We start from the raw sequence: 57671 nt of genomic DNA, 5'->3' as shown, positions 1-57671 counted from the left end.
CATGCACGACAGGCATCTGGACACCGGACACGCCATCGACCGCAACCCCGTGGTGGCGGGCATGTTCTACCCGGACGACCCGGACCTGCTGCGCCACGAGGTGCGCGAACACCTTGCCGCCGCCCCCCGCGACGCCGCCCCCACCCTGCTGGCCATGGTGCCCCACGCGGGCTACGTCTATTCCGGCGAGGTGGCCGGACAGACCCTGGGCGCGGCCAACCTGCCCGACACCATCGTGCTGCTGGGCCCCAACCACACCGGGCTCGGCGCGCCGCTGTCGGTCTGGCCGGGCGGGCACTGGCACACCCCCCTCGGCCCCGTGCCCGTGGACGAAGAACTGGCCGACGCCCTGGCCGAGTCGGACGCGGGCTTCACCCGCGACACCGCCGCCCACGTGCGCGAGCACTCCATCGAGGTGGTCCTGCCCTTCCTGCAGGAATACACGCCCGACCTGTCCATCGTGCCCGTGGCCGTGGCCGAGCCGCATCCCCAGTCCCTGCGCGATGCGTCGCAGGCCCTGGCCGACACGCTGCGCCGCATGGCCGCCGCCGGGCGGCGGGTGGCCATGGTGGTGTCCTCGGACATGAGCCACTACGTCACCCACGCCGACGCCGCCCGCCTGGACCGCATGGCCCTGGCCCGCATCGAAGCGCTGGACCCCGTGGGTCTGTACGCCACGGTGCGCGACCGGGGCATCTCCATGTGCGGGGTGTTGCCCGCCACCCTGGGGCTGTTCGCCGCGCTGGCCCTGGGCGCCCAGACCGCGCGCGTGGTGGCCTACGCCACCTCGGGCGAGGTCAGTGGCGACATGCAGCGGGTGGTGGGGTACGCGGGGGTGTTGGTGGCGTAACCGGGTGGAACTTTTCTGTTTGCCTCCGGAGGGAACAGTTTTTTGTATGCCTCCGGCGGGCAAGGGGCTTCGCCCCCTGCACCCCCTACAAGGGGCAGGAACGTTCGGGACATACTCCGTGGCGGGGGTAATTCGGTCTATTTCTGTAGGTCTGTGACCAATATCCCGTAATTGGGGTGCAGGGGGCGAAGCCCCTTGCCCGCCGGAGGCGCAAAAAAACCTCCCCCCACCTTGTCCCATCCGGCCCGCCACGCCCCGCATATTGACGGCGGGGGGCGGCGGTGTCATGTTCCGCCCGGCGGCGGGCGACGCGTCCGCGCCCTCCGGTGCGCCGCGCGTTGCGCGCGGCCCGGCAGCCTTCCCGCGCCATCCAACGGAGCCCCCGTGACCACGCAATACCGTCTCGAAGAGACCGCCCCGGGCGCCCAGTGGGACGCCTTTGTCGAGGCATCCCCCAACGGCACCATCTTCTCGCTGTCCGCCTATCTGGCCGCCGTGCGCCAGCCCAGCCGCCTGTACTGGTGCCTGAACGGCAACGAGCGCCGCGCCGCCGTGGCCGTCACCGAATCGGCCGACGGCGCACGCGCGGTGCTGCACGACTTCGTCATCCACAACGGCATCCTCTTCGCGCCGCCCGCCAACAAGCAGAACCGCTCCACGGTGCTGTCCGAGCGGTTCGAGATCGCCGTGGACGTGGCCGCCGCCCTGTCCCGCCGCTACGAGCGGGTGGAACTGGCCCTGTCGCCGCAGGTCACCGACATCCGGCCCTTCCTGTGGCACAACTACGGCAAGGACGACGCCCCCCGCTACGCGGCCGACGTGCGCTACACCGCCTACGTCAGCCTCGCGGGCTTTGCCGATGCCGCCGCGCCCGAAGACGTGCCCCTGTTCCCGGAAATTTCCTATTCGCGCCGCCAGGAGGTGCGCAAGGCGCTGAAGACCGGCGTGCGCACCACCGAGGACGCCACCCCGGACGACCTTTCCGCCTTCTACGCCCTGACCATGGGCCGCCAAGGCATAGAGGTGGAGCGGGAACGGCTGGACGAACTGCGCGACCTGGCCGCCGCCGTGCTGGCGGGCGGCTTCGGCCGGTTGTTCGCCACCCGCACCCCGGAAGGGGAACTGGCGGCCATGGCCCTGTTCGGCATGGACAGCAAGCGCGCCTACTACCTGTTCGGCGCGGGCGACCCTCACCTGCGCAACACCCCCTGCGGCACGGCCGTGCTGTGGGACGCCTTCGGCGAACTGGCCCGCGCGGGCGTGGCCGAGGTGGACCTGGAAGGGGTGAACAGCCCCCGCCGGGGCTGGTTCAAGCTCAGCTTCGGGGCGGACATCCTGCCCTACTACCAGTTGGTCAAGGACGGCCCGGAACCGGCGCAGGCCGTGTAGCGGGCCGGGTGGCCCAAAGAGGGCGGGACGCCGCGCCCCCCCATGAAAAGCATGAACGCATCAGAAGCATGAAAAGATCGAAGGGGCGGGGGCCTGTGCCCCCGCCCCTTCATGCGAAGCGAATCCGGCGCCGCGGTGCCCGCCGTCCGGCGCGCACCACGGAAAAATACGGCTACGCCTCTTCCTCCTCCAGCGTGTACCCGGCGCTCTCCACGGCCTCGCGCAGGATGCGCGTGTCCACGCACACCGCCGGGCCGTAGGTGATCTCGCCGGTGGCCAGGTTCACGTTCACTTCCTCGATCCCGGCCTGGGTCTTGATGGAGGTGGTCACGGTGGCGGCGCAGTCCGGGCTTTGCAGCCCCTTCACCCTGTACTTCTTCATGGGAAATCCTCCCCGCGTGGGCGGTATGCCGCAGGCGCGGCGCACGATGTGAAGGGAAACGCCGGGACAGCCACCGGCGCGTGACGACGCTTCGTCTTCAATGCCGAGACTATACCGCTTTATCCTACTGCGCAAGTAGGATTTGACCCCTTGCGCACCCCTTGCGAATGCCTTACCTCAAGGGACCGCCAGTCCGTGGCAGTCCATGGCGATTCGCGGCAATCCGTGGCGATCCCCCCGAGGCATGCGCCTGATGGCATGCCGACGGTGCACGGCCGACGGCGGCGACGCCGCCACGCCCCCTCCACCGCAACCCCCGCACCCCCATGCTCGAACTGGACTTCACCACCTCCGGCTACGTCTACATGGCGCTCATCTGGGCCGGTGTGGGCCTCATCGCCGTGGTGCTGGCCCGGCGGCAGGGGCGCAACCCCGCGCTGTGGTGCGTGGCCTGCCTGCTGGCCCCGGTGGCCCTGTTCTACCTGGCGGGCGAGCACGGCGGACGCGTGGACGCACGCGACCGGGCTGAACGTGAACTGGCCAAACGCGACAAGGCCGAACGTGGCCGGGCCGAGCATGCACAGCCCCAGGCCCCTGCCGACGGCGACAGCAACAACAACGAATAGCCGCAGCGCGGCACCTTCCTCACCACCCACCCGCGCCGGGCGCATCCCGGCCCTCCACCAGCACACCCCCGGACCATGAGCGACCGTACATTTCATATCCTGACCTTCGGCTGCCAGATGAACGTCAACGACTCCGACTGGCTGGCCAGGGCCCTTGTGGCGCGTGGCTTCACGGAAGCCCCCCTGGGCAAGGCGCGCGTGAACATCGTCAACACCTGCTCGGTGCGCGAAAAGCCGGAACAGAAGGTGTACAGCGTGCTCGGGCGCATCCGCCAGGCCACCCGCAAGCTGCCCGACGCCTTTGCCGTGGTGGGCGGCTGCGTGGCCCAGCAGATCGGCGCCGGGTTCTTCACCCGCTTTCCCCAGGTGCGCCTGGTGTTCGGCGGCGACGGCTCGGCCATGGCCCCCCAGGCCATCGAACGGCTGTGCGCGGAACCGGGCCTGCGCGTCTCGCTGCTGGATTTTTCCGAGGAATACCCCGAGCGCGACGCCCAACTGGATTCCGGGCCGGTGCCGCCTTCCGCCTTCGTGAACATCATGCAGGGCTGCGACAACTTCTGCGCCTACTGCATCGTGCCGTACACGCGCGGCCGCCAGAAGTCGCGCGCGGCCGACGCGGTGGTGCGCGAATGCGCGGAACTGGTGGACCGCGGCGCGAAGGAGATCACCCTGCTCGGCCAGAACGTCAATTCCTACGGGCAGGACGCGGAAGCCGCCCGCCACGCCGCGACGGGGAACGGCGCGGACGGGGGCGCGGTGGCCTTCGCCGAACTGCTGCACCGCGTGGCCGCCCTGCCGGGCCTTGCCCGGCTGCGCTTCGTCACCCCGCACCCCAAGGACATCGCGCCCGAGGTCATCGACGCCTTCGGCACGCTGGACAACCTGTGCCCGCGCCTGCATCTGCCCCTGCAATCCGGGTCCGACCGCATCCTCAAGGCCATGGGCCGCAAGTACGACATGGCCCGGTACATGGACATCGTGCACCGGCTGAAGGCGGCCCGGCCGGACATCCAGCTTTCCACGGACATCATCGTGGGCTTTCCCGGCGAGACGGAACAGGACTTCGAGGACACCCTTGCCGCCATGCGCGCCGTGGGCTTTGCCGCCAGCTTTTCGTTCTGCTATTCCGACCGGCCGGGCACCCGCGCCGCCATGCTGCCCGGCAAGCTGGAGGCCGCCGAAAAGGCCGCCCGCCTGGCCCGCCTGCAGGAATGGCAGAATGATTATACTGAACAATGCTTGCGGAACATGGTAGGGTTGCACACAATGGTGCTGCTGGACGGCATGAGCAAGAAGCCCGGCATGGCCCCCCCGGAGTCCCCGCCGGACGTATCCGACGCCGGATGCGACGGCAGGCAGGACAGCGAACGCGCCGTGGCGCATGACGGCGGCGCGGCACCCCGCCACGGCGAAAGCTGGCAGGGGCGCGACCCTTACGGCCAGCCCGTCAACGTGGTGCTGCCCCCTCGCCCCGAAAGCTGGACGGAAGGCTGGCGGGGCCAAATCGTGCCGGTGACCATCGTCGAGGCCAAGAAGCATTCGCTGCGCGGGGTCATGCGCGCATGATCCGTTTCCGGCGCCGTCGCGGCCCGCAAGGACGGTCCGAACGGGAACCGGCGAACGTGCCGGATGCGACGTCCCGTACCGGCCAGCCAGGTCAGCCAGGTCAGCCAAGCCAGGTGGACCGGACAGGCCAGGCAGGCCGGATCGGGGCACGCGCCATGCGAAGACGCCCGCCGGGGCGCACAGGCAGGTATCCCATGGTAGAAATGAAGGTCGTGGGGCTGTCGCTGGACGACGCCACCAAGGCGCCGATCCTCGTCCTGCGCCGCGAGGCCGGGGAGGAACTGCTGCCCATCTGGATAGGGGCCATGGAAGCCATGGCCATCTCCATCGCCCTGAACAGTGTGGACGTGCCGCGCCCGCTCACCCACGACCTCTTGCTGAACACCCTGCGTTCGCTGGGTGCGCAACTGGTGGCCGTGGACGTGGTGGACCTGCGCGACGGCACCTACTTCGCGGAACTGGACATCCTGCAGGGCGGCACGCGCACCCGCGTGGACTGTCGCCCCTCCGACGCCATCGCCCTGGCCCTGCGGGCCGACGTGCCCATCTTCGTCAGCGAGGACGTGCTGCGCCGCGCCGCCGAAGACCGCATGCGCCCCAACCTGGACGAGAACGCCGCCCGCCGCCCGGCCGACGCCGCGTCGGCCATGGCCCGCGAAGAGGCCGCCCGGCGCGACGTGCGCCGCAAGGCGGGCCAGCCCCCGTGGGCCGACGGCGAGGTCGGGGTGGCGGGCATCGTGGAGCAGATGGCCCGTGCGCGGGATGCCGGGGCCGCCGGGAACGAGCCTCGGCCCGACGCCGCCGGCGGCGAGGACACCGGTCCGGCACGCGACCCGCACGATCTGGAAGAACAGCTGGCCGAACTGCTGCGCTCGCTGGACCCGGAAACCAAGTACCGCATGTAGCCCGCGCACCGGCGCGGGCTGCCGCCACCACCGCCGCCCCCTTGCCCGGAAACGTGCCAGTCCCTTCGGGGCTTGTCCGGTTGCGCCCGTTCCGCCCGTGGTGTACCGGTGGCCCACCGTTCCACCCGCATCGTCACGGCCGCCCCCTTGCGGCCCACAACGCGGCGCCCGCCGACCGCCGCCGTACGCACACGCCCCCCGCACATGCCCCCCGCGCATACCCCATGACCGGAGCCACCAGATGATCGACCTGCACGTGCACACCTGTTTCAGCGATTCCTCCATGACTCCCGCCACCGCCGTGCGCTTCGCGCGCCTGGCGGGCTACCGCGCCGTGGCCCTCACCGACCATGCCGACGGATCGAACATGGACCTCATCCTGCGCCAGGTGCTGCCCCTGGCCCGCCAGTACGGGCTGTACGCGGGCATCGAGGTCTTCGCCGGGGTGGAACTGACCCACGTGCCCCCGGCCCTCATCCCGGACGCCATCCGCGAGGCCCGGGCCCTGGGCGCGCAACTGGTGGTGGTGCACGGCCAGTCGCTGGCCGACGTGGTGGAGACGGGTACCAACCTCGCCGCCATCGAGGGCGGCGCGGACGTGCTGGCCCACCCCGGCCTGCTCACGGCCGAGGACGCCGCCTACGCCGCCGAACGCGGCGTGCTGCTGGAAATCACCACCCGCCCCTCGCACGCGCTGTCCAACGGCCACGTGGCCATCACCGCGCGCGCCGCCGGGGCGCGGCTGGTCATCAACAACGACGCCCACCGCAAGGAGGACTTCGTGTCCGCCGAAAAGCGCCGCGCCGTGGCCCTGGGCGCGGGCCTTGCCCCGGCCGAGATCGAGGCCGCCGAGCAGGCCCAGCGCCAGTTGGTGGAACGGCTTGTGCGCGCCGCCCGCTAGGGGCTGTCCACACTACTCTTTCGCCTTTTCCCCTCCGCGTGGAGCACCGCCCCCCGGCCTAAAGTTCCGCCTCGAACTGCCGATGGGAGACATGTACCACGGCTGTCCGGCCGCCGGTTCCCCATCCCGCAGAGGTGCGGCCATGCTCGACTATTACAGATTCAAGGAAATCCACGACCTGTTCATGAAAGGCAAGACCGAGGAAGCGCGCCACCTGCTGATGGAGATGCAGTCGCGCTACGTTTCCCTGTGCGACGAAAACACCATGCTGAAGATGCAGGTGCAGGAATTCGAGGACATCCTCTACCTGTCGCGCAATCTCGTCTTCGACGGGTTCTGCTATTGGCTCATCACCGGCAACATCAAGCAGGGGCCGTTCTGCCAGAGCTGCTACAACCGCGACGGCGTGCTGGTGCGCCTGGCCGCCCACGAGGGAATGTGGCGGTGCGCCACCTGCGGCACCGTGCACGAGCGCGAACCGCACTACGGCATGCCCGTGCCCGGCTTCGGGCTGGGGGCGGCGCTGGCCACGGCCCACGATGCCGGACGCACCGGCCTTGCCGGGCTTGCCGAAATGGCGGGCCGCGCAGCCGGTCTCGGCTCTGGCGACGGCCTGGCCGCGGACGCGCCGCCTCCCGGCGCGCAGGCCGTGCGCCCGATCCGCACCGGCAAGTTGCTGCCTTTCGTCAAATGACCCCGCGCCCGCATGCCGGACGCATCCGAAGGCCCGCTTCCCGCGGGCCTTCGTCGTTCCGGGGCCGGGCGGCGTGCACCGTACCGCACCGCCCGCGCTAAAGTTTCCCGCCGCCGCGCCGATGAATCCGGTACACGGGGCAAGGCCCCGAAAGGAAGGACCGGCATGCACTCCGCCCCCAGACACAGCACGTCCCCCGCCCGCCTGGTCGCTACGGCGGCGGTGGTTGCAAGCTCCCCCCTGCCCCGCGCGTTGCGCCCCGGCGACGGCATCACCGCCACTGGCCTCGCGGCCCTTGGCGTGGAGCCCACATGGCGCAGGGCGGGACGCGGCGCCGCCAGCCTTGCCGACCTGGTGGAGGCCGTGCGGACCGAAAGCCTGCCGGTCAACGCGCCCAACGCGGACGCCCTTCCCGCGCACGGATTCGCGCACGCGCTCATCCTGGCCCCGCGAGAGGAATTGAGCGCGGTGGAACGCCGCGCCCTGCGCCTGGCGGGCGCCCGCAACATCAGCGTGCTGACCTCGGGCGCCGCCGCCGCGCGGCGTCTGGCCCGGCAGCGCAGCGCGCACGCCGCCGACGACGACGACGCGCGCCCCGTCGTGGACGTGGTGATCTGCCACGAACACCTGGCGGACATGACCGCCCTTGAATTCCTGGGGCTGGTGCGCGCGCACCCGCGCCTGCTCGACCTGCCGGTGCTGGTGGTGTCGGGCGCGGCCACGCGCGAGGCCGTGCTGGCGGCCATCGGCGCGGGATGCAGCGGTTTCCTGGGCCGCCCGTACACCCTGGCCGCCCTGGACGGGCAACTGCTGCGCGCCCGCCGCGCGCTGCAAACGGGCGCCACCCGCGCCGTGGCCGACGGCGCGCGCCTGCTTTCGGACCAGGAATTCGACCTGGCCCTGGAGCGGTTCGCCACCGCCGCCACCGATGCGGCCGGCGAGGCGGAAATCCATTTCCTGGAAGGCACGGCCCACCTGCTGCGCGAACAGTGGGACGAGGCCATCACCGCCTTTGGCCGCACCCTGCGCTGCAACGCCCAGCATGCCGAGGCGTGCCTGGGCATGTCCGACGCCTGGCGCGGCAAGGGCGACATGGACAAAAGCCACGAATTCCGCCGCCGCGCGGGCGAGATTTACGCCCGCGCCCGGCAGTGGCGGCGCGCCCAGCAGGTCTTTGCCCAACTGCTGGCCGAAGCGCCCCGCGATACGCCCAACCCCCTGCTGGCGGAAGCCGCGCGCCTGCTGCGCGAGGGGCGCATCGACGATGCCGCCGCCGCCCTGCTGGCCGGGCGCGAACTGACCCCCGGCGCCCCCCTGCACGAGCACGTGGCCCGCGCCTGCCAGTTCACCAGCGCGCCGGAACGCACCGCCGCCGCCGTGTGCCGCGCCCTGTCCGGGGCCGATCCGGAACTGGGCAGCCAGTTGCACCGCCGCATGCTGGGCCGCTTCGGCACGCCGCGCCGCATCGACGTGGACGGCCACGAGGAATCCGCCGGACTGCTGGACCGCATGCTGGGCGGCACCGTGCTGCACGACGTGCTCACCGTGGCCCGGCATACCCTGAAGGTGTGGCGGCAGGCGGGTATTTAGGCGATCCCTGGCGAAACCGACGACAAAACGCGCCGGATGCGGAAGCACCCGGCGCGTTTTCATTGCGAAGACGGCAGGAACGCAGCGGCTATTCTTCCGCCACGTCGCGCAGCAGCCGGAACAGGGCGCGCCCGGCGCGGGGCGGCTTGCCCGCCGCGCGCTCGGCCAGCGCGTCGCGCACCAGCAGGCGCAGGTGGCGCGGGTCCACGTCGGGCCACTGTTCAAGGTAGGGGTGCAGGCGGTCCGGCCCGGCGGTCAGCAATTCCTCGCGCAATTCCTCGATGCGGTGGAAATCGTCGTCCTCGGCCTGCTTCACGGCGCGCACCTCGCCCATCTGCGCGGCCACGGCCTCCCAGTCGCCTTCCCGGATGACCCGGCCGATGAACTGCAACTGCCGCCGCCTGGCCTCGTGCGTGGGCATGGCATGCCATTCCAGCACCGCCCGTTCCAGGTCGCCGGGCAGGCCCATGGACCGCACCTTCGAGACGGGCAGGCGGACCAACTCCTCGCCCAGGGCCTGCATGGCGTTGCTTTCCCGCTTCTTCTGCGAGCGGCTCACGTCGCGTATGTCGTTGTCGGCCGCCACCCCGGACGGGGGCAGGGCATCGGGTATCCTGCGTCGCGCCATGCGCGTTCTCCTTGCTGTGTCTGTGGGCTGTGTCTGCGTGCTGTATATGCGTGAATGACGCCGCCCCCGGAGTTGCGGGGACGGGCGGCTGCACGGGGCCGACCGTGCCGAATGCGGGCGGACGCGCGGGCGACGCCGGGTCTACCCGCCGCGCCGACCACCCGAAAGGTAGGCCAGCAGGTCGGCCAGTTCCACCACGGGCAGCCCGTGGGGGACTGCGGGCGCATCGGAAATTCCATCCGGGTCCACGGAGCCTTCGGCTCCGCCCCCGTCCCGCCCGCTGGCGTCGGACTCGCCCTCCCGGCGCTCTCCGTCCGCGTTCCGCTCGCCGGGCTGCACGGGCCGCCAGTGCTGCGCGCCCATCTCCACGAACAGTTCAACGCCCCGCTCGGGCACCCCCACCACCAGCACCAGGGTGCCGGTGGGTTCCAGCCGGTAGGCGTAGTCGAACAGCCGCTGGGCCACCAACGCCACGGGCACGCCCGCATCGGCGGCCACCTGCGCGGCGGCCTCGCGCAGCCGCCCGGCCGCCTCGCCGTCCATGCCGATGCCGTCGTGCGGCACGGGCACCGCCACCTGCCAGCCGTACATGGCCTGCACCCTGCGGCGGTTGTACTCCTGCGCCATGGTCAGTCGCATGCAAGACCTCCCGGCGGTACACACAGGAAACGCGGCCTGCGACCGGCTCGCCTTATCCCATGTACAGGCCCAGCAGCACGCCCCCCAGCACCATGAAGGCGATGACCCCGTTCAGGGTGAAGAAGGCCATGTTCACCCGCGACATGTCGTCGGGGCTGATGATGCGGTGTTCCCAGGCCAGCACCCCGGCGATGACCGCCCACACCGCGTACCACGGCCAGCCCAGCGAGGCGGACCAGCCCGCCAGCAGCAGGAAGATAGCCGCGTTGGCGTGGCAGAAGCCGGAGACCACCAGCGCGGCGGGCAGGCCGAAGTGCGCGGGCACGGCGTGCAGGCCCACGGACCGGTCGAACTCGATGTCCTGGCACGAATACAGGATGTCGAACCCGGCCACCCAGAACAGCACGCCCCAGAACAGCAGCACGGCGGGCACCGTGAACTGCGGGTCCACGGCGATCCACCCGGCCACCGGGGCCAGGCCCAGCACCCCGCCCAGAAAGAAATGGCACAGCCAGGTGAAGCGCTTCAGCAGGCTGTACGAGGCGGCCACCAGCAGCGCGAAGGGGGCAAGGTACAGGCACAGCCGGTTCAGCCCGGCGCAGGCGGCCACGAACAGCACGGCCATGAACACGGTGAAGGCCCAGGTCCAGGCCACGGAAATCTCGCCGGTGACCAGCGGGCGATTGGCGGTGCGCGGGTTCAGCCTGTCGTACTTCAGGTCCGCCAGGCGGTTGAAGGCCATGGCGAACGAGCGCACGGCCACCATGGCCACGGTGAGCAGCAGCATGGGCACCAGGCCCGGCCAGCCCCCGGCGGCCAGAAAGGCCCCGGCATAGGCGAAGGGCAGCGCGAACACCGAGTGTTCGATCTTGATCATGCGGCAGATGGCCGCGATGCGCGAAAAGGGATTCATGTGGCGTCCGTCCGGTTCGTTTGGCTATGCGGCCGATTCGTGGCAGGTGGCATCGTCGGGTTCGTGTTCCAGGGCCGTGCGCACCAGACCGATTTCATCGCGCGCCCGCTCCTGCGCCTGGCGGCGCGCATCGTCCATTTCTTCGTAGCGCGAGAGCAGAAGGTCCACAAGCTCGCCGTCCAGCTTGCCGTCGCGGGCTTGCTCGCGCAGCACGGCGCGGGCCGCCTCCGGCGGCATGCCGCCCCGGTAGGGCCGGTCCTCGGCGATGGCGGTGAACACGTCGGCCACGGCCACGATGCGCGCGGGCAGGGGCAGGTCGTCGCCCGCGAGGCCGTAGGGATAGCCGCTGCCGTCCATGCGCTCGTGGTGCAGCGCGCCCCAGGTGGCCACTTGGGTGAACCCCGGCACGGAGGCCAGGATGTCCATGCTGTGCTCCGCATGGCGGCGCATGCGCGCCATTTCCCCGTCGTCCAGGCGGCCCGGCTTTTCCAGGATGTCCAGCGGGACGCCCAGCTTGCCGATGTCGTGCAGCAGCCCGGCCACGTACAGGGCCTTGCCCTGCGGGCCGTCGAACCCGGCCCAGCGGGCCAGCAGGCGCGCGGTTTCCGCCACGCCGCTGGAATGGGTGGCGGTGAAGGGACTGCGCGAGTCGATGACCAGCGAGAACAGCGCGGAGAACGAGATCACCCCGTCGGCGTCCAGTGTTTCCTCCTCCAGCCGACCGCCCGGCCCGGTGTGCAAGTGGCATTCCGGCGCGCGCAGCCCGGCGGCGAAGTCCGGGTCGGACGTCAGGTCGTGCAGGGCGTCCAGCGCGTCGGGCCGGAACAGGCCGGAGCGCCCCCGCTCCAGGCGTTCCATGGCGCGGGGGAACTGGCGGGCCGGGTCCTCGCCGCGCCGCAGTTGCACGTCCAGCCTGTCGGCCAGGTGGATGATGTGGGCGGCGGCGGGAACGCCGTCCTCCTTCCTGCCGTGGCACCACGGGGCGTGGTGATGGCGCACCAGGCGCGCGGCCTGGGCCAGGCGCGGGCAGGTGCCCAGCATCACGGCCCCGGCGCGGGAGTGCGAATCCATGTCCTGCTCGAATATCAGCCCTTCCAGCGCCGCCTTCAGCGGCACCGCGCCCGCGTCGTGCATCAGCGAGGCCAGCAGCAGTTCGCACCTGTCCCTGTCTGGCAGGCCGAGCCGTTCGGCCAGGCGCGCGGCGATGAAGCCCACGTGCACGTGATGCGCGGCCACGGCCGGGCTCACCAGGTCGAGCGCACGGGAAAAGGCCACGGTCAGGTCGATGAGCCTGACCTGCAAAGACTGCTGCATGAGGTGTCCCCGGCCGGACGCCGGACGCGCCGCGCTTTCCCCCGAAATGCGCTGCGCTGTCCCCTGTCGCCCGGATGCCGTGCGGTGCCTGTTGATGGTTGAAAATGGTTGGAGATGGTTGCCGTGGCGCATGCCCCCGGCATGCGGAAATTGGTATCGCTCCCAGGGGTTGTCTCTAGCTTAGGATTTTTGTTCGTTGGCAAGGAAAACGAGCCTGCCATGAGGGAATATACTCTTATCGTATTTGACCGACATGGCAGGCGAAGTTTGACGAAGCCAACGGGCAAAAAGACAAGCTAGAGGCAGCCCCTAGCCGCCGCACTCGGCAGGATCACCCTGCAACTTGTCCAGCGCATGGGCCAGCGCGGGCAGCACTGCGGCGAGGTTTTCGGCCACGGCCTTGCGGCTGCCGGGCAGGTTCACGATGACCGCCCCGCCCAGGGTGCCCGCCACGGCGCGCGAGATGACCGCATTGGGCGTCTTGACGAGGCTCGCGGCCATCATGGCCTGCTCGAAGCCGGGCAGGCGCCGTTCGATGACGGACAGGGTGGCTTCCGGCGTCACGTCGCGCGGGCCGATGCCGGTGCCCCCGGTGGTCAGGATGAGGTCGTAGCCCTGGGTCAGGGCCAGGTCCACCAGCAGGGCGCGCAGCCGCTGGCCGTCGTCGGGCAGTAGGTAGCCGCGCTCGATGCACAGCGGCATGGCCCCGCGCACCATCTCGGCGATGGTGGGGCCGCTGGCGTCCTGGCGCAGCCCGGCCGCGCCCTTGTCGGAAAGGGTCACCCAGGCCAGGGCGCGCCCCCGGCGCCGCACCGACAGTTGCAGCACCCGGCCGCCCGGCTCGTCGCGCAGGGCTTCCACGAACACGCAGGCCCCCGCATGCGCCGACCCGGAACGGGGCAGCAGGGTGCGACCCACCACCCGGAACAGGACATCGCCCGTGGAATCGTGCAGGGTGGCGCCCACGGCCAGCCCCAGCACCACGTCGGCCTGCACCGCGGCAAGCGCGGGCAGCGCCCCCGGCAGGCCCACCGGCCCGGCGGCAAGCGCGATGATGCCCCCTTCGGGCACGGGCATGGTGGCAACATCAAGCATCACGCGGTCGTCGCCCATGGCGGCCTCCCTGCATGCGTCGTGTGGCATGGACATGATTCGGACTTCCCCCCGGAGGCGCGAACGGAACGTTTGTTTTGTGCGGTCAGGGCCTGTTGGCCCTATGAGGATTTTTGTTCTCTGCCAAGGAAGAATGATTTTTTATGGAGGAAGTGCGGCAGCCGTTAGGCGAGTCTGCGAGCCTTACGGATGGCGACCGCAGCGCGTACTCTTCTCGTATTCGACCGGAATAAAAAATCATTCTGACCTCTCTGCGCACGATGCCCGTAAGGCTCGCACGCTCGCCCAACGGGCACGCTTCGCGCCCTTCGGGTCGGAAGGCAGAGGGCAAAAAGACCATAGAGGCACAGGCCCTACCGGGCGTCGGGGCGGCACAAATGCTCGCCCACCGCGCCATAGAACGCCTGCGCGGCATCCTTGCAGCCCTTGCGGGTGTGGATGGTCACCCAGGTGTCCTCGCAGTAGGCGTCCATGACGCGCAACTGCTCTTCCACGTTCAGGCTGTTCACGCCCCGGATGCAGGCTTCCTCGGACAGGTAGTGGCTGCCGCGCAGCGGAAAGCGCACCTGGGCGGCCTCGCAGCCGCGCATGCAGCCGTTGCGGGTGAGCACGCCGTACTCGTCGTCCTGCTGGCAGCGCTTCTGGCAGGCCGACAGCAACGGGTCGGTGGCCACGTGCGACAGGCCGCCGCGCGCGGCGCACCCGGCAAGCAGCAGGGCCAGCATGAGGACGGCCGGGGCAAGGGCCGGCACGAAACATCGCCGCATGGGAACCTCCGTTGAGGATGCCGCACGGCAGGGCCGTGCGTGGTCATGCACCGGTGCGGGCAGATGGACCCGGATGACTCAGCCGCGATCGAGGGCCAGCCGCAGGCCGAAGCCCACCATCAGCCCGCCCACGCCGCCTTCCAGGGCCCGCTGCACGCCGGGGCGCAGCAGCGTGGCGCGCGCCCGGTGCACGGAAACGGACAGGAACGAAAACCACAGCACGGCCACCACGGCCTGCATGCCGCCGAACAGACAGACCCGCGCAAAGGCGCCGCCCAGCGCGCCCGCCCCGGAGGCGGCAACGTCGGCCGCCATGCCTCCGGCGGCCACCACGTTGGGCAGTACCGCCAAGTAGAACACGGCCACCTTGGGGTTCAGCACGTTGCTCAGGAAACCTTCCATCCATGCCCGGCGGACGATGCCGCGCGGCGTGGCGCGCGGCATGGTGCGATAGTCGCGCCAGTGGGTCGGGGCGAAACCTTCGACGGCACCGTCCGCCGCCGCGCCATCGGCATCCACCTGTCCGCACGCAAAGGGCGCGACTGGCGCGTCATGCGCAATGGATGCCACTGGCGCACCGCCTTTCCACGCGCCGTGCAGGGCGCGCACGCCCAGCCACACCAGATAGGCGGCGCCCGCCAGGCGCACCACGTCGAACGCGGCGGCGGAATGCACCAGCACGGCGGACACGCCAAGGCCGGAACACACCACATGCACCAGCAGCCCCGACACGCAGCCGAACGTGGTGGCCACGCCGCCCCGCGCGCCCACGCGCAACGAGTTGCGCACCACCAGCATGGTGTCCGGGCCGGGGGTGACCACCAGCAGCGCGGCCAGGCCCATGAAGGCCAGAAATTCATGATGCATGACGGATCCCTCGTACCGCGTGCACCAGACGCGCAGCGGATGGGCGCGACTCTACCCGTTACGCCGGAAGGGGGCAACTGGCGACGACTGGCGGCGACTGGCGGCGACTGGGGGCACCGCTCCCCTTCCGGGGGGGTAATCGCAAGGAAAGCAACCGGGGCATCCATTGCGTGGAATGCCCCGGCAAAACCCCACGAGGAGCGGCGGTGCCTTTGCCTTTCAGAGGCCGGGCCGGGCCGCATCAAGCTGTGCCAGGCCGCAGGATTTTCGTTCTCCGGCGAGGAAGATGAGCCTTTTGCGAAGGGAGCGTGCGGCAGCCGTTACATGAGCCTTGCGAATGTTACGGATGGCGACCGCAGCGCGCTCTTCTCGTACGTGACCGGAGCAAAAGGAGAAATCTGACGCTCTGCTCTCGATGGCCGTAAGGCTCGCAAGCTCGCCTAACGGCCACGCTTCGCGCCCTTCGGGTCGGTAAGCCGGAGGGCGAAAGGACGCGGCCTGACGCGGCCTACAGGATCTGGCTCAGGAACAGCTTGGTCCGCTCATGCTCGGGCGCGGTGAAGAACCTGTCCGGCGAGCCCACTTCCAGGATGCTGCCCTGGTCCATGAACACCACCCGGTCCGCCACTTCCCGGGCAAAGCCCATCTCATGGGTGACCACCACCATGGTCATGCCCTCGCGGGCCAGGTTCTTCATGACGTCCAGCACTTCGCCCACCATCTCGGGGTCCAGGGCGCTGGTGGGTTCGTCGAACAGCATGGCCTTGGGGTCCATGGCCAGCGCCCGCGCAATGGCCACGCGCTGCTGCTGCCCGCCCGAAAGCTGGTCCGGATACACGTTGTGCTTTTCCGCGATGCCCACCTTGCGCAGCAGTTCCATGCCCTTCTTCTCGGCCTCGGCCTTGCCGCGCTTGCGCACGGTGGTCTGGGCCAGGGTCAGGTTTTCGAGCACGGTCAGGTGCGGGAACAGGTTGAACGACTGGAACACCATCCCGACCTCGGCCCGCACCTCGTTGATCTCGCAGTCGGGGTCCAGGATGTCGCGCCCCTCGATGAGGATGGAGCCCTCGTCGGCGTATTCCAGCCGGTTCAGGCAGCGCAGGAAGGTGCTCTTGCCCGAGCCCGAGGGCCCGATGATGACCACCACCTCGGCGGGGGCCACGGACAGCGAGACGCCGCGCAGGGCGTGCAGCCTGTCGGGGGTGTAGAAGAACTTGTGGACGTTGGTGGCGTTGATCATCGGATGGCCCTGCGTTCAAGGTACTGCACGAACAGCGAAAGGGTGAAGGTAAGCACGAGGTACAGCACCGCACAGACGATCCACAGCTCGAACGGCTGTAGCGACGTGGTGACCACCTCGCGCGTGGCCTTGGTCAGTTCGCGGATGGCGATGACCCCGAGCAGGGACGAGTCCTTGATCAGGCTGATGAACTGCCCGGCCAATGGCGGCATGATGCGCCGGAAGGCCTGGGGCAGGATGACCTTGCGCATGGCCTGGGCGTAGCTCATGCCCAGCGAGCGCGCGGCCTCCATCTGCCCCCGGTGCACCGACTGGATGCCCGCGCGCACGATTTCCGCCACGTAGGCCCCGGTGAACAGGGCCAGCGCCATGACGCCGTACCACAGCGGGGATATGCCGCCGAGGCCCACGTGTTCCAGCAGGGCGTTGATGAGCGTGCCCACCACGAAATACCACAGGAATATCTGCACCAGCAGCGGAGAGCCGCGGATGATCTCGATGTAGGCGATGGCGCCCCAGCGCAGCATGGGGTTGATGGAGATGCGGCACAGCCCCGTGACCACCCCGATGACGATGCCGCCGATGATGGCCAGCACGCTGACCTCAAGGGTGATCCACAGCCCTTCCAGGAGGATGCCGGGCTTGTTCAGCTGGTAGCGGCCCAGCACGTCGCCCCGGTAGGCGAAGTCGCCCTGCGAGACCAGCACCTTGCCCTCGCCGGGCAGCAGGTGGGCGTGTTCCTCGCCCGAGGCGTCGCGCACCACCACGCGGTGCTCGGCGCCCTGGCGGTCGATGATGGTGACGTCGCCCTCGGCCTCGGCGCGCACGTCCGCGGCTTCGTTCACCCAGAAGTATTGCGGCACGCGGTTCCAGCGCCAGATGTATTCCACCGACGAGGAGGCGACCCAGAAGAACGCCACCAGCGCCAGCATGGCCGCCACGAACATGGCTTTCCAGAACAGGAAGAATCCCCTGCCCTTGGGCTTGTCCAGCCCTCTGTACTGCGTCATCGTGATTCCTTTTGCTGCGCGGCCGCGCGCCCGGCACGGGTGCGGAACCGTGCGGAACGGCGGAAACGCCGGGGGGATGGCCGCGCCGGGGCGCGGCGAAAGCCGCATGGCTTCGCGCGGGCGCGGTTCCCGTCCTCCGTCTCCCCTTTCCGGGGCAGGGCAGGGAACCGCGCCCGCGCGAAGCCGTGTGGAACGTGCGCGAGGCGGGGCGGGCGGGCGCCCGCCCCTGCCTGGACTATCCTGTTATTGCACCTGCGCGCGCCACTCGGTGGACTTCATCCACTTGTTGTAGATGCGGTCGTAGCGGCCGTCGTTCTTGATCTGGCGCAGGAAATTGTCGAGGAAGTTCAGGAAGTCGGGGTCGCCCTTCTTGATGCCGAAGCCCAGCGGCTCGTAGGTGAAGGGCTTGTCCAGGTGGATGGCCTTGCCCGCGCCCTGCTCGGCCATGAACACCACGTTGAAGGGCATGTCGTACACCCAGGCGTCGGCCTTGCCGTTGATGACTTCCAGCGCGCCGTCAGCTTCCTTTTCGAAGGACTTGTACTTGGCCTTGGGCAGCATGCGCTTGGTGGCTTCCTCGCCGGTGGTGCCCAGGCGCGAGACCACGGTGTATTCCGGCTTGTTCAGGTCTTCCCAGGTCTTGACCTTGCCTTCCAGCTTCTTGCTGACGATGACCGACTGGCCGACCACGATGTACGAATCGGCGAAGTTGATGCGCAGGTTGCGTTCCTGGGTCACGGTCATGCCGCTGATGATGATGTCGAACTTGTCGCTGAGCAGGGCCGGGATCATGCCGTCGAAATCGGTGTTCACGGGCACGAACTTCACGCCCATGGCCTTGGCCAGTTCCTTGCCGAGGTCGATGTCGAAGCCGACGTAGTTGCCGTTCTTGTCGGTCATTTCGAAGGGCATGTAGCCCGCGTCGAAGCCGACGCGCAGTTCGCCGCGCGCCACGATTTCGTTGAGGGTGGACTTCTTGGCCAGCTCGATGTCGGCGGCCATGGCGGGCGCGGCGACGAGCACGGCCAGCAGCATGGCGGCCAGCAGCTTGAACAGTTTCATGCGTTCCTCCATCGGATATCGTTGAAAAACCACAACCGGCAACGCGATGCCGCGCCCCGACGCACGGCGGGCGTCGGCAATCCGCCCGAAAACGCGCGGGGCGCGGCGCGGACCCCACGGGAGCCCGCTTTGAAATTTCCGTCCCATCAAGGCGTCCCCACCGGATGGCCCGGCAATCCGGCAATCACGGCAGGCAGCCCGTTCTCCTGCACGGAGAACAAGCCGGGGGACGAAAGACCGCCGCGAGGACTAGTACTTCCCCTCGGTCAGCACTTCCTTGACGATCATCTCCACGCGGCAGTTCTCGCAGCGCGGCATGGGCTCTTCCGGCACCACGATGATGCGCGTGGTGCGGCACTTGGGGCACACGACCTCGACGAAGCCGCGCCTGTAGCGGTCCTTCAGCGGACCGTCCTTCTGGTGCCCGTCCTTGTGATGTCCATCCCTGTTCACGGCAGCAACCTCCTTCTCGCCTCCGGACAGCGCACGCCTGCCCGCGCCCCGGAAGCAGACCCGGCATATTGGGCGAGCCCCCGCGAAAAATCAAGCCCGCAGGCGTGGCCAGCCCACCCCGCGGCACGATTGCGGATGCACGTGCCGGAGCCATGCAGGCCGCCGGCCGCGGCGGTCATTCCAGCCCCAGCGCCTCCTCGGTGGCCCGCTTGCGCGCGCCGCGCTCCAGCAGATGCACCACCGACGACGCCTCGGGCAACCCGCTGCGCGACACCGCCACGATCAGGTCGCGGATACGCACGTCCTCGCGCAGCCAGGCCCGGGCCACGCTTTCGGCGTCGCGCTGGCGCGCCAGCGGGGCCAGCCAGCCCGCGCCCTCGGCATAGACGATGCGCGAGGCCGTGTGCGCGGCCACCAGCGCGTACTGGTGGCGCAACGGGATGCGCTCGAATATCCGCTCGGGAAAGCGCTCCACCAGCACCGGCGGCAGGTAGCCCAGCAGCACCTGGCGCAGGGCCGGGTCGGCCTCCACCGGTTCGCCGCGCGCCACCAGCGCCGCGTACAGCGCATCCGCCACGGCGTTCATCTCCAGCGAGATGTCCACGGATATCTCGTGCAGGGCCTTGCAGCCGTCGCAGCGGCGTATCTCGGCCAGCAGCAGGCGCGCCTCGTCGCGCGCGCGCACCCGCAGGATGTCCAGCACCTCGGCCACGAAGCGGTCCTTGTGGGCGATGAACTCCTCGTCGGTCATGACCAGGCCCCCCAACACCTCGTACGAGGAGCAGATGACCCCGGTCTTGTTGGCCGACGAGCCGTGCACCACCAGCACCCCCCGCTCGGCCAGGCGCTTGCGCGCATCGGGCGCCACGAACAGGTTGGCCCCCTCGATGACCGCGCGCGCCGTGGGCACCCCGCCCCGGTCGAAGAAGTCGTGCCAGTTGCGGGTGTTGATGGTGTCGGGCCGCCCCCCGGCGGGGATGAAGATGTCCGCGTGGGCGGTGTTGTGCAGGGTGTCGCGGCGGCGCACCCCTTCCGGGGTGTCGGCCGTGACCACCCACGCCCCCTCGCCGCGCAGCCGCGCCGGATCGAAGGCGCTGATGCTGCGCTGCACGTCGGCAAGGCGGAGCAGTTCGGCCGGGTCCAGCCCGTCCGGGTCCCAGGCCCCGCCGTGCCCGTCGCTTACGGCCACGACGCGCGCGTTGTCGCCGTAAGCCTCGAACATCAGGCGCATCAGGTTGCCCGCCACGTCGCCCTTGGGGCCGCCGGTGATCTTCACCGTGAACGGCTGGGAGAAGGGATCGATGCCGAGATGGCGCAGCATTTCCTCCGCGAAGACCATCACCCCGATGCTGGTGACGCCGTACTGCTTGTGGTTGATGCCCGCCCCGGCCTTGGAGCTCATGAACGCCGAGGGCCAGCGGTAGCCGCGCTGGCGGGCGCGATCCACCATCCAGGCGATGTGCGCGGGCTGGATGTTCTCGTCCGGGCCGCAGTAGATGATCTCCTCGCGGCCAAGGTAGTCCACCACGCCGGGCAGGGCCGGGGTGTCCTGGCCGGGCAGGACCACGTCCAGCAGCGAGTTGATCACCGAGGCCACGGCCAGGCCCACGTCGCCCAGGGGTTCCAGCAGGATGACCGCCTTGGCGCCGCCCTCGGGGATGTCCTTGTTCTTGACCTGCTGCGCGTAGGCCAGCCGCCGCACCTCGTCGTACAGGCGGTTCGATTCCAGTTCGAACTGTTCCTGGGTGCGGGTGGGCACCACGCGCACCCCGCCGCGCGCCATGTCGCGGTAGCGGATGTGGAAGCCGAGGCCCCCCGGCGTGTGGAAGAAGAAGGTGCCGAAAGGCAATTCCTCGCCCTCCTGGCGGTAGGCGGGCGGCAGGAATTCCGGGTCCAGCCGGAAGGACAGGCCGTAGATGGTGTCCAGGAAGTAGTTGGTGCGCAGCACGTGGCGGAAGAAGCGCTGGATCATCAGCAGCACGGCGCGTTCGCGCTCGTCGGCCACCCCGTTCACGGCGTCGGCGGCGTCGGCCTCCAGCCTGCGGGCCGCCGCCTCGCGGTCGCCCAGCGTGGGGTCGAAGCGGGCCTCGAACCAGTCCACCAGCGCGGCGGTCTCGGCCCGGCGGGCCAGCACGATGCGCACCACGTTCTGGGTGCTGAAGGCCCACTGGTTGTCCTTGGCCAGGAACACGTGGGCGAAGCCGCAGGCGGCCTGCAACAGCATGATGCGCTTGATGGGCCAGGATTCCTCGTCGGCCAGGATTTCCAGTTCGTGCGGGGCGAACCACTTCACCAGGCGCAGCTTCTTGCGCAGGTTCTGCCACAGGGCGGAATCGTCCAGGATCAGGTCGCCCTTGTGCGAGACGTAGAAGCTCATGATGGCCGTCTCGCCGGAGGCGTCGGAGAAGGTGTCCGCGTAGGCGCGGTGCACGGTGATGTCCAGGCGGCGCATGATCCTGGCGATCTGCAGCAGCAGGCCCGTGGCCGGGGGATGGCGCATGGCCACCACGATGCGCGTCTCGCGCCGGACGTCGCAGGGCTCGGCCGACAGGGACGCCCCTTCCGGAGCCACCGGGGCGCCGGGCGCGGAGCACTGCTCGATGAGCAGCCCGGTGTCGTCGCCGCCGCCGATCTCGCGCAGCAGCCGGAAATGGCGGGCCGCCCGCACCGGGTCGAACTTTTCCGCGTATTCCGCGTTGGCGGAGGCCAGGAACGCGGCAAAGGGCGCAAGGTCCGTCTCCGGCAGTTCACCGCTGGCGCGCATGGCGTCCAGAGCGGCGCCGAACAGGCCGTCGCCGTCGGCGGTGCGCAGGCTGCCCGCGCGGGGCTGCGGGGCCAGCAGGAATTCGTTCAGCCCCAGCTGCCCGTCGGCCGTGGTGTAGATGCGCGCGGTTTCGATGTGCTCGCCCAGCAGCCCGGCCAGAATGCCGTGCAGGTCGCGCGAGGCGGATGGGGAAATGTAGGTGATCTTGCGGCCGTCGGGGCTGGCCAGGCGCACCGCGTGGTTGTCCGTGACCACCCGGCCGGAAATGATGGCCTGCAGGTGGTGCACCTGCTCGGTCACCGAATGGGTGCGCAGGTAATAGTCCGGCATGTTGGCAAAAAACCACGGCACCACCTGATCGGCAATGCCGCCAAGCCCGCCCTTGACGAGCGAGAGCGCTTCTTCCACTCCTTTGGCGTGGGACTCGGCCATGGGATATCCTCCGGCGCGGGCAGTTTGCCGCTCAGGATAGCGCAATGGTCCGCCGTGGCAACCGTTTTCTACGGCCCGACGTGGTTGCCGTCGGTACCACCATGGACGGACCGCCCGCACCGCTTGCCAAGCCCGGCCCCAGCGGCCACAATGCGCGCATCATATTCCCACGGGAGAGCATCACATGACCACGAAAAACGGTACCCGCGCGCCCGGTTCCGCATCGGACTCCGCAGCGGACTCCGCATCGGACTCCACTGGCGCCGCCTATACCCGCAGCCAGGACCAGACCGGGCACCTGCGCACGCTGGGCGTGAAGGCCGACTATCCCCATGCCGGACCCGGCCCGCACATCCTGGAGGCCTTTCCCAACAACTTCCCGGACCGGCCGTACATCGTGAGCATCGGCTTTCCGGAATTCACCTCGCTGTGCCCGGTGACCGGCCAGCCCGACTTCGCCACCATCGTCACCGAGTACATCCCCGACCGGCTGTGCGTGGAATCCAAGAGCTTCAAGCTGTACATGTTCGCCTACCGCAACCACCAGTCGTTCATGGAGACCATCACCAACACCGTGCTCGACCACATGACCGAGGCCCTGGACCCGCTGTGGTGCCGGGTGAAGGGCCTGTTCACCCCGCGCGGGGGCACCCACCTGCACGTGTTCGCCGAGCGCTTCAAGCAGGTGGAGGCGGAACGCGCGGCCATGGTGCGCGAGATGGTTTCGGAGTGGAAGCGCGAGAGCGGGCGGCACACGGCATAGCGCCGCGCCAAGGCCGAAGAAGCAGGAGCAGGGAAGAAAAATACGGGAGGGCACCATTAACATGGTGTCGTCACGAGCAGAATTTTTGTTCTCTGCCAAGGAAGAATGCCCTTTTGCGACGGGAGTGCGGCAGCCGTTAGGCGAGTCTGCGAGCCTTACGGCTGGCGACCGCAACGCGCTCTTTCTGTACTCGACCGGAGCAAAAGGGCATTCTGACGTGGGCAGAGGGCAAAAAGACGCTCGTGGCGACACCATCTAGTCGCTGAGGCCCGGCAAAACCACCAACACCTCGTAGCGCTCCTCGTCGCGGTCGAAGGTGGTCCGGCCGATGACCTTGAAGCACTGGTGCGTGTAGATGATGTCGAAGATCCGCTCCAGGTCGCGGCCGTTCTCGATGTCCACGCGGTATTCGCCGCCCACGCTCCACGGCCCCCACACGGCGGCGTCGCCGCGCAGGTACAGCGAGTTGATGTCCCTGGCGCGCGACCTGCGGTACTCGTCGATCTGGGCACGCCAGTTGTAGCCCATGGTCAGCCTGCCGCGATCGGGATCCATGAGCGACAGGCTATGGTCGTGCTGGGTGGAATCGCCGGTATAGGGCGACCAGGCGGTGACGCTGCGCCACGACAGCCAGGCCACCGGGAAGTATTCCACCTCGGCCCGATAGTCGAGCACCGGCCGGCGTTCGTAGGTGTCCAGGTCGTCGTCGCGGTTGGCCTCGCGGATGTCGTAGCCGCTCTGCAACTTCAGGCGCAGGAACTCCAGGTAGTCGGTGGCCAGGCTCGGCTCCGCCTCCCCTTCGTCGTTGGCCTTCATCTGCACCACCTCGCGCTTGCGCGTGAACACGTTGGTTATGGAATAGACCAGTTCGTTGCGCGCGCCGATGCGGTCGTCATCGTCGTAGCGAGGGTTGTCCTGCTGGTCCACCAGCGGAAGGTTGTTGTACTCCACGCGCGGCTGCACCGCATGGCGGATGCCGGTCCAGCGGCTCTGCCCCGCCTGCTCGGCCGACAGCGTGAGCGGCGCGCCCTCCAGGTGGTAGACGCGGGCGAATTCGGTGGAGGCCGCCACGTTGTAGTCGGGCAGGGTGCGCCCCTCGCCGGAGGAGTCGCCGCCGTCGCCGGGCAGGCTTTCACGGCGCTCGGTGTCGTACACGGTCTGGCGCAGGCCCACGGTGGAGATCACCGAGCCGTACTTGCCGTTCACCGGCAGCACCAGTTGCGGATGCACCTCGTGCCGCGCGCCCTGGGTGCCGTTGCGGCGGTGGAAGTACACCGACTGGGCCGAGGCCTGCACTTCCAGCGGCAACCCCTCGAACAGGGCGCCCCGGTGCAGGTACACGTCGGCCTCGGGCAGGCGCTGGGGCAGGGAGTCCTCCGAGTAGCGGCGGTTGCCGTTGCCCAGTTCCGGATCCTGGTCGTACCGGCCGCCCAGGGCCACGGACACGCGGTCCCAGTCGCGGGTCAGCATGACCTGGCTGGTGCGGTAGCGGTCGCGTTCGTTGATGTCCCGGCCGAACAGTTCGAACAGGTTGTCGCGCGAATCGCCGAACCCGCCCAGCCCCCGCTTGAACTCGCGCAGGTAGTTCTGGTCGGAGACGAAGTCCAGGTCGCCCTTGAGCCGCCAGCGCGGGTCACCCAGGCGCGTCTCGAACATGCCGCGCAGCCAGTACCGCTCGTGGTTGGTGCGGATCAGGCCGTCGTTGCTGTCGATGGGGTCGTCGCCGTCGCTGTCCACCACCTCGTTGTCGTACAGCCAGTCGAAGCGCAGCCAGGTGGTCTGGTCGGTGGTGGGCCGGGAGCGGTACTCCACGCCGTGCATGAACCCGCGCTCGGACATGAAGTATTCGTTCAGGGTCACGTCGCTGGTTTCGTCCAGCACCCAGTAGTACGGCTGGTTGTAGTAGAACCCGTCGCGCGAGCTGATGCCGTACTGCGGCATCAGGAAGCCCGACTGGCGGGTGCGCTTGGCGGGCATGACGAAATAGGGGGAATAGGCGACGTCGTTGTCCTTCACCTGGAAGCTGGAGCGCCACAGGCGGGCGTAGCCGTCGATCTCGACCACGGCCTCCTCGGCGGTCAGCGCCCAGGCCGGGGTGTCGCCGTCGCACACGGTGATCTTGGCGTTGGTGAAGGTGTAGAGGTCGCCCCAGTTCTTGTCGATGCGCTCGCCCGCGAAATAGGCGTGGGGGTCGCCCATGAAGATGCGGCCGTTCTTCAGCCAGCCGGTGCGGCTGCGCAGGTCGAACTCGGCCTCTTCGGCGGCGATGTCGTCCTTGCCGAAGTGCACCTCGACGTTGCCCTTCAGGTACACCCAGTTGGTGGTGGAGTAATAGCGGATGTAGTCGGCCTTCAGGTAGTCCTTGCCGCGCCGCAGGGCCACGCGGCCCTCGGCCTCGATGATCTTGCTGTCGTTCTGCGAGGTGACGGAGTCCGCCGTGAGGTTCCAGGTCACCTCGCGGTCGTCCTCGGTGCGCATTTGCAGCACGTTGGGCTGCGCCTGCTGGGCGTGCGCCCCGCCCGCGAACAGGATGCCGGAAAGCAGCAGGAACACATATGCCGCGAACCCGGCGAGCGGGCGGAATCTGCCGTCTGTCATGCGCGGTCCGGATCATCCGGGCAGGCGCCCGGTTTATGAAGTCACGTGGGTCTCCGGTCCCCCGGCGCGGCGTGTCGCACCTGGCGCATCGGGCGCGGCGGGGACGTCGAAGATGTTGAATGTCGCGGCGCGAGGGGGTACAACCGCTCCCTGCACAATACCGGGACCGCAGTCGTTTACCATAACTTTCCCGGCAGGAAAAGCCGCCGGGGGTCCTCCGTCCCGGCGCCTGCCCGTTCCCCTTCCCGAGCCGGCGCCGGATTCCCCGGCCGGCCCCGAGCATGGAGCCCGCATGACCATCGCCTACAACAAGCTGTCCGTCCGCGTGCGCCTTGGCGCGCTGCGCCGTAATTTCCAACGGCTGCGCCGCATGGCCCCCGCCGCCATGCCGGTGATCAAGTCCGACGCGTACGGCCACGGCCTCATGCCCGTGGCCCGCGCGCTGGAAGCCGCCGGGGCCGACGCCTTCGCCGCGGGCACCGTGGGCGAAGGCGTCCAACTGCGCGACGGGGGCATTCCCGGCCGCATCGTGGCCCTGCTGGGCGCGACGGACGCCGCCGACGCCGAATGCTGCGCCGCCCGGTCCATCGTGCCCGCCGTGTATTCCGCGGACCAGCTGGAAATGCTGGCCAGCCGCGCCGCACCCGGCCAGCAGGTGGACATCGCCCTCAAGTTCGACACCGGCATGGCCCGCCTGGGCTTCACCGAGGCCGACCTGCCCGTCCTGCTCGACCGGCTGCACGCCCGGCCCATGCTGCGCCCGGTGCTGGCCATGTCGCACCTGGCCGTCTCCGACGACCCGGAGCGGTCCGACTTCACCCGGCGGCAGGGCGAAACCTTCGCCCGCATCCTGTCCGCGGTGCGCGCCGACTGGCCCGCCGTGCAGGGTTCGCTGGCCAACTCGGCCGCGCTGCTGGCCCATCCGGAACTGCACTTCGACGTGCAGCGCCCCGGCATCGCCCTGTACGGCTCCAACCCCCTGCGGGGCACCGCCCAGGCTCGCCACGGGGACGGGCTGGAACCGGCCATGGACGTGGCCGCGCCCATCCTGCAGGTGCACCCCCTGCCCGCCGGGCGGTCCATCAGCTACGGGCGCACCTTCACCGCCCCGCGCGACATGACCGTGGCCATCGTGGCCACCGGCTACGCCGACGCCTACAGCCGGGGACTTTCCGGCAGGGGGGCCATGACCGTGCACGGCCGCCGCGTGCCCGTCCTGGGCCGGGTGTGCATGCAGATGACCGCCGTGGACGTGTCGGACGTGCCCGGCGTGGCCGCCGGGGATGCGGCCCACCTGCTGGGCGGCCCCGGCGAAGCCCTGACGCCCGACGACCTGGCCGACCTGTGGGGCACCATATCCTATGAAGTGCTCTGCCTGCTGGGCCTGAACCCGCGCACCCACGAGGAATAGGCGCACGGCGGGATGCCATCCCGGCCAGGGGGACCAGGGACAGGCCGACACTGCCGGGACTGGACTGAACTGGCCGGAGCTGGTCTGAGATGCTCCGAGCTGGCCCGAGTTGGCCGGAATCTCCCGGAACCGTCCCCGGCGCGACCGGCCGGGCGCGGACCCTCCCCGCCCGGCCTTGTCCCGCGCCGCCAACAGGGTTGTTGACACCCGGGCGGCCTGCGACTATAGACCCTGTTTCTGCCTTGCTCGCCCCCACGTGAGGGGCGGGCCAAAGCCCACAAGGAGGAATCCCATGAGGAAGTTTGAAACGCTGCTGCTCCTTTCCCCGGAGCTGGCCGCGGATGCCCGCGAGGCGCTGCTCGGCACCCTCACCGGCGTCGTCGAGCGTGAACAGGGCAAGATGGTCGCCGCCGACCACTGGGGCATGCGCGACCTCGCCTACCCCGTGCAGAAGCACATGCGCGGCTACTACGTGCGCCTCGAATACCTCGCCCCCGGCGAGGCCGTGGCCGAAGTGGAACGCAACATCCGCATCTCCGACGGCATCTTCAAGTTCGTTACCGTCAAGCTGGCCGACGCGGTCGAGGAGGTTGCGTAACATGGCCTTCAAGAAGAAGTTCACCCCGCGCCGCAAGTTCTGCCGCTTCTGCGCCGACAAGGACCTGCCCCTCGACTACAAGCGCGCCGACATCCTGCGCGACTTCATCACCGAGCGCGGCAAGATCATCGCCCGCCGCATCACCGGCACCTGCGCCCATCACCAGCGTCTGCTCACCCGTGAAATCAAGCGCGCCCGTCAGATGGCCCTCTTGTTCTACACCGCGGGTCACTCCAGCGACGTCAAGAAAAAGAGCCAGATCTAGGAGGATGGGATGAAGCTGATCCTTCGTGCTGACGTTGAAAACCTGGGCCGCCTCGGCGACGTGGTGGTGGTGAAGCCCGGCTTCGGCCGCAACTTCCTGCTGCCGCAGGGCCTGGCCATGCTGGCCTCCGATGCCAACCTGAAGGCGTTCGAACTGGAGCGCAAGAAGCTTCAGGCCAAGATGGACGCCCTGCGCACCGCAGCCTCCGACCTGTCCGCCAGGATCGCCGCCACCGAACTGGTGATCCCCGTTCGCGTGGGTGAAAACGACAAGCTCTACGGTTCCGTCACCACCGCCATCATCGGCGACGCGCTGGCCGAAAAGGGCGTGGACATCGACCGTCGCCGCATCCTGCTCGACGCCGCCATCCGCACCCTGGGCACGCACGAGGTGCGCGTCCGCCTGCACGCCGACGTGGTGGCCACCCTGAACGTCAAGGTCGTTGCCGAAGACAAGGTGAGCGATGCCGCAGAACCCGTCGTGGACGCCGAGCCGGAAACCCCGGCCGAATAGCCGCACCGATTCCGACGCCGCCTCCGCCTACCAGGGCGGGGGCGGCGCTCCCGATCCGACGGAACGCGCTTCCGCCGATCTGTTGCGCCGAGTCCCCCCGCACAGCACCGAAGCCGAACAGGCCGTGCTCGGGGGGATTCTGCTTCGCAACTCGGTGCTGCATTCCGTGGTCGACACCCTGCGGCCGGAAGACTTCTACCTGCCCGCCCACCAGCAGATCTACGACGCCTGCCTGGAACTGTACCGGCGCAACGCCCCCATCGACCTCGTGACCATGGCGGAATACCTGCAATCGCAGAGCCGCCTGGAAGGGGTGGGCGGGGCCGTGTACCTTGCGGAACTGGCCCAGTCCACCATCAGCGCCGCCAACGCCGAGCACTACTCCACCATCGTGCGCGACAAGTCGCTGCTGCGCTCGCTGATCGGCGCGGGCTCCGAGATCATCAGCAACTGCTACGACGCCTCGCGCGAGGTGCAGAAGCTGCTGGACGAGTCGGAGCAGGCGGTGTTCGCCATCTCCGAGCGGGTCAGCGGCAAGATGTTCCGCAGCGCCAAGGAGATGGTGAACAAGGTCTTCGAAGACCTGGTGAAGCGCTGCGACCGCAAGGAAGTGGTCACCGGCGTCACCACCGGCTTCGTGCAACTGGACCAGATGACCTCGGGCCTGCAACAGTCGGACCTGATCATCGTGGCCGCGCGCCCCTCCATGGGCAAGACCGCCTTCGCCCTGAACATGTGCCTGCGCGCCGCCGTGAACCAGAACGTGCCCGTGGCCGTGTACTCCCTGGAAATGTCCATGGAGCAGCTGGTCATGCGCATGCTCTGCTCGCTGGGCAAGGTGGACCTGTCCAAGGTGCGCAAGGGATTCCTGGACGACGAGGACTGGCAGCGCCTGTACCACGCCGCCGACGTGCTCTCGCAGGCGCCCATCTACATCGACGACACCCCCGCCATCACCACCCTGGAACTGCGCGCCCGCACCCGCCGCCTGAAGGCGGAACGGGGCGTTGGCCTGGTCATGGTGGACTACCTGCAATTGATGCGCTCCGCCCGCCGGGTGGATTCGCGCGAACTGGAAATTTCGGAAATCTCGCGCTCGCTGAAGGCCCTGGCCAAGGAACTGAACATCCCGGTCATCGCCCTGTCGCAGTTGAACCGCAAGGTGGAGGAGCGCACCAACAAGCGCCCCATGCTTTCGGACCTGCGCGAATCGGGCGCCATCGAGCAGGACGCCGACGTGATCATGTTCATCTACCGCGACGACGCCTACAACAAGCGCGACGACAACCCGCGCAAGGGCATCGCGGAAATCATCATCGGCAAGCAGCGCAACGGCCCCGTGGGCGTGGCCGAGCTTGCCTACCTGCCCTCGTACACCGCATTCGAGGATTTGACGTTCGTCCCGCCACCGCCCTCGGAGGGGTATGGGGATTAGGGGTGGATGGGTGGATGGTTTGTTGAGAAGAGAAGATGAAGCGATAAGATGAAGAGTGTTGCGGGGCTACCGGAAGGCGGCCCCGTTTTTTGTTTGGGGGATGGGGAGGGGTAGTGCACGGTTGCACCCGGCTTCTACGAAGACAGTCCCGCCCCTTTGGCTACCCTCGATTTCGTTATGTCTCCGACGGACAGGGGGCCGCTAAGCGGCGGCCCCCTGTACCCCCGCGCTCCGGGGGCTCCGCCCCCTGGTCCCCCGTGTCGTCATGCACCGCATTCCATCGCCGGGCAGCTTCCCTGCGGCGCTGGCGCGCCTTGGGCAATCTGCCCGGCTGAATGCGATGTGCGCAAGGCTCTCGGTGGCACGGCGAAGGGTGGGTGCCTTTTATTTCACGCTTCCTGCGGCGCGCATCCGCGACGCCGGAGCTTCCGCCTCGCAAAGCCTCGGCGGTGATCTCCGGCTGCGGCTGCGTATTGCCGCATGTCAGGCTGCTCCCACTGAAACAACAGTCCAGCCTTCTCCTCTTGTCAACAATCAGTCACGGAAAACAAGCCCACGTACCTATCAAATTGCGTTCATAACCGAATTCGCCAGCGTGTCTGCGATATCTAACTTGGACTGTTACAGATAGCCAATAGCCCGATGAGAAGCGTCAGCCCGTTCACAGACAACGTACCGTGCGTAGAAGCGTATGCCGCCGGGCTTTGACGGCGGCATATGCGTCGCAACGGGGGCGAAGGTAAAGGCACCCGAGCGTTGCCATACCACCGGGAGTGTTGCGCGCATTGGCGGCACCGGCGGCAGATCGCCCGGAGGCGCCTTGCGCCGGAGGGAAGCTGCCGCCGAAGGGACGCCGCGCATGAAACGTTGGGGGTCCAGGGGTGGCGGAGCCCCCCTGGAACGCGGGGGTGCAGGGGGTGTTCGTTACAACACCCCTTGCCCGCCGGAGGCATAACGAAATCGAGCGGGCTCAACAGGGCACGACTGTCTTCGTAGAAGCCGGGTGCAACCGCGCACTACTCCCACCGCGCCCCGCGCTCACCCCCCCTGCTACTGCAACCCCAGATTGACCCTGCTCCCCCCGCCCTTGGCCGCGTCGCCCTCCGCACCGGCGGCGGGCGCAACCTTGGCCCCGGACAGGAACACCCGCTCGCCCAGCGCGGGCTCCAGTTCCAGCAGCTTGTCCCGTACCGCCTTGGCCCGCGCGGTGGCCAGTTCCTTCAACGCTTCCGGCGTCACCTCGTAATGCTCCTTCAGCGCGGCCTCCATCACGTCAACAGGTTGTGATTTCGTAAAACCGACCACGTTGCGCGGCTTGTCGAAGGGCGCGTCCTTGTACACGTCCTCCAGCAGGTCCTCGTATTCGTCCTTGTCGATGGTCACGTCGTCCACGTTCACCCGCGCCCGCTCGGAACGCGACAGCGAGGCGTGCTTGGCCTCGCGCAGTGCGCGCAGCAGGGCCTGTTCCTTCAGGCCGCGCGTGTCGCCGTCCGGCTCGGCCGCGCCCTGCACCTCCAGCTTCAGGCGCGGACGCTGGCGCAACACCTCGACCACGGCGCGCAGATCCTTTTCCGCCGCCTCATTCAGGGTGGCCACGCCGGGCGCGAACTCGACGTAGCGCATGTCCTTGCCGCCGGAGCCCAGGCTGAGCACGCTGCCCACCAGGGCGAAAGGCGAGGTGACCACCTTGACCATCAGGTTCAGCACCGCCTGCATGATCACCCCGCCAAGGCGGAATTCCGGGTCGTCCAGCCGTCCCTTGACGGGCAGGCGCAGGTCCACGTTGCCGCTCATGTCCTGCAACAGGGCCAGGCCCAGCTTCACCGGGTAGTTGGGCGCGTCGGGCCGGTTGTCCTTGCTGCCCAGTTCGATCTGGCTGAGGGTGAAGTGGTTTTCGGCGTCCAGCACCCAGTTTTCCGCCTTCACGGCCACGTCGGCGGAAAAGCGTCCGTGCTCCACGGGATAGGCGATGTACTGCACCGAGTAGGGCGACAGGGGCACCAGGTCCAGCCCGGACATGGTGAAACGCATGTCCGCGAACACCGGATGGATGAACGGATTCACCGTGCCGCCCACCAGCACCGGCACCCCTTCGATGCCCGCGCGCAACTGCACCTCGGCCCGCGAGGCCGGGTCCAGCGAAACGCCGGAGATGCGGCCCTCGATGTCCGACATCTCGGCGGCGTAGGCCGGGGACATGCGCTCGTCGCGGAAGCGCAGCGCGCCGCCGGAGATGGACAGGCTGCCCACCTCCAGCGTGGTGAACGGCCCGGCGTTGGGACGGGCCGCCACTTCGTCGCCGGATGAAGGGGACGGACCGGACGCGCCCGCACCCGACGGGGGGGACGGGGGCGGCGGCGACGCGGCATCCGTGGCCGGGCTGGCCGGAACGGCGGCAGGGGCCGGAGTGTCGGCCGCCTGGGCCTTGGAGTCCTTCTCCGCCTGCGCAGCCTGCGCCGCCGGGGGCTTTGCCCCCATGGCCCGGCTGATGCTGGTGGAGCCGTCCTTGAACACCATTACCGAGAGTCTAGGCCGTTCCAGCCCCACCTCCTGCACACGCAGGGAAAGATCGCCCGAGGGCTGCTGCCCGAAGCGCAGCCCGCGCACCGAGAACCGCCGCAGCGAGGCCAGTTCCTGCTTGCCCCCGGCCAGCTTCAGCGACAGGTTGTCCAGCCGGGCCGCGCCCTCCACATTCACTTCCAGCGCCGGTTCCGCCTGAGCGGATGCGCGGCGCGCCCTGCCCGCCGGGGGAGCCTGCTCGCGCAGGGCCACCTTGAGTTCCGACGACACCTCTCCGCTGCCGAACAGCAGATCGGTCACCTCGCCCAGGTACGGGTCCAGCGGGCGCAGATCCACCTTGGCCAGTTTGCTGTCCACGGTCATGTGCAGCGGCTGCGCCGTGCCCTTGGCCTTGATGGCGATGGTGCCCTGCTTCTGCCAGCGCGCACCGAAATCCACGTCCAGCGGCGCGCCGCGCTGCGGCGACAGCGGGCCGGTGACCAGACGCATCCCCTCCAGGGTGAGCACGCCCGCATCCTTGGGCTGCCGGTCCTCGAAGGTCACGCGGCCCTCGTCCATGCGCAGCGAGGCCACGGTCACCTTCCACTCCGGCGCTTCCGGCGTGGCGGCGGGTTTCTGCGGCGCGGTGCGCGAGGCCCCGCGCGCCGCCGGGCGTTCCTGGCCCTTGCCCCGTGCGGATCGGGCGGTGGCGGGCCGGGACTTGGCGGGTTCGACCTTGGCGGACTCCGCCGGGGCCGGTCCCCCCGCCAGCGCGGCAAGGTCGATGACGCCGTCCTTGCCGCGCACCACCCGGACATCGGGCTTCGTCAGCGTCACCGGGCCCACGGCCACGGTGCGCGCCGCGAGGTCCACCGAGGTGTCGGCCACCTCCAGCCTGCCGAGGCTCACCGAAGGCTGCTTCTGCCCGGCCAGCGACCCGACCAGCGACAGGGACAGTCCGGACACCTGCACCGCGCCCTTGCGTACCACGAGGCCGGGAGCATCCGGCGTGGCCAGCGAAAGTTCGATGTCGCCCTGCGCGCCCGCCGCCCCGGCGTCCAGCGACAGGGGCAGGGCCTGGGCCACGTAGCCCCGCACAGGCGCCAGCGGCAGGTCGCGCGCGTCCAGGCGCAGGGTCACGCCCAGCGGTTCCAGGGTCACGTTGCCCTCCGCCTTCAGCGTGCCTGCGCCCGGCTTGTCCGGGGCGCCGGGCTTGGCGGCGTCACCTGTCGCGCCGCCGCCGTCCATGCGCAGCGAGGCGGTGAACGCACCGCCGCCCTTGGGATTCTGCGTGCCGCCAGGCGTGGCGAAGTCGGTCAGGGTCACGTCGAGGCCGCTCAGGCGCACCACCGCGCCGCCCGGCACCGAGGCGTCCTTCCAGACCACCGTGGCATCGCGCAGCCCCAGGGTGCGCACGTTGACCACGAAGGGCGGATCGTCCTTAACAGGAGCAGGGACCGGAGCCTGGGCCGGGGCGGCGGCGGCCGCGCCCGGCGCGGCGGAGCCCGTGTCCGACATGTCCACTGGCGCATTGGCGGCCGCCGGTCCATTCTGCTTCTTTTCGGCCTGCGTGGCCCCGGCCTGCGTCGGGACCTGCCGCTTTCCGCCCGCCGGGGCCACGAAGCCCATCCAGTCGATGGAGCCGTCGGCCAGACGCCCGGCCCGGGCCAGCAACCCGTCCAGGTCCACCCGGCGCACGTCCACATGCCGGTCCAGCAGCGAGAATTCCTCCACCTCCACCACGCCCGAGGTCAGCCCCAGCACCGCCTCCTTGCCGTCGGGCGCGTTGACGCGCAAATCCTTCAGGGTCACGGAACCCGCCAGACCGAATTCCACGTCCCGCTTGTCGGGCTGTTCCACCACCAGTTTCAGGTTCACGCCCAGCCGCCCGGATTCCAGGCGCAGCGGCGTGAACGCGGCCAGATATTCGCGGTACTGGGTCAGGTCCACCTCGTCGGTGACCACGTCGAACTCGGTGCGCAGGTGTTCGGCAAAGGGCAGCAGCCGCCCCTGCACGGTCAGCGCCTTGCCGTCCACCGTGGCGTTGAGGCTGGGGGTGATGGTGCGCTCGCGGTCGCGCTCCATGGTGGAAGTGAACGGCACCACGAACTGCAATTCGGTGATGGTGTGGATGGTCTTGAGCGGCGCGTCGTGGAAGATCACCGTGCCGTTGACCACCTCGAAGTCGCTGGCCGCAAAGGGGAACAGCGGCCTGTCCGTGTCGTCGGCGCGGTCCTTCCTGCCCCCCTCGCCATCTTCGTCCGGGGGAATGAATTCCGAGAAGGAATAGCGCCCGTCGCCGAAATGGGCCACGTACACCACCGGGTTCACCAGACGCACGTAGGCCAGCACCGGCGCAAGGCGCAACGCGGCGGAAAGGCCGGGCGAGAACTCCAGCGCGTCGAAGGTCAAAATGTCGCCGTCGCCCGTGGGGTTGGGCACGCGCACGCCCTGAATGGACAGCGCCCACGAATAGGGGTTGAAGCGCACCTTTTCCACGGTGCAGCGCACCCGCAGCTTGTCGGACAGCTGGTCCTCCAGCACGCCGCGCAACAGCGGCGGCATGGCCAGCCCGGCCAGCACGCCCCATGCGGCGACGATGCCCACGAGCGTGTACGTCCAGCGACGCACCCGCCGCAAACCCCACCACCCCTTGCCGCGCGATGCAATGGCGGCAGGCGACCACCCCGACGAACTCTTTTCCGGCTTCGCGTCCATATCCGCTCCATGCCCGAGGATTGACGGTTCTGCCAACACCATAGAATAATTGCGCCCCCATGAGAAGGGGTGTGCGCCACAACGCGGGACAACCCTACCCCACGGCGCGGTCCCCATGGCGCAACGGCAGCGCCACGGCACGCGGGGCGCGATACGCCGGAGGCTGCGCGGACCAGACGCGAAAACGCCGCCCCGGCGGACCGGAGCGGCGTGAGGATGCGATGAGAATGCTCTGCGAAAACGCGGCGTTGCGCGAATGGCCCGGCGGCGGGGCTACCCCCCGCTCGCCGTGACGGTCAGGCGCAGGAAGCGCTTCTTGCCCAGCTTGACCACGTAGTTGCCGGGGGCCAGGGGGGCCAGGGCCTCGTCGCAGCGCACGCCGTCCACGGACAGCGCGCCTTCCTTGATCAGCCGCTTGGCCTCGCCGCGCGACTTGACCAGGCCCGCCGCCTCCAGGAACACCGGCGGGGTGCTGTCCTCGCCGTGGGCGCAGGCGTGTTCCGGCGCGTCGTCGGGCACGCCGCCGCCGGCGAACACGGCGTTGAAGCCCTGGCGGGCCTCGGCGGCCTTGTCCTCGCCGTGGTAGCGGGCGGTGATCTCGAAGGCCAGGTCTTCCTTCACGGCCTTGGGGTGGGCCTGCCCGGTTTCCACGCGGCGCCGCAGGTCGGCGATGTCCTCCAGCGAGCGGGCGGAGATCAGTTCGTAGTAGCGCCACATGAGCTCGTCGGACACGGACATGACCTTGCCGAACATGTCGGACGGCGGCTCGTCGATGCCCACGTAGTTGCCGAGGGACTTGGACATCTTCTTCACGCCGTCCAGCCCTTCGAGAAGCGGCACGGTGAGGATGCACTGCGGCTCCTGCCCGTACTGCGACTGGAGCGTGCGGCCCACGAGCAGGTTGAACTTCTGGTCGGTGCCGCCCAGTTCCACGTCGGCGCGCAGGGCCACGGAGTCGTACCCCTGCACCAGCGGGTACAGGAATTCGTGGATGGCGATGGCCCGCCCCTCGCGGTAGCGCTTCTCGAAGTCGTCGCGCTCCAGCATGCGGGCCACGGTATAGCGCGAGGCCAGGCGCACGAAGTCCGCCGCCGAGAAGGCGTTCATCCAGCGCGAGTTGAAATCCACCTCGGTCTTTTCCGGGTCCAGGATCTTGAAGACCTGCTTCTTGTAGGTCTCGGCGTTTTCCAGGATCTGTTCCGGCGTCAGCGGCGGGCGGGTGTCGGAGCGGCCGGAAGGGTCGCCGATCTGGCCCGTGAAGTCGCCGATCAGGAAGATGACCGTGTGGCCCAGTTCCTGGAAATGGCGCAGCTTGTGGATGAGCACCGTGTGGCCGAGGTGCAGGTCCGGCGCGGTGGGGTCGAAGCCCGCCTTGACGCGCAGCGGCGTGCCGCGCGCGATCTTCTTGCGCAGTTCGGCCTCGTCGATGAGTTCGGCCATGCCGCGCTTGATGCGTTCCAACTGGGTGTCGATGTCGATCATGGTCTGCAACCCCTCTGCATGGTATCGGGACGGTCTTCCAGAGATGGCGGGCGGTGTCAACCGGATAGGGGGCCGCTGGGGGCGGCGGGGCCGGCGTTCAGGGGGAATCGGGATAACTGGGGGAATCCGGAGAACCGGGTGAACCGGAGGAGCCGGGCGTATCCGCCCCGCCGGGCAGTTCCGCCGCCGGGCAGGCCACGCGCAGCGCGCGGATGGACCGCGCCCTGCCGGTGGCCGCGTCCACGTCCAGCAGCACGCCGTTCAGCGAGCCGCGCCCCGTGGCCGGGCGAAAGCGCTGCGGCAGCCGGGTCAGAAAGCGGTCCACGATGACCTTGTGGTCCATGCCCAGCACCGAGGCCTCCACCCCGCACATGCCCGCGTCGGTGAGGTAGGCGGTGCCGCCGGGCAGCAGCATGGCGTCGGCGGTCTGCACGTGGGTGTGCGTGCCGATGACCGCGCTGACGCGGCCATCCAGGAACCAGCCCAGGGCCTTCTTTTCGCTGGTGGCCTCGGCGTGGAAATCGACCAGCCTGACGGCCGGTGCGCCCTCCTCCGCCTCCAGCCGGGCCAGCAGGGTTTCCGCCGTGCGGAAGGGGCAGTCCAGCGGGTCCATGTAGGTGGTGCCGCACAGGTTCAGCACGGCCAGACGATGGCCGCCCGGCAGGTCGTACACGCCAAGGCCGCGCCCCGGCGCGCCCGCCGGGTAGTTGGCGGGCCGCAGCAGGCGCGGTTCCTTGTCCAGCGGGCCGTACAGGTCGCGGTGCTTCCAGACGTGGTTGCCGGTGGTCAGGATGTCGATGCCCATGCCGAGCAGTTCGCGCAGGGTTTCCGCCGTCAGGCCGATGCCGCCGGAGGCGTTCTCGCCGTTGGCCACGACCACGTCGGCCGCGTGCTCGCGCCGCAGGGCGGGCAGCAGTTCCTTCAGGACCTGTCTGCCCGACTTGCCCACGATGTCGCCGAAGAAGAGGATGCGCATGGATGGTTCCGCTCGTCAGATCAAGTAGGCATCATGCTCTGAACCTGCGATGAGCCCCTCCGCCCGCGCGGGGATGCGCACCAGCGCGTGCGCCCCGGTGAGCGTGCGCAACAGGCCGGACTTGCCCAGCAGCGGCACGGCCAACGGCGGGACGGCATCGCCTCCGGCGTCTCCCCCGATACCCTCATGATCGCACGGCGCGGCTTCGATGCGTACCCGCACCCAGTCCTCGCGCCCCTGCCGCGAGGCCACGTTGCGCGCCAGGCGCACCCGGCGCGCGGGCCACAGCGAACGGTCGAAGGCGTCGGCCCGGCCGGAAAGATGGTGCAGGAAGGGCACCCCCAGCACGAACATGACCACCTGGGCCGAGGTCACCTGCCCCGGCAGACCCCACACCGCGCGGCAGCCGCCGTCTTCCCCAGGCACGCGGGCAAGAATGGTCGGCTTGCCGGGGCTGATGGCCACGCCGTGGGCCAGCAGTTCCGCCCCTTCGATGCGCGACAGGGCAGCCACGGTCAGGTCGCGCACGCCCACGGAACTGCCGCCGGACAGCAGCACCACGTCGGCGTCGCGCAACCCCTCGCGTAGCGCCGCCTCCAACGCGTCCAGTTCGTCGGGCACGATGCCCAGGCAGCGCGCCTCGCACCCGGCCCGGCGCACCAGCGCGGCCAGGGTGTGGCTGTTCACGTCGCGCACCTGGCCGGGCCGGGGCGTGGCCTCCGGGGGCACCAGTTCGTCGCCGGTGGAGATGACGACCACGCGCGGCGCCCGGTGCACGCGCACCCCGGTGGCGCCCACGGCGGCCAGCATGCCCACTTCCTGCGGGCGCAGCCGGGTGCCCGTCACGAGGGCGGGCGCGCCCGCCATGGCGTCCTCGCCGCGCAGCATCACGTTTTCGCCGGGGGCCACGGCGCGGCGCATCTCGACGGTGGAGGCCCCCAGTTCGTGGGTGTGCTCCACCATGATCACCGCGTCGGCGCCTTCGGGCATGACCCCGCCGGTGACGATGGCGGCGCAGCGGCCAGGGGCCACGGCAAAGGCGGCGGGGTGCTCGATGTCCACCCGGCCGTCGCATTCGAGATAGGCGGGGCTGGTTTCCGTGGTCCCGAACAGATCGGCGGCGCGCACGGCGTAGCCGTCCATGCCCGCGCGGTCGGTGAGGGGCAGGTCTTCGGCGGCGATGACGTCGGCGGCCAGCACGCGGCCGTCGGCGTGGTGCAGCTCCACGGGCTCCGTGCCCAGCGGCGGAAAGGCGCGCAAGAGATCGGTGAACGCCTCCACCGAAAGGACGTTGAAGAATCCGGTCATGGTCACGGGTGATTCCTTTTCCTGACACGCGCGGGGCGGGCAACACCGCCACACGCGAAATGAACCGCACGGCCGCGCCGCCCCCAGCGGCGGCGACGGCTGGCGTGAACACCTCTCCTACCCCGCGCGGGCGTTGCGGGCAAGGGAGACGCCGCGCACGGAAATCCGCTCCGGGCGATTGACACGCTTTCGATGAACGGCTACATCAAATACATACGATTTAAAAAATCGTAACACCGACCCGCACGGTGTGCTCCGCAAGAGAGCTACGCACCCCTCCCGCCCGCGCCCCCGTCGTTCCCGCCGACGGGGGCGCGCCGCTTGGCGCCCTTCCCCGCCCGGGCCGCTTGACACCCCCACCACCCCGGCGTAGGCAGGATGCTCCTCATTTTCGGAGCACACCCATGCACGCATCCCCAAGCCCCGGGGGCGGTGCCACGCGCGGCGTCCTGCTGGCGCTGTCGGCCACCGTCATCTGGTCCGGCAATTTCATCGTGGCCCGCGCGCTGGCCGACAGCATGCCCCCGGTGTCCGTATCGTTCGCGCGGTGGCTGGTGGCCACCTGCGCGCTGCTGCCCTTCGGCATCGGCCCGCTGCGCCGCGAATGGCCCGTGGTGCGGGCCCATCCCGTATATTTCCTGGTGACCGGCTTCGTGGGCGTTTCGGTGTTCAACACCTTCATCTACGTGGCCGGGCGCACCACCGCCGCGCTGAACATGGCGCTCATCGCCACGTCGTCGCCCATCTTCATCATCCTGTTCTCGCGGATGTTCCTGGGCGAGGCCGTGACCGCGCGCCGCCTGGCCGGGCTGGCCACGGCGGTGTGCGGCATCGTGGTGCTGGTGACGCGGGGCGACCTGGCCCGGCTGGCCAGCCTGACCTTCACCAGCGGCGACCTGTGGATGGTGGCCGCCTCCATGCTGTTCGCGGGGTATTCGGTGCTGGTGCGCAAGCGTCCGGCGGGCGTGGGGCAGACCACGTTCCTCATGGCCACCTTCATTCCGGGCCTGCTGTGCATCGTGCCCATGCTGGCGTGGGAGCTTTCCACCGGGGCGGTCCCCGTGTTCACGCCGCAGGCCGTGACCGGCGTGCTGTACGTGGGGCTGGGGGCGTCGCTGGTGGCCTACCGCTGCTGGAACCTGGCCATCGCGGCCATCGGCCCCAGCCGTTCGGCGCTGATCTACTACTCGCTGCCCGCGTTCAGCGGGCTGGAGGCGCTGCTGCTGCTGGGCGAGCCGGTGACGCCCGCCCACTTCGTGAGCGGCGCGCTGATCCTCGGCGGCATCCTGGTGGCCACGCGCGAGTGAGGTTCACATCCGGCCCGTGCTTCTGCCTCTGACGCTGGCGGCCGGCACTCCCGATGGTCAGCCCCGGAATTCCCCCACGTCCATGCCCAGCCTGCCCAGCATCTTCTGGATGGCCACCCGTGACAGGCCGGACAGCCGGGCCGCCTCGGACACGTTGCCGCCGGTCTGGGCCAGCAGGTCGCGCAGGTAGCGTTCGGTGAACTGGTCGGTGACGCGGGCCTTGGCCATCTTGTACGGCGCCACGGCGGCCCCGCCAGGCGGAGCGCCGCCTGGTCGGCCCGCGCGGGCCGCATCCCCTGCCTGCCCCCCGTCCGGCGTACCCGGCGCGACCTGCACACCTGGCGCGACTGGCGTACCTGGCGCACCGGCGACGCCGCTGCCCCCCGCTCCTCCCGCGATCCCCCCGCATCCCGCCTGCCGCGCCCGAAGCCAGTCGCCCGTGCGGCCATGCCCGCCCACGGCCACGTGGCGCACCGTGTCCATGCCCAGTTCGTCCCCGGTACAGAACAGGGTCAGCCGACGCACCACGTTCTGCAGTTCGCGCACGTTGCCCGGCCAGTCGCGCCCGGACAGGTGGTCGAGCACGTCCGGGGACACGGTCTTCTGGGGCAGGCCCAGTTCGTCGCAGGCGTTGCGCAGGAAGGTGACCGCCAGCAGGGGGATGTCCTCCATCCGCTCGCGCAGGGGGGGCACCCGGATGGTGACCACGTTGAGCCGGTAGAACAGGTCTTCGCGGAATTCGCGCGAGGCCATGCGCGCCTCCAGGTCCTGGTTGGTGGAGGCCACCACCCGCACGTCCACGTTTTCGGTGCGGCCCGACCCCACGGGGCGGATTTCGCCCTCCTGCAGGAAGCGCAGCAGCTTGGTCTGGATGGGCTGCGAGATGTCCCCGATTTCGTCCAGATGCACGGTGCCGCCGTCGGCCATGGCGAACAGCCCCTTGCGGTCGCGCTCCGCCCCGGTGAAGGCCCCGCGCACGTGGCCGAACAGTTCGCTCTCCAGCAGGTGTTCCGGAATGGCCGGGCAGTTCACGGCCAGAAAGGGCATGGGCGCGCGCTGGCTCTGCCGGTGGATGGTGCGGGCCACCATTTCCTTGCCGGTGCCCGATTCGCCCCGCACCAGCACGGTGTAGTCCGACTGGGCCACGGTGGCGATGGTGCGGCGCAGGGCCTGCATGGCCTGCCCCTGCCCCACCAGGTCGTCGCGGCCGGTGCCCAGCGAAACCACATCGCGCAGACGGCGGTTTTCCGCCAGCAGGCGGCTGCGTTCCAGCCCCTTGCCCAGTACGCGCGCCAACTGGTCCGGCTCCACGGGCTTGGCCACGAAGTCGTAGGCCCCGGCGCGCAACGCCTCCACCGCCGTCTCGATGGAGCCGTGCGCGGTCAGCACCACCACACTCAGGTCCGCGTCCTGTTCCAGCGCCATGGGCACCAGTTGCAGACCGGTCATGCCGGGCATGCGCAGGTCGGTGATCAGCACGTCCACCCGCTGCGCGCGCAGGCAGTCCAGCGCCTCGGCACCGGAAAACGCCTGCGCCACCTCCACCTCGGGAAACAGTTCCGCGGCCAGCCGCGAAAGCCCCCGGGCGAAGTCCGGTTCGTCGTCCACGATGAGCACGCGCGGTCTGTGGGGCATCATTCCTCCCGGATTGGGGCGGCGCTGTCCGCCGGGCAGGCGGCAGCCGGGCCGGGCGGGGAGTTGGGCGGGCGGCCGGGCGACGCCGCGCCCAGAATGGGCAGGGACAGCGGCACGGGTCCGGCGGGCGGCGTGGGGCATACGGCTCCCACCACCGGCAGGCGCACCGTGAATTCCGCCCCGCCAAGCTCGGCGCTGTCGCCCGCCGTCACGCTACCCCCCGCGTCCACCACCAGGCCGTAGACCACGGCAAGGCCAAGGCCCGTGCCCATTTCCTTGGTGGTGAAGAACGGATCGAACACATCCTTGCGCAGATGTTCGGGTACGCCGGTGCCGGAATCGGCCACGGTGGCCACCACCTCGCCGGGATTTTCGCCCCGCCGCACCCGGATGCGCACCCTGCCCTCGCCCGAGGCGGGCAGCGCGTCCAGCGCGTTGAGCACGAGGTTGCTGAAAATCTGTTCCAGGGCCTGCTCGCCCGCGGTAACCGGGGGCAGATCGGGCTCGGTGTCCGCCGTGACCGTGGCGAACTTCTTGGCGGCCTGCACCCCGAAGACCTCCGCCACCGAACGCGCCACCCGGGCGATGTCCGCCGGCGCGACCCCGGCGGCCTTGGGCCGGGCGAAGTTCAGAAGGTCGCGCAGCACGCGCTGGGCCTGCCGGGTGTGCCGCAGGATCACGTCCAGGTCGGCCTGCTGCTGGACATCGCCGGTGTTGCGGCGCAGCAGTTCGGCGTAGCACAGGATGACCCCGAGGGGATTGTTGATCTCGTGGGCGAGGCCGGCGGCCAGCTTGCCCACGGTGACCATCTTCTCGCTCTGGCTGACCTGCGCGAACATGCGCTTTTCCAGCGTGGTCTCGCGCACGTAGACCGCCGCCCGGCCCGGCTCGTCGGCCCCCCGCGCCAGCGGGTACAGGTTGACCATGAACGAGCGGCCGCCCGGCAGCACCACCTCGCGCGATTCCGCTCCCTGTGCCGGGGCGGGCATGCTGGCCCCGGCCCGTGCTCCGTCCCCGTTGCCTCCCGCCCCGCCGCCGCGCAGGGCGGCCAGCAGGTCGCCCGACGGCGCGGAGCCGCCGGAAAGTTCCAGCGACAGCCGCCGCGCCCCCTCGTTGGCGATGATCACCGAACCCGAACCGTCCACCAGGGCCAGCGGGTCGCGGATGCCCTCGAACACCGACTGGAGCACGTCCATGTGGCGCATCAGCCGGTCCAGGGCCGAAAGGTTTTCGGCCACGGTGCCCAACTGCCGCCCCAGCGCCGCCAGCACGTCCAGATTCTGGCGCGCCGCGTCGTCGGCGTCGTCCCATTCCAGGCACAGCAGCCCTTCGGCCGCGCCCGCCTGGGCCTCCACCGGCACGAAGATGGAAGCGTCGCTCAACAGGGCGCACCCGCCGGTGAGCACGGCGGCCAGGGGCACGGGCAGGTCGGGCCGACGGTCGCGTTCCGGCCAGGCATAGAAATTGTGCGAGGCAAAGGTGCACACGTAGGCGATGCGCCGCGCGCCGAAGCGCCGGGCGACCTGCGGCAGGGCGTAGCGCCACAGCTTCTCGCGGGTGCGCAGGCCGCGCATGTCCTCGAACAGCTTCACGAACAGGTCCACGTCGGCGCGGCGCTCGCCCGCCTCGCGCGAGAGTTCGGCGGTGCGCTCGTCCACCATCTGGCGCAGATTGTCGGCGTAGCTTTGCAGGCGGGCGCGGGCGTCGGCCAGGTGATGGGCCACCTGCTCGATGCCGTCCACCAGTTCCTCGATCTCGTCGCCCTGCTCCAGCCGCGCTATGAGCGCGGCGGGCCTGTCGCCCCCGTCGCCAAGGGTACGGCGAAACACCCCGGTCAGGCGGCGCAGGTTGCGCACCACCAGCACGCGGAACACCACGTTGGCCGAAGAGAAGAAGATCAGCGCGCACACGATGAGGAAGGCGAAATAGGTGGTGATGGACTGGCGCAGGTGCGACACCGCGTCGGAAACGGGCACCCCCACGTAGTCCAGGCCGGCGATGGCATCCAGTTCCTGGCCGAACCCCCTGTCGCCGTACATCTCCACCAGTTGCGGCGGCGCGTCCGCCGGGTCGCCATGGCAGGTCATGCACGGCGCGGCAAAGGCCACGGGCCGGGCGATGACGTAATACTGCTGGCCGCCCACCGTGTCGTAGCCGGTCCACAGCGACTGTTCCGGGTGCAGGCGGAAATGGCTGATCAGCCCCCGCTCGTGGGGGGTGGCCTCGAAGGCCGGATTGCGCGCGCCCATGGCCACGCGGCGGTAGATGTGCCCCGCGCCGTCGTTATCCATGCGGTCCATGACCTGGCGCGAAATGTACGACGAGGACATGGCCTCGATGATGAATTCGCCGGGGTGGGTCTCCAGCATGCGCGGGCGCAGCGCCTCGCGCACGAAGCCCTGGATGGCGTCGATCTGCGAGAAGACCAGCCGCGCCTTGGCGTGCACCTCCTCTTCCAGCACCGTGCGCAGGTGCATGTACAGCACGGTGGCGAACAGCCCGCCCAGGCCGATGACCGCCACGGCCAGACCGGCAAGGAACTTGTGCTGAAGGGTGTGCGGCTTTGGAATGTACATGCGCGGGAACGGCCGGAGGCACCGGCCGCCTCGGTGAAAAGTGGGGATGGCGGCAGCCTAGCCGCCGCCATGCCCCCCGTCAAGACGCCCCGAACCGGGCAGACCGGGCGCGGCGGACAGGGCATGCAGGGCCGGACAGGCAGAGGCAGTACGGGGCGGACGCGCAGGACGGGGCGGGCGCGGCGGTCACGCGGGGTATCCCGCGCCCCGGAGCGGAGCACGCGGCCGGGGCATGCGGCTCCGGCCCTCAGCGGGCCACGGCGGTTCCGGCGGCGGGACCGGCGGCCATCGGGGCCGCAACCGGCCCGGGGGCGCCGGGTTCCCCGCCCTTCGCAGGGCCCGTCGGCGTGAACCGCCAGGTGGAGCGGGAATTGATCTCCGCCTGCTGCGACATCTCCACGTCGGTGTAGTACAACTGCCCGCTGCGGATGCCGTAGATGTCCTGCACCTCGCCGTAGTGCTGCAACGCGGGCAGGTGCGCCACCACGCGCGGCCCCGCAACGAAGAACAGCGCCCACAGCACCGCCACGGAAACGCCAAGGGCGGCAAGCCGCCCGATGAAGGTATGACGCAACGGTTGTCGCATGAAGGCTCCCGTGAAGGGGAGCCCGCCCCCGCGGATTGGGACGGGCTCCGGCATGTCCCCTAGATCTTTGCGGTAATCTCGGGGAACACGATGTAGAACATGATGTAGGCCATGGTCAGCGTGAGCACCAGGTTGAAGCTCTGGCCGCACACGTACAGGATGAGCGGCTTGCCGCCCTTGAAGTAGTGGGCCAGTTCGCGGAAGTTGGTGGCCAGGCCGATGGCGGTGAAGGCAAGGCAGAAGAACCAGCCGCGCGCCGAGGCGGTAAGGCCCTTCAGCACGCCCTGGTCGAGCAGGGCCTTGCCCATGTCCGGGCCGAGGTTGCCGCTGATCAGCGAGAAGATGATCGACGCTGCCAGGAAGCCCAGCACGAACTTGGGGAAGCGGTGCCAGATCTCGCCCACGCCCACCGAATGCCCTTCGCGGGCCTCGACGCGGGTGCACCAGTACACGGCCACGCCGAAGGCGGTGACGCCGATCAGCACGTTCTGGATCATCTTGATGGTGGCGGCCACGTACAGGGCCTTTTCGCCCAGGAACGCACCGGCCGCGGCCACCGCGCCGGTGGCGTCGATGGTGCCGCCCATCCAGGCGCCGCCCAGGATGTGGGGCATGCCCACGGCCTTGATGAAGGCCGGCATGGCGATCATCATGATGGCGGTGAACACCAGCGACAGGCCGATGGCCAGGGTCAGTTCCTCTTTCTTGGCCCGGCAGGCGGCGGCGGTGGCGATGGCGGCGGAGGTGCCGCACACCGACATGTCGGCCGAGATGGTTATGTTCAGGGTCTTGGATTCCATCTTCAGGATGCGCTGGCCGAAGATGAAGGTGCAGATGAGCACGATGGGGGTGACCACCCAGGCCACGAAGATGCCGGGAATGCCGATGGCCACGATCTTGTCGAACAGCACTTCGGCACCCAGCAGCACGAGGCCGGTCTTGATGAAGTATTCCACCTCAAGGGCGGGCTTGATCCACTTGGGGGTGCCCACGGTGTTGGCGATGAGCATGCCGATGATGATGGCCCACGCCTCGGTGCCGATGCCCCAGTACTTCATGGTGGACTGGCTGCCCATCATGGTGGCCAGGCACGCCACCGCGAACACGCCGATGAAGCCCGCGAGGAAACCGGGCACCGACTTGCCCATGAACTTCATGCCGATGGCGAAGAACAGTCCCATGCCCACCATGAGCAGCGGCAGGCTGGTCAGCAGGTTCATGGGCTTGGACTTGGCCTTGTCGGCGGCGGACTTGGACTTGGCTTCGGCGGCGCGCCATTCGGCGATCTTGGCCTGCGCCGCGTCGTTCAGGCCGGCGTCGGCGAAGGCGGCGTCAGCGGCGGCCTTTTCCGCGGCCACGGCGGCCGCCATGGCGGCTTCGGCCTTGCCCTTGGCTTCCACGGCCTTCTCGGCGTTGGCGGCGGCCTTGGCGTCCGCGGCGGCCTTGCTCACGTAGAAGGAATCGAGGGGATTGCCGCTCCACCCGCCCGGTTTTTTCAGGAAGGCGGAAATGGCCTTGCCCGTGGGGCTGTCCATGGCCTTGACCTTGGCCTTGTCGTCCTGCGCCTTGTAGTAGGCCATGGTCTTGAACGGCGCGCGCTGCGCCTCGGCGGCCATGACGGCGTTGGCCTTGGCGATCTTTTCGCCGTATTCCGCCGGGGGATTCAGCAGGTAGATGCAGATGCCCGCGATGATGATGACGAAGCCGAGCCAGATGGCCCAGTAGTCTTCCTTGGTCCACAGGTCGGACAGGCGCGATTGCCCGTGGTCGACGACGACGTTGCTGTCGTTGGTTGCCATGTTCCGATGCTCCTCCTTGCGGTTTGCCGCCACCGCCGGCAGTGCGGATGGCGGGCATCCCTTGCTAATCAAGAGGCGTGCCAGACCCATGGAGCAGCATGTATTTTTTTATTTCACCAGGTTACAGAAGCACCCCTCTCTTCGGGATGACAACCGTGGTTATCGGTGCAAAGTCCGGTTTCCATTTTCCGGTGCCTCCCCGGGTATGCAACGCGAGCGGGCCGCCCCAAGGGGCGGCCCGCTGATGTTGCCGGTGCGGTGTTCGTGAACAGCCGGCCTGGCGGCCGGGATACGGCGTGGGAAATGGAGCGCGGCGGCCGGGCCGGGAACCCGGTCCGGGGAGTCGACTCGGGGAATCGGACGCTCAGTCCTCGCGCGGGGGGCGGCGCTTTCCGTCCGAGCGGCACTTGCCGCACACCCCGAACAGGTACATGCGGTGCGAGGTCAGCACGTAGCCGTGGCGGCGCGCAAGATCCTCCTGCAGCCGTTCTATCTCGTCGTCCAGCACTTCGATGTTCTCGCCGCAGGCTTCGCAGATGAGGTGATCGTGGTGCTTGCTGCCGTACTTCTGCTCGTAGCGGGCCACCCCGTCGCCGAAGTGCACTTCCTTGGCCAGGCCGGAATCGCACAGCAGCTTCATGGTGCGGTACACCGTGGCCTGACCCACCGAGGGGTCCACGGCCTTGACCCGCTCGTACAGTTCTTCCGTGGTCAGGTGTCCACCGGCGCTCATGAACACCTCGACGATGAGCATGCGTTGCGGCGTGACCTTCAGGCCGTTGCGGGCGATGTACTCGTGAAACACGTCTATGGCTTGCTTCATGGGTCTCCTCGCTATGTGGGCGTGGTCAGGCTGTTCCTATACCGTGTGCCCGGCCAGTGCAACAGGACGATACAGTGGCAGGAACAACGGGGACCGGAACGGCCTGCCGGAAGCCCCCCTAACGCAGAATTTTCGTCCGTTGACAAGGAAAACGAGCCTGCCATGAGGGAGTATGCCTCAGCCGTTGGCGAGTCTTCGAGCCTTACGGATGAGGGCCGCAACGCGCTCTTCTCGTATTCGACCGAGCCTTAGCCGTTAGGTGAGCGAAGCGAATCTTACGGATAAGGACAGCAAAGCCATGGCAGGCGAAGTTTGACCTCGTTGCGCACGATGTCCGTAGGGCTCGCAAGCTCGCCCAACGGCCACGCTTCGCGCCCTTCGGGTCGGAAGTCAACGGGCGAAAAGACAAGTCAGGGCTAGAGCACCCGCTCCACGCGCCAGCCCCGCTCACCCGCCACGCGCTCCAGCGCCGCGCCGCCCAGCACCGCCACCCGGCCCGTGCGGGCCGCCCCGGCCATGACGTCGGCCAGGGCGCGGAAGTGGTCGTTGGTGGTGGAAAGGATCTCGTCGCGCATCTGCTGGCGCGCCGCGTCGGAATCGCCCGCCAGGCGGCGGTATAGCGCGGCCGCCCCCTTGGCGTCGGGCAGCATGTGCTTGTCCACGTCGCCGATGGCGCCCACGATGGCGTTGGCCAGTTCCGTGGACGACAGCGAGACCCGGCGCAGGTAGTCGGCCGTGGCGTCGTACACGTCCAGCGTGGCGGCCACGTTGGGGTCGCGGTACGAAACCTGGGTCAGCAGGCCGCTGGCCCGGTCGAAGGCGCAGAACGCGCCGTAGGCCCCGCCCTGCACGCGCACCCGGTCCCACAGGAAGGCCATGCGCAGATGCTTGAACACCACGTTGGCCGAGCCGTGGTAGGCGTAGCCGAGCCCGTACAGGTCCGCCGCCTTGCCCACGTAGTTGACCTGCGCGGGCATGACCAACGCTTCTGCCTCGACCGGGGTGCCTTGGGGGTGCCACTCGGCCACAGCTAGCGCAGCAGGCGCATCAGGCAGCGCCCCGGCCAGGGCGGCGGCCGGGCCGGACGCGATGCGCCCGCCCTCCGCGTCGGCGGTGAGGTTCATCAGGCAGCCGGAACGGCGCAGGACCAGCCCGCGCAGGGCCGTGAGGTCGGCCAGCACGCCGTCCCAGTCCTTTTCCATGCGCTCGGCCAGGGTGCGCAAAAAGACCAGATACGACACGCCGGTAGTGACTTCGTCCAGCCAGCCCGCCGCGTTGTAGCCCGCGCGCAGCCGGGCCATGACGATGCCGTGGCCGGACGGCGCCAGCACGTGCTCCTGCCGGGCCTTTTCCTCCAGCACCATGCGCTGGAAGCGTTCCCGGTCGTCGAACCTGGCCTCCAGCAGCACTTCGGACAGGATGTCGTACAGCGCGGGCACCTTGTCGTAGGTAGCCTTGCCGTGCACCACCAGCCGCGCCACGGGCTGACGCGCGCCCAGGGTGGTGGCGAACAGGGTGTCCGCGTCCATGCCGCCCGTCTTGCGGGCGATGCGCATGCCAAGGTCCACGAAGTCGCGCCTGGCGGTGCCCATCTCGAACAGGGCGCGGCCGAACAGCGGCACCAGGGGCACCAGACGCGCGGGCACGGCCGAAAGGTCGAAGGTGGTCTCGGTGTAGGCGATGTCCGAGGTGTCCAGGTCGTGGAACAGCACGGGCACCGCGCCCGCCTCCCTGTCCTCGCTGGGGATGGGGCGGTTTTCCCCGGGCAGGTCTTCCAGCTTCAGGCCGGGGATGGTGGCCAGGGCATCCAGGCTGTCCGGGGCCTCCTGCAAGGTGCGCAGGGCGCGGGTTTCCTCCACCAGGGCCACCCGTTCGCACTGGCGCAGGCCCTGCCGATAAGCCTCCAGCCGGGCGGCCTCGGCGGCCTCGCGCCGTTCGGCCAGCCCGCGTTCGGGGGTCAGCAGCACCGTGGCCACGTGCTGGTTGTCCAGCAGCCAGTCGCGGATCAGCCCTTCGAAGTACCGCTCGCCCGAGGCGATGCGCGCCTTGATGGCCGCCAAGGGCTTTTCCCATTCCAGCAGGGCCAGCGGGTCCTCGTCGTACAGCCAGGTGGTCAGGCTGCGCACCATCACCGCAAGGCCCACCGGGTAGCGGCCGGAATTGTTCTCGCGCAGGGCGAATTCCACGCTGTTCACGGCGGCCTCCACGGCGTCGGCGGGCAGGCCCTCCCCGGCCAGGTCGGCCAGGGTTTCCATGATCAGCATTTCCACGCTGGAGGCGTCCGCCGGGTCGATGCCCTTGAGCCCCACGGAAAAGTACATCTGGCGCAGGTCGCTTTCCAGACCCACCCCGGCCACGTCCTCGCCCAGGCCCGATTCGATCAGCGCGCGCCGCAGGGGCGAGCCGGGCAGGCCCAGCAGGATGTGCTCCAACATCTCGAAGGCGAAGTTGCGTTCCACGTCGGCGGTTTCGCACAGCAGCCAGTTCATGGTCACCATGCCCCGGTCGTCGCCCTCGGAGGCGGCGTAGCCCACCTCGAGCATGCGCGGCGTATCGGAGCGGGGCTGCAAGGGCACGGCGGACTCCACCTCGATGCGGTCGAAGCGGGCCAGCACCCCGGCCAGGCAGGCCAGCCGGTCGTCTTCCGGGTCGTCGCCCCAGAAGAAGAAGCGGGCGTTGGAGGGGTGGTAGTAGCTGGCGTGGAAGCCCGCGAACTGCTCGTAGGTCAGGTCGGGGATATGCTCCGGGTTGCCGCCGGAATCGAGCCCGTAGGTGATGTCGGGGAACAGCGCCTGCTGCGACTGCTCGGACAGGATGGATTCCGGCGAGGAATAGACGCCCTTCATCTCGTTGTAGACCACGCCCTTGTAGGCGAAGGGGCCTTCCGGCGCGTCGGCCTCGATGTGCCAGCCCTCCTGCCGGAAGATTTCCTCGGTGATGCGCGGAAAGAACACCGCGTCCAGATACACGTCCACCAGGTTGCGGAAGTCCTGGAGGTTGGCCGAGGCCACCGGGTAGCAGGTCTTGTCCGGGTAGGTGAAGGCGTTGAGGAAGGTTTGCAGCGAGCCCTTCAGCAGTTCCACGAAGGGCTCCTTGACCGGGTACTTCTCGGACCCGCAGAGCACCGAATGTTCGAGGATGTGGGCCACCCCGGTGGAGTCGGAGGGCGGCGTGCGGAAGGTGACGCCGAAGACCTTGTTCTCGTCGGCGTTGCAGCAGGAAAGCAGTTGCGCGCCGGTGGCTCCGTGGCGCCACAGGCGGATGCGGCTGTTCAGTTCATGGACGGTACGTTCGAAAACGAGATCGAACCCGTGGGATTGCATGCGTGGGATTCCTCCGTAGGGGGGTGTCATGACCGGGGCGTGGCCAAGCCCGAGGGCGGCATGCCCGAGTGCGGCGTGGCCCTGAGACGGTCTGGCCGGACAGGCGCGGATGGAACTGTGGGGTTCCGCGTGGCGCGCCGACGCCCCGCAGCCTTGTACCATGAACATTTCGCGGCGTCATGGCAACCGGGACCGCCAGGGAGCCGGACCCGCGAGGAAAATGAAACGGACGGTCCTCAGCAGGAACCCGGCCCATCTTCCGCGCCGCCCGGCCACGCGGGCTCCACCCGGTCGCGGCCCAGGCCCTTGGCCCGGTACAGGGCGTCGTCCGCCAGGCGGAACAGTTCCGACGGCCCGGAGACGGCCAGCCGCTCGGTGCTGGCCACCCCGATGGAGATGCGCACCGGAATGCGCGTGCCCGGCCCCACCACGAAGGTGCCGTCGCGCACGGCGCAGCGCAGCCGTTCGGCGGCGGTCATGGCCCCCGCGCCGCCCACGCCGGGCATGATCACCGCGAACTCCTCGCCGCCCACCCGCGCGGCCACATCCTGGGCGCGCAGTCCCGCCCGCAGGATGCCCGCCAGGGTCGTCAGCACCCGGTCGCCCTCCTGGTGGCCCCAGGTGTCGTTGACCTGCTTGAAGTGGTCCAGGTCCAGCATCAACAGCGAAAGGTCGGTGCCGTCGCGCAGGTGCCGGGCGAACTCGGTTTCCAGCATCAGCTCGAAATGCCTGCGGTTGTACAGCGAGGTCAGGGGGTCCACCAGGGTCAGGCGTTCCAGGTGCTGTTCCTTGCGGCCCAGGTGGTAGCCGAACACGGCGAACACCAGCACCCCGCCCACGGCCATGTACACGTCGAGCACCAGTTCGTACCGGGGGTGAGTGGGCGTCAGGTCGAACAGCCAGCGCAGCAGTTGCCAGCCCAGCGGCGCGCCGAGCCCCAGCGCGGCCCCCTGGACCAGCCGCAGCAGCCGTGCCTTCGGCTTCCGTGCACCGCCCCCGCCGTTGCCGGCCATGATCCACCCCGCGTTGGGCGCCCCCGTTGGACTGTGAAAAACAGCCCCTAGCGCATGTAGGACCGCGCAATGCGAAACACGTCGTCGTAGCCCAGCCGGGCCTTGATGCCCAAGGCCAGTTCCACCGACATGGCCATCTTGTCGCGCACGTCGTCCAGCAACACCTGCTTATGCTTTTTCAGCCACTTGCGCACGAAGGGCGCGTCAAAGCCATCGGCCACCAGGGACATGCCGTCGGCGAAGAAGCGCGAGCCCATGTGTTCGAGAAAGGGACGGCAGGCCATCCTGCCATGATGGCGGGAAAGCAGGACGTAGAACAGCAGGGCCACGATGAGCCTGTCGTCCTGCAACCGGTGGGACACGTCGAAGAACCGTTCGGCGGGGGGCTTTTCCCCGGCCTGGCGCAAGAGTTCCTGCGCATAGCCCAAGGCCTTGTCGGTGGTGATGGGCGGGGAAGGATACAGGGCGGCGATGCGGGCCATGGTGCGCAGGGGGTTTTCGCCCCCGGCCACGTCCATGACGGCCACGCGCATCAGGTCCAGCCGCCGGTCCAGTTCGCCGCGCAAGAGGTCGCCCCGCGCGGCGGCGCAGCGGCGCACGCGGTCTTCGCCCATGTCGCCGCTGAAGGTGATTTCCAACAGGTGCCGCACGAAGGGCTCGGAGGTGAATTCCGCCTCCTGGTCCAGCCCCTTGAAGTTGCGGCGGTTGCCCACCAGCTTCTTCAGGGAGAGCCAGTAGGCGGCCACCCCTTCCATGGGCATTTCGAGGAGGTCGAAATCCCTGATGCTCTGCGATGCGGTCTGCGACATGGCACCTTCCGCCCCTGCATGGTCACGGCGTTCCGCCCCCCGGCTGGTTCTTTCCTGTAATGATACAACCGTTTCGGGCAGTTGACAAGGAGAGGCGTGAAACATCCGGGCATGTCGCGGGCGGATTTCAGGCCGGGCGAAGCGGCAGGCCGCAGCCATGGACACGCGTAGAGGGGAATGCGTGACCACGGAACGCGCGAGGCCATGCAGCCGCCGCATGCCGGTCCCGACGCAAGGCACAAGCGCCCGTCATCCACTGACGCAAGCGCCCGTTATCCACGGGCGCACGCGACTGTCACTCACGGGCGCACGCGCCCCTGAGGGGGGCGGCACGGAGGCAAAGGCGAGGGGGGAAAAGAACGCCAAAGGCGAGGGGGCGGACCCCGCCCGGCGGAACGGACGGCGCAAAGGCCGTCCAGCCGGGCGGGACGCTAGACGTTGACCAGCGAATTGTCGGTGCCCGCGAAGGGGCAGTACTCGTAGCTGTCGGCCCGGCCGTCGTTGAGCCAGCCGGATGCGCCACCCGCCAGCAGGTAACGGAAGCGGTATTCGCGCCCCGTCTCCAGTTCCACCTCGGCGGTGAACCCACCGTCCTTCAGGCGGCGCATGGGGGTGGCCCGCTCGTCCCAGTCGTTGAATTCGCCCACCAGGAAGACCTCGGTGGCCTGCCCCACCTCGTCCGCCTCCAGGCGGAACTTCACCTTGCAGACGGGCCTGCTCTTCAGGAACTGCTTGGTCAATGCCATGGCTTTCCTCCATGGTGCCCGGTCGCAAACCGGGGCACTGTCGTCAAAGGGATACCCGGACTTGTGACAGGAACATTATATGCCGGAAAAGGCAACCCCGGTGAATGACGGCCCCGGAGGCCACGCCGGGCGCAATTTCCAGCCGGGGGCGCATCCGGACGCCGGGACAACGGGATGCCGGCCGACGCGGCGTTTAGCCGGGCCGGGCGGGCGCGCGCAGCCCGGTCGCGGTCGCCCTGGCCTCCTCCGGCCGCCCCCGTATTGCGTGCATATGCGAGCGATTCCGCTCCCCCCACGGCGCGCGGTGCGCCCCCGCACAACGCGAAACGCGCACTCCCCGGCCCTGCCGGAACGTGCGCGCGCGCAATCACGAAATATGGACGTCGCAGCCGCCGGGGGGGACCGCCGGACCGCGAGGCGGCATCCTCTCCCGAGGGCCGCGGGCTCACGGGGTTCAGCCGTTGGCGGCCTTCAGCGTTTCCTCCACGCTGGCCAGCAGGGCCGCGTCGGACGGGGCCGCATCCAGCCCGCACAGGCCGCGCACGGCCAGCAGCAGCATGTCGAGTTGCATGGACATGTCGCACCGGCCGTTGTTGATGACGCAACGGTCGCCTTCCACGCGCAGGCGGTAGGCGCGGCGGCTGCGCGCGGCCCCGCTGCCGGAGACGATGTAGTAGATCTGCTCGTTGTCCTCGGTGACGTAGAGCTTCTGGCGGGTGAGCACGCCGGTCTCGTCGTCGTACCACGAGCATTCGGAGAACAGGCGGCCCTTGAACGCGATGTCGTGGCCCGCGTCGTTGCGCAGTGAAATGTCTTCCATCGCCCTGCAGGTCATGTCCGAACCCATGCGCGCCTCCTCACGATGTGGGAAGGGTTAGCTGTCGGGGGCCTTCCGGTTTCCTGGCCTTGGCCGGCGCCGGGCGTTCCGCGGGCGGCGTGTCCGCCGGGGATTCTCCGTCGCCGAACAGGGCGCCGCCGCCCTGCGCGGTCCAGAAGGCTTCCAGGTCACTGCGCGATATGCGGTAGCCGCGCCCCAGGCGGGCAGCCCGCAACGTGCCGTCCTTGATGGCGCGGCGAAGCGTCTCCTTGTGACAGCTCAGGAGAACCGCCGCTTCCGCAAGGGTAAAGGTGGTCTTGGCCATTCGCGCGTCCTTACGCATGTGGCGCATGCATGCGCATGCAGGCAGATGCGGACACTTGCAGGCGCCACGGCCCGCTCCGGCGCACGGGGCACCCACCATCCGGCACTCGCCATTGGGCCGCGCGCCGCGTGCCCGCGCGGCGGACGGCGACCTGCCATGCCTCCCCCGGCGCCGCATGGCGGCCCCGCATGGTCCGTGGGGGGGCCGGAATGTTCCGGCCTTCGCCCATCTCCTGCTCGGACTAGCACCGACAATCAACTGGTGTCAACAATACTCCACTCCGTGCGCACACGCACCACCATGATTTACCGGAAATGACCCTTTGTCACTTTCGTCCGCCATCACGCGGCCAAGCCTGTCCAAGGCTGTTCCCGGCTGTGCAAGACCGTTCCCGGCCATGCAAGGCCGCCCATGATCGTACATGACGGCTCACGTTCGCGCATGGCTGTACATGATCATCCAGGCCCGCCCCCGGCTGCCATCACCACGTTGGCGCTCCTTCCCCGCCCCGACTTCAGGACGCGAAAAGGCCCGCCCCCCTGCGGGAGCGGGCCTGTCGAATCATGCACCGCGCCGGTGTCAGCCCTGCACGATCTCGCGCAGGCGCGCGGCCAGCGCGCCAAGATCGTTGATGGCCCGCGCCGCCTCTTCCATGCGCCGTGCCGTGTCGTCGGACAGGTTGCTGACCTGGGTCACGCTGCGGGTGATCTCCTCGCTGGCGGCGGACTGTTCCTCCGCCGCCGTGGCGATGGACGTGACCTGCGCCGAAGTGTCGTTGACCAGCGCCACGATCTCGCGCAGCGCATCGCCCGAGCGGCCCGCCAGCGACGTGGCGTTGTCCACGGCCCCGGCCACCTCTTCCATGCTGGCGATGTTGCGCGCGGCCCCGGACTGGATGGTCTCTATGGACCGGCGCACTTCCTGCGTGGCGTTCATGGTCTTTTCGGCCAGCTTGCGCACCTCGTCGGCGACGACGGCGAAGCCGCGCCCGGCGTCACCGGCGCGGGCCGCCTCGATGGCCGCGTTCAGCGCCAGCAGGTTGGTCTGGTCCGCGATGTCCGAGATCACGTTCATGATCTGGCCGATGGATTCCGCCTGCCGTCCCAGTTCGCCCAGGTTGCCGCGCAGCACGCCGGTAAGGTCGCTGACCTGGCCGATGGCGGCCACGGCGTCTTCCACCACCTGCGCCCCCTCGCGGGCGCGGGCCTGCCCGCCGTCCGCCTGGCGCGAGGCGTTGGCGGCGCTGCGCGCCACCTCCATGATGGTGGCGTTCATCTGCTCGATGGCGGTCACCGATTCGGTGATCAGCCCGCGCTGGTTCTCGGTGCCGCGCACCACGCCCTCGGTCTGGCGCTCGATGGCCCCGGTGGCGTCAGCCACCTGCCCGGCCACGGAGGCCAGTTCGGCGTTGACCTTTTCCATGCGCTCCATGTGGGCGTGCAGGTCGCGTTCCTTCATCACCAGTTCGGTCACGTCGCTGGCCACTTCCAGGTACCCGGCCTTGTTGCCGTGGCAGTCGCGCACGATGTCGCCGTAGGGCCGCACGAAGCGGGTCTGGCCCAGCAGGTTCAGTTCCACGATGTCCGCCTCGAACCGGCCCTGAAGGCGCATGGCCTGGCTGATGGGACACTGTTCGGTGCCGCAGATGGAGGCGTTGAAGATGGAACTGCACTGGCGGCCGCGCACCTTCTCGCCGTCGTCCACCCCGGCCAGCCGGGCCACGGCCGTGTTGGCGAGGATGATCTTGAAGTCGTCGTCCACGGCGAACACCGGGTCGGGGATGGCGTTGACCACGTTCTTGTAGCCTTCCACCGAGCACAGGATGTCCTCTATCTTGCCCATGAGCCGGTTGAACCACCGGGCCAGTTGGCTGATCTCGTCGCGGCCGGAATCGTCCAGCCGGTCGTTGAGGTTGGCGCGGTCCTCGGTGATGTCGCGGATCAGGGACACCACGCGCGACACCGGCCTGGTGACGAAGCGCGAGACCAGCACCGAGAACACCACCCCCGGCACCACCAGCAGCGCCGCCAGCGCGGCCAGCATGATGCCCGAGAAACGTTCGAAGATGGCCGTGGCCCCGCTGATGTTCGAGGTGTGCACGAACACGCCCACCTGCTCGCCCCGGTAATCCTTGACCGGAAAGGCCACCAGCGCGGTGTCGCCGCCCTCGGCCGTGGTCAGCCCCTGCTTGCCCGCCATGAGCAGTTGCGGGGTGACCATCGCGGCGGCGGGAATCTGCGGGTTGCCCGCGGCGAAGATGAAGTCGTTGCCCACGCGCGGGTACTTGGCGGTATCGCTCATGCCCTGGGCCAGCGAGCCCAGCGAGGCGTTCATGTACAGCAGCACGTCCTCGCCCTCGGCGCTGGAGGCGATCTTGAGCAGCGGCGCGAACTCGATGAGCACCTCGACGGAGCCGATCTGCCTGCCATCCGCCCCCTTCACCGGCGAGACGCCGCGGATGTCGAAGCCGCCGCGCCCCACCTCGATGCCCTTCATGGGCTGGCCGGTGCGGTTCACGTCCACCACGGTCTTGCGGAAGGCGGAAATGTCGTCGGAAACGTCGATGTCCTGGCCGTCGCGCTTGATCTGCTTCTTGCTCCACAGCCGCACTAGGCTGCGCCCGTTGGGCAGGTGGAAATGCAGCTTGAACTTGCGTCCGGTCACCGCCTCGAACGAGGCCAGGTGCGCGGCAAGGTCGCGGCGCAACGTCTCGCGCGCCTGCTGCGCCATGGGATCCTTCTCGTCGTCGATCCTGCCGGAAAGCGCCACCGCGTAGGCGGCCTGCACCTCCGGCAGTTGCGAGAACAGCGCGGCCTGCTCCAGGGCCTGCGCGGCCAGCAGTTCCACCGACTGGGTGACCTCGTTGGCCTTGGCCCGGGCCATCTGGCGCAGGAAGACGCCCTTCAGGTCGGTCAGTTCGCCCGCCAGGAACCAGTATGCGCCGCCGCCCAGCAACAGTACGGACAGCGCGAAGGGAAGAAAGAGTTTTTGCCGAATGCCCATCATGACCCCCGTCTTGATAGTTCCACGCGCACCCCCGTGCACGCGGTAGAACCATTGATCCTACCTGCCGTATCGGAAAAAACAACGGGGCCATTAGATCGTGAAAATAAGAAGGCTCTAGACCATCAGGCCAAGCCCTGATAGGCTAGAATCATGTTTAAAAACAGCAAATTAAGCCGCTACAAAATCGGAAAAATTGCTGAATGCTTTTGCATCGATATTGATGCCACCAAAACTG

Annotated in this window: 45 protein-coding genes and 1 pseudogene; 16 read left to right on the top strand and 30 right to left on the bottom strand. The window is 69.0% G+C overall.

Annotated features, from left to right (window positions below):
- The first annotated feature begins 1 nt into the window (after nt 1).
- Both amrB and V6B97_RS07770 read left to right on the top strand, forming a co-directional pair.
- Entirely contained in the window at nt 2–850 is an 849-nt protein-coding gene (amrB, locus tag V6B97_RS07775; RefSeq protein ID WP_333505933.1) for an AmmeMemoRadiSam system protein B, read from the top strand.
- Nucleotides 851–1234: 384 nt separating this feature from the next.
- Nucleotides 1235–2239, top strand: a complete 1005-nt coding sequence (locus V6B97_RS07770) for a GNAT family N-acetyltransferase (RefSeq protein ID WP_333505932.1) — start codon at nt 1235–1237, stop codon at nt 2237–2239.
- Nucleotides 2240–2411: 172 nt separating this feature from the next.
- On the opposite strand, the gene V6B97_RS07765 is transcribed toward V6B97_RS07770, so the two are convergent.
- Nucleotides 2412–2621 carry a heavy-metal-associated domain-containing protein gene (locus V6B97_RS07765; RefSeq protein ID WP_333505931.1) on the bottom strand — a complete coding sequence of 70 codons (210 nt, stop codon included), beginning with the start codon at nt 2619–2621 and terminating at the stop codon, nt 2412–2414.
- 326 nt (nt 2622–2947) lie between these two features.
- On the opposite strand from V6B97_RS07765, the gene V6B97_RS07760 reads away from it, so the two are divergent.
- From V6B97_RS07760 to V6B97_RS07735, 6 genes are all read left to right on the top strand, one after another.
- Nucleotides 2948–3247, top strand: a complete 300-nt coding sequence (locus V6B97_RS07760; RefSeq protein ID WP_333505930.1) for a hypothetical protein — start codon at nt 2948–2950, stop codon at nt 3245–3247.
- A 75-nt stretch (nt 3248–3322) separates the two neighbouring features.
- Nucleotides 3323–4813, top strand: a complete 1491-nt coding sequence (miaB, locus tag V6B97_RS07755; protein ID WP_333505928.1) for a tRNA (N6-isopentenyl adenosine(37)-C2)-methylthiotransferase MiaB — start codon at nt 3323–3325, stop codon at nt 4811–4813.
- 194 nt (nt 4814–5007) lie between these two features.
- A complete protein-coding gene (locus V6B97_RS07750) occupies nt 5008–5718 on the top strand; it encodes a bifunctional nuclease family protein (protein WP_333505927.1) in 711 nt (236 codons plus the stop codon).
- A gap of 241 nt (nt 5719–5959) precedes the next feature.
- Nucleotides 5960–6619 (top strand): histidinol phosphate phosphatase domain-containing protein, encoded by a 660-nt coding sequence (locus V6B97_RS07745; RefSeq protein ID WP_333505926.1) that lies wholly within the window; start codon nt 5960–5962, stop codon nt 6617–6619.
- A gap of 142 nt (nt 6620–6761) precedes the next feature.
- Nucleotides 6762–7313 (top strand): hypothetical protein, encoded by a 552-nt coding sequence (locus V6B97_RS07740; protein ID WP_333505925.1) that lies wholly within the window; start codon nt 6762–6764, stop codon nt 7311–7313.
- A gap of 165 nt (nt 7314–7478) precedes the next feature.
- Nucleotides 7479–8903 (top strand): response regulator, encoded by a 1425-nt coding sequence (locus V6B97_RS07735; protein ID WP_333505924.1) that lies wholly within the window; start codon nt 7479–7481, stop codon nt 8901–8903.
- An 88-nt stretch (nt 8904–8991) separates the two neighbouring features.
- Here V6B97_RS07735 and yjgA read toward each other — a convergent pair whose 3' ends face one another.
- From yjgA to V6B97_RS07675, 12 genes are all read right to left on the bottom strand, one after another.
- Nucleotides 8992–9531, bottom strand: a complete 540-nt coding sequence (yjgA, locus tag V6B97_RS07730) for a ribosome biogenesis factor YjgA (protein WP_333505923.1) — start codon at nt 9529–9531, stop codon at nt 8992–8994.
- 141 nt (nt 9532–9672) lie between these two features.
- Nucleotides 9673–10170, bottom strand: coding sequence for a hypothetical protein (locus tag V6B97_RS07725; protein WP_333505922.1), 498 nt, complete (start codon nt 10168–10170; stop codon nt 9673–9675).
- Nucleotides 10171–10222: 52 nt separating this feature from the next.
- Nucleotides 10223–11083 (bottom strand): UbiA-like polyprenyltransferase, encoded by an 861-nt coding sequence (locus tag V6B97_RS07720; RefSeq protein ID WP_333505921.1) that lies wholly within the window; start codon nt 11081–11083, stop codon nt 10223–10225.
- A gap of 24 nt (nt 11084–11107) precedes the next feature.
- A complete protein-coding gene (locus tag V6B97_RS07715) occupies nt 11108–12397 on the bottom strand; it encodes an HD-GYP domain-containing protein (RefSeq protein ID WP_333505920.1) in 1290 nt (429 codons plus the stop codon).
- Nucleotides 12398–12706: 309 nt separating this feature from the next.
- Nucleotides 12707–13510: a MogA/MoaB family molybdenum cofactor biosynthesis protein gene (locus V6B97_RS07710; protein WP_333505919.1), complete on the bottom strand. Its 804-nt coding sequence runs from the start codon at nt 13508–13510 to the stop codon at nt 12707–12709.
- Nucleotides 13511–13863: 353 nt separating this feature from the next.
- On the bottom strand, nt 13864–14277 hold the full coding sequence (locus V6B97_RS07705) for a hypothetical protein (protein WP_333505918.1): 414 nt from the start codon (nt 14275–14277) through the stop codon (nt 13864–13866).
- Between the two features lie 78 nt (nt 14278–14355).
- Nucleotides 14356–15144, bottom strand: coding sequence for a LysE family translocator (locus tag V6B97_RS07700; RefSeq protein ID WP_333505917.1), 789 nt, complete (start codon nt 15142–15144; stop codon nt 14356–14358).
- A 508-nt stretch (nt 15145–15652) separates the two neighbouring features.
- A complete protein-coding gene (locus V6B97_RS07695; RefSeq protein ID WP_333505916.1) occupies nt 15653–16384 on the bottom strand; it encodes an amino acid ABC transporter ATP-binding protein in 732 nt (243 codons plus the stop codon).
- A complete protein-coding gene (locus V6B97_RS07690; RefSeq protein WP_333505915.1) occupies nt 16381–17394 on the bottom strand; it encodes an amino acid ABC transporter permease in 1014 nt (337 codons plus the stop codon). The genes V6B97_RS07695 and V6B97_RS07690 overlap by 4 nt, the downstream gene beginning before the upstream one ends.
- Before the next feature lie 243 nt (nt 17395–17637).
- Nucleotides 17638–18456 carry a transporter substrate-binding domain-containing protein gene (locus tag V6B97_RS07685; RefSeq protein ID WP_333505914.1) on the bottom strand — a complete coding sequence of 273 codons (819 nt, stop codon included), beginning with the start codon at nt 18454–18456 and terminating at the stop codon, nt 17638–17640.
- 249 nt (nt 18457–18705) lie between these two features.
- Complete coding sequence (locus tag V6B97_RS07680; RefSeq protein ID WP_333505913.1) at nt 18706–18909, bottom strand: hypothetical protein; 204 nt, start codon at nt 18907–18909, stop codon at nt 18706–18708.
- A gap of 175 nt (nt 18910–19084) precedes the next feature.
- Nucleotides 19085–22105, bottom strand: coding sequence for an NAD-glutamate dehydrogenase domain-containing protein (locus V6B97_RS07675; RefSeq protein ID WP_333505912.1), 3021 nt, complete (start codon nt 22103–22105; stop codon nt 19085–19087).
- A 184-nt stretch (nt 22106–22289) separates the two neighbouring features.
- Between V6B97_RS07675 and queF the strand changes: the two genes are divergently transcribed.
- Nucleotides 22290–22868 (top strand): preQ(1) synthase, encoded by a 579-nt coding sequence (gene queF / locus V6B97_RS07670; protein ID WP_333505911.1) that lies wholly within the window; start codon nt 22290–22292, stop codon nt 22866–22868.
- Nucleotides 22869–23123: 255 nt separating this feature from the next.
- Here queF and V6B97_RS07665 read toward each other — a convergent pair whose 3' ends face one another.
- Nucleotides 23124–25466, bottom strand: coding sequence for an LPS-assembly protein LptD (locus V6B97_RS07665; protein WP_333505910.1), 2343 nt, complete (start codon nt 25464–25466; stop codon nt 23124–23126).
- A gap of 292 nt (nt 25467–25758) precedes the next feature.
- Here V6B97_RS07665 and alr point away from each other — a divergent pair, with 292 nt between their 5' ends.
- The 5 genes from alr (at nt 25759) to dnaB (ending at nt 29688) form a co-directional block, all read left to right on the top strand.
- Nucleotides 25759–26877 (top strand): alanine racemase, encoded by a 1119-nt coding sequence (gene alr / locus V6B97_RS07660; RefSeq protein WP_333505909.1) that lies wholly within the window; start codon nt 25759–25761, stop codon nt 26875–26877.
- A 292-nt stretch (nt 26878–27169) separates the two neighbouring features.
- A complete protein-coding gene (rpsF, locus tag V6B97_RS07655) occupies nt 27170–27475 on the top strand; it encodes a 30S ribosomal protein S6 (protein WP_012612483.1) in 306 nt (101 codons plus the stop codon).
- A gap of 1 nt (nt 27476) precedes the next feature.
- Entirely contained in the window at nt 27477–27740 is a 264-nt protein-coding gene (rpsR, locus tag V6B97_RS07650) for a 30S ribosomal protein S18 (protein ID WP_007523772.1), read from the top strand.
- A 9-nt stretch (nt 27741–27749) separates the two neighbouring features.
- Nucleotides 27750–28253, top strand: coding sequence for a 50S ribosomal protein L9 (gene rplI / locus V6B97_RS07645; RefSeq protein WP_333505908.1), 504 nt, complete (start codon nt 27750–27752; stop codon nt 28251–28253).
- The gene (gene dnaB / locus V6B97_RS07640; RefSeq protein WP_434754936.1) at nt 28204–29688 is read left to right on the top strand and encodes a replicative DNA helicase; all 1485 of its coding nucleotides are present in this window, start codon (nt 28204–28206) and stop codon (nt 29686–29688) included. Before rplI ends, dnaB begins: the two co-directional genes overlap by 50 nt.
- 1050 nt (nt 29689–30738) lie before the next feature.
- On the opposite strand, the gene V6B97_RS07635 is transcribed toward dnaB, so the two are convergent.
- The 4 genes from V6B97_RS07635 to V6B97_RS07620 form a co-directional block, all read right to left on the bottom strand.
- The gene (locus V6B97_RS07635) at nt 30739–34905 is read right to left on the bottom strand and encodes a DUF748 domain-containing protein (protein WP_333505906.1); all 4167 of its coding nucleotides are present in this window, start codon (nt 34903–34905) and stop codon (nt 30739–30741) included.
- Between the two features lie 273 nt (nt 34906–35178).
- On the bottom strand, nt 35179–36387 hold the full coding sequence (gene tyrS, locus V6B97_RS07630; protein WP_333505905.1) for a tyrosine--tRNA ligase: 1209 nt from the start codon (nt 36385–36387) through the stop codon (nt 35179–35181).
- A gap of 97 nt (nt 36388–36484) precedes the next feature.
- Complete coding sequence (locus V6B97_RS07625; RefSeq protein WP_333505904.1) at nt 36485–37363, bottom strand: TIGR00282 family metallophosphoesterase; 879 nt, start codon at nt 37361–37363, stop codon at nt 36485–36487.
- A gap of 15 nt (nt 37364–37378) precedes the next feature.
- Nucleotides 37379–38671 carry a molybdopterin molybdotransferase MoeA gene (locus V6B97_RS07620; protein WP_333505963.1) on the bottom strand — a complete coding sequence of 431 codons (1293 nt, stop codon included), beginning with the start codon at nt 38669–38671 and terminating at the stop codon, nt 37379–37381.
- A 404-nt stretch (nt 38672–39075) separates the two neighbouring features.
- Here V6B97_RS07620 and V6B97_RS07615 point away from each other — a divergent pair, with 404 nt between their 5' ends.
- Nucleotides 39076–39978 (top strand): DMT family transporter, encoded by a 903-nt coding sequence (locus V6B97_RS07615; RefSeq protein ID WP_333505903.1) that lies wholly within the window; start codon nt 39076–39078, stop codon nt 39976–39978.
- A gap of 57 nt (nt 39979–40035) precedes the next feature.
- Here the strand turns inward: V6B97_RS07615 and V6B97_RS07610 are convergent, their stop codons facing one another.
- The 12 genes from V6B97_RS07610 to V6B97_RS07555 form a co-directional block, all read right to left on the bottom strand.
- On the bottom strand, nt 40036–41613 hold the full coding sequence (locus tag V6B97_RS07610; protein ID WP_333505901.1) for a sigma-54-dependent transcriptional regulator: 1578 nt from the start codon (nt 41611–41613) through the stop codon (nt 40036–40038).
- A complete protein-coding gene (locus V6B97_RS07605) occupies nt 41613–44189 on the bottom strand; it encodes a c-type heme family protein (protein WP_333505900.1) in 2577 nt (858 codons plus the stop codon). The genes V6B97_RS07610 and V6B97_RS07605 overlap by 1 nt, the downstream gene beginning before the upstream one ends.
- Nucleotides 44190–44436: 247 nt before the next feature.
- Nucleotides 44437–44775 (bottom strand): hypothetical protein, encoded by a 339-nt coding sequence (locus V6B97_RS07600; protein ID WP_333505899.1) that lies wholly within the window; start codon nt 44773–44775, stop codon nt 44437–44439.
- Between the two features lie 59 nt (nt 44776–44834).
- Nucleotides 44835–46574: a YeiH family protein gene (locus V6B97_RS07595; RefSeq protein WP_333505898.1), complete on the bottom strand. Its 1740-nt coding sequence runs from the start codon at nt 46572–46574 to the stop codon at nt 44835–44837.
- Nucleotides 46575–46938: 364 nt separating this feature from the next.
- Nucleotides 46939–47397 (bottom strand): Fur family transcriptional regulator, encoded by a 459-nt coding sequence (locus V6B97_RS07590; RefSeq protein WP_333505897.1) that lies wholly within the window; start codon nt 47395–47397, stop codon nt 46939–46941.
- A gap of 416 nt (nt 47398–47813) precedes the next feature.
- Nucleotides 47814–50720 carry an insulinase family protein gene (locus tag V6B97_RS07585; protein WP_333505896.1) on the bottom strand — a complete coding sequence of 969 codons (2907 nt, stop codon included), beginning with the start codon at nt 50718–50720 and terminating at the stop codon, nt 47814–47816.
- A 236-nt stretch (nt 50721–50956) separates the two neighbouring features.
- Nucleotides 50957–51733, bottom strand: coding sequence for a GGDEF domain-containing protein (locus V6B97_RS07580; RefSeq protein ID WP_333505895.1), 777 nt, complete (start codon nt 51731–51733; stop codon nt 50957–50959).
- Nucleotides 51734–51780: 47 nt separating this feature from the next.
- Complete coding sequence (locus tag V6B97_RS07575; protein WP_333505894.1) at nt 51781–52542, bottom strand: hypothetical protein; 762 nt, start codon at nt 52540–52542, stop codon at nt 51781–51783.
- A gap of 431 nt (nt 52543–52973) precedes the next feature.
- Nucleotides 52974–53288, bottom strand: a complete 315-nt coding sequence (locus tag V6B97_RS07570) for an isoamylase early set domain-containing protein (RefSeq protein ID WP_333505893.1) — start codon at nt 53286–53288, stop codon at nt 52974–52976.
- Between the two features lie 454 nt (nt 53289–53742).
- Nucleotides 53743–54135 carry a hypothetical protein gene (locus V6B97_RS07565; RefSeq protein ID WP_333505892.1) on the bottom strand — a complete coding sequence of 131 codons (393 nt, stop codon included), beginning with the start codon at nt 54133–54135 and terminating at the stop codon, nt 53743–53745.
- A 10-nt stretch (nt 54136–54145) separates the two neighbouring features.
- On the bottom strand, nt 54146–54430 hold the full coding sequence (locus V6B97_RS07560) for a helix-turn-helix domain-containing protein (protein ID WP_333505891.1): 285 nt from the start codon (nt 54428–54430) through the stop codon (nt 54146–54148).
- 579 nt (nt 54431–55009) lie between these two features.
- Nucleotides 55010–57433, bottom strand: coding sequence for a methyl-accepting chemotaxis protein (locus tag V6B97_RS07555; RefSeq protein ID WP_333505962.1), 2424 nt, complete (start codon nt 57431–57433; stop codon nt 55010–55012).
- A 153-nt stretch (nt 57434–57586) separates the two neighbouring features.
- Between V6B97_RS07555 and V6B97_RS07550 the strand changes: the two are divergent.
- Nucleotides 57587–57671 (top strand): annotated as a pseudogene (locus V6B97_RS07550) (IS1595 family transposase); the annotation flags it as partial.

Origin of the sequence: Nitratidesulfovibrio sp. 1201_IL3209, from assembly GCF_036763125.1 — a bacterium.
In the GTDB taxonomy this organism is placed as follows: Bacteria; Desulfobacterota; Desulfovibrionia; order Desulfovibrionales; family Desulfovibrionaceae; genus Cupidesulfovibrio.
The sequence above is the reverse complement of the archived record's forward strand: the minus strand, read 5'-3'. Positions and strand labels throughout refer to the sequence as shown.

Coding starts and splice junctions, on each gene's coding strand:
- amrB (WP_333505933.1), top strand. CDS start 2: ATGCACGACAGGCATCTGGACACCGGACACGCCATCGACCGCAACCCC.
- V6B97_RS07765 (WP_333505931.1), bottom strand. CDS start 2,621: ATGAAGAAGTACAGGGTGAAGGGGCTGCAAAGCCCGGACTGCGCCGCC.
- V6B97_RS07760 (WP_333505930.1), top strand. CDS start 2,948: ATGCTCGAACTGGACTTCACCACCTCCGGCTACGTCTACATGGCGCTC.
- miaB (WP_333505928.1), top strand. CDS start 3,323: ATGAGCGACCGTACATTTCATATCCTGACCTTCGGCTGCCAGATGAAC.
- V6B97_RS07750 (WP_333505927.1), top strand. CDS start 5,008: ATGGTAGAAATGAAGGTCGTGGGGCTGTCGCTGGACGACGCCACCAAG.
- V6B97_RS07745 (WP_333505926.1), top strand. CDS start 5,960: ATGATCGACCTGCACGTGCACACCTGTTTCAGCGATTCCTCCATGACT.
- V6B97_RS07740 (WP_333505925.1), top strand. CDS start 6,762: ATGCTCGACTATTACAGATTCAAGGAAATCCACGACCTGTTCATGAAA.
- V6B97_RS07735 (WP_333505924.1), top strand. CDS start 7,479: ATGCACTCCGCCCCCAGACACAGCACGTCCCCCGCCCGCCTGGTCGCT.
- yjgA (WP_333505923.1), bottom strand. CDS start 9,531: ATGGCGCGACGCAGGATACCCGATGCCCTGCCCCCGTCCGGGGTGGCG.
- V6B97_RS07725 (WP_333505922.1), bottom strand. CDS start 10,170: ATGCGACTGACCATGGCGCAGGAGTACAACCGCCGCAGGGTGCAGGCC.
- V6B97_RS07720 (WP_333505921.1), bottom strand. CDS start 11,083: ATGAATCCCTTTTCGCGCATCGCGGCCATCTGCCGCATGATCAAGATC.
- V6B97_RS07715 (WP_333505920.1), bottom strand. CDS start 12,397: ATGCAGCAGTCTTTGCAGGTCAGGCTCATCGACCTGACCGTGGCCTTT.
- V6B97_RS07710 (WP_333505919.1), bottom strand. CDS start 13,510: ATGGGCGACGACCGCGTGATGCTTGATGTTGCCACCATGCCCGTGCCC.
- V6B97_RS07705 (WP_333505918.1), bottom strand. CDS start 14,277: ATGCGGCGATGTTTCGTGCCGGCCCTTGCCCCGGCCGTCCTCATGCTG.
- V6B97_RS07700 (WP_333505917.1), bottom strand. CDS start 15,144: ATGCATCATGAATTTCTGGCCTTCATGGGCCTGGCCGCGCTGCTGGTG.
- V6B97_RS07695 (WP_333505916.1), bottom strand. CDS start 16,384: ATGATCAACGCCACCAACGTCCACAAGTTCTTCTACACCCCCGACAGG.
- V6B97_RS07690 (WP_333505915.1), bottom strand. CDS start 17,394: ATGACGCAGTACAGAGGGCTGGACAAGCCCAAGGGCAGGGGATTCTTC.
- V6B97_RS07685 (WP_333505914.1), bottom strand. CDS start 18,456: ATGAAACTGTTCAAGCTGCTGGCCGCCATGCTGCTGGCCGTGCTCGTC.
- V6B97_RS07675 (WP_333505912.1), bottom strand. CDS start 22,105: ATGGCCGAGTCCCACGCCAAAGGAGTGGAAGAAGCGCTCTCGCTCGTC.
- queF (WP_333505911.1), top strand. CDS start 22,290: ATGACCACGAAAAACGGTACCCGCGCGCCCGGTTCCGCATCGGACTCC.
- V6B97_RS07665 (WP_333505910.1), bottom strand. CDS start 25,466: ATGACAGACGGCAGATTCCGCCCGCTCGCCGGGTTCGCGGCATATGTG.
- alr (WP_333505909.1), top strand. CDS start 25,759: ATGACCATCGCCTACAACAAGCTGTCCGTCCGCGTGCGCCTTGGCGCG.
- rpsF (WP_012612483.1), top strand. CDS start 27,170: ATGAGGAAGTTTGAAACGCTGCTGCTCCTTTCCCCGGAGCTGGCCGCG.
- rpsR (WP_007523772.1), top strand. CDS start 27,477: ATGGCCTTCAAGAAGAAGTTCACCCCGCGCCGCAAGTTCTGCCGCTTC.
- rplI (WP_333505908.1), top strand. CDS start 27,750: ATGAAGCTGATCCTTCGTGCTGACGTTGAAAACCTGGGCCGCCTCGGC.
- dnaB (WP_434754936.1), top strand. CDS start 28,204: ATGCCGCAGAACCCGTCGTGGACGCCGAGCCGGAAACCCCGGCCGAAT.
- V6B97_RS07635 (WP_333505906.1), bottom strand. CDS start 34,905: ATGGACGCGAAGCCGGAAAAGAGTTCGTCGGGGTGGTCGCCTGCCGCC.
- tyrS (WP_333505905.1), bottom strand. CDS start 36,387: ATGATCGACATCGACACCCAGTTGGAACGCATCAAGCGCGGCATGGCC.
- V6B97_RS07625 (WP_333505904.1), bottom strand. CDS start 37,363: ATGCGCATCCTCTTCTTCGGCGACATCGTGGGCAAGTCGGGCAGACAG.
- V6B97_RS07620 (WP_333505963.1), bottom strand. CDS start 38,671: ATGACCGGATTCTTCAACGTCCTTTCGGTGGAGGCGTTCACCGATCTC.
- V6B97_RS07615 (WP_333505903.1), top strand. CDS start 39,076: ATGCACGCATCCCCAAGCCCCGGGGGCGGTGCCACGCGCGGCGTCCTG.
- V6B97_RS07610 (WP_333505901.1), bottom strand. CDS start 41,613: ATGCCCCACAGACCGCGCGTGCTCATCGTGGACGACGAACCGGACTTC.
- V6B97_RS07605 (WP_333505900.1), bottom strand. CDS start 44,189: ATGTACATTCCAAAGCCGCACACCCTTCAGCACAAGTTCCTTGCCGGT.
- V6B97_RS07600 (WP_333505899.1), bottom strand. CDS start 44,775: ATGCGACAACCGTTGCGTCATACCTTCATCGGGCGGCTTGCCGCCCTT.
- V6B97_RS07595 (WP_333505898.1), bottom strand. CDS start 46,574: ATGGCAACCAACGACAGCAACGTCGTCGTCGACCACGGGCAATCGCGC.
- V6B97_RS07590 (WP_333505897.1), bottom strand. CDS start 47,397: ATGAAGCAAGCCATAGACGTGTTTCACGAGTACATCGCCCGCAACGGC.
- V6B97_RS07585 (WP_333505896.1), bottom strand. CDS start 50,720: ATGCAATCCCACGGGTTCGATCTCGTTTTCGAACGTACCGTCCATGAA.
- V6B97_RS07580 (WP_333505895.1), bottom strand. CDS start 51,733: ATGGCCGGCAACGGCGGGGGCGGTGCACGGAAGCCGAAGGCACGGCTG.
- V6B97_RS07575 (WP_333505894.1), bottom strand. CDS start 52,542: ATGTCGCAGACCGCATCGCAGAGCATCAGGGATTTCGACCTCCTCGAA.
- V6B97_RS07570 (WP_333505893.1), bottom strand. CDS start 53,288: ATGGCATTGACCAAGCAGTTCCTGAAGAGCAGGCCCGTCTGCAAGGTG.
- V6B97_RS07565 (WP_333505892.1), bottom strand. CDS start 54,135: ATGGGTTCGGACATGACCTGCAGGGCGATGGAAGACATTTCACTGCGC.
- V6B97_RS07560 (WP_333505891.1), bottom strand. CDS start 54,430: ATGGCCAAGACCACCTTTACCCTTGCGGAAGCGGCGGTTCTCCTGAGC.
- V6B97_RS07555 (WP_333505962.1), bottom strand. CDS start 57,433: ATGGGCATTCGGCAAAAACTCTTTCTTCCCTTCGCGCTGTCCGTACTG.